At 72.3% G+C, this 52,388-nt stretch carries 42 protein-coding genes (1 of these 42 running past the window's edge); 12 read left to right on the top strand and 30 right to left on the bottom strand.

Features of this window, described 5'->3' with window-relative positions:
• Positions 1–122: 122 nt before the first annotated feature.
• From AC0680_RS10475 to AC0680_RS10440, 8 genes are all read right to left on the bottom strand, one after another.
• Complete coding sequence (locus tag AC0680_RS10475; RefSeq protein ID WP_478626578.1) at positions 123–2,705, bottom strand: ABC transporter permease; 2,583 nt, start codon at positions 2,703–2,705, stop codon at positions 123–125.
• 100 nt (positions 2,706–2,805) lie between these two features.
• Positions 2,806–3,597 (bottom strand): ABC transporter ATP-binding protein, encoded by a 792-nt coding sequence (locus AC0680_RS10470; RefSeq protein WP_384432014.1) that lies wholly within the window; start codon positions 3,595–3,597, stop codon positions 2,806–2,808.
• Between the two features lie 198 nt (positions 3,598–3,795).
• Complete coding sequence (locus AC0680_RS10465) at positions 3,796–4,497, bottom strand: XRE family transcriptional regulator (protein WP_478626577.1); 702 nt, start codon at positions 4,495–4,497, stop codon at positions 3,796–3,798.
• Positions 4,498–4,662: 165 nt separating this feature from the next.
• Positions 4,663–5,493 (bottom strand): carbohydrate ABC transporter permease, encoded by an 831-nt coding sequence (locus AC0680_RS10460; RefSeq protein WP_478626575.1) that lies wholly within the window; start codon positions 5,491–5,493, stop codon positions 4,663–4,665.
• Between the two features lie 4 nt (positions 5,494–5,497).
• Positions 5,498–6,415: a carbohydrate ABC transporter permease gene (locus AC0680_RS10455; RefSeq protein ID WP_478626573.1), complete on the bottom strand. Its 918-nt coding sequence runs from the start codon at positions 6,413–6,415 to the stop codon at positions 5,498–5,500.
• A complete protein-coding gene (locus AC0680_RS10450; protein ID WP_478626571.1) occupies positions 6,412–7,776 on the bottom strand; it encodes an extracellular solute-binding protein in 1,365 nt (454 codons plus the stop codon). Before AC0680_RS10450 ends, AC0680_RS10455 begins: the two co-directional genes overlap by 4 nt.
• 93 nt (positions 7,777–7,869) lie before the next feature.
• On the bottom strand, positions 7,870–8,559 hold the full coding sequence (locus AC0680_RS10445; protein WP_478626569.1) for a response regulator: 690 nt from the start codon (positions 8,557–8,559) through the stop codon (positions 7,870–7,872).
• 37 nt (positions 8,560–8,596) lie between these two features.
• The gene (locus tag AC0680_RS10440) at positions 8,597–10,270 is read right to left on the bottom strand and encodes a sensor histidine kinase (protein WP_478626568.1); all 1,674 of its coding nucleotides are present in this window, start codon (positions 10,268–10,270) and stop codon (positions 8,597–8,599) included.
• Positions 10,271–10,440: 170 nt separating this feature from the next.
• Here AC0680_RS10440 and AC0680_RS10435 point away from each other — a divergent pair, with 170 nt between their 5' ends.
• On the top strand, positions 10,441–11,844 hold the full coding sequence (locus AC0680_RS10435; protein WP_478626567.1) for a cation:dicarboxylate symporter family transporter: 1,404 nt from the start codon (positions 10,441–10,443) through the stop codon (positions 11,842–11,844).
• Between the two features lie 241 nt (positions 11,845–12,085).
• Here AC0680_RS10435 and AC0680_RS10430 read toward each other — a convergent pair whose 3' ends face one another.
• The 12 genes from AC0680_RS10430 to glgX form a co-directional block, all read right to left on the bottom strand.
• Entirely contained in the window at positions 12,086–12,262 is a 177-nt protein-coding gene (locus AC0680_RS10430; RefSeq protein ID WP_478626725.1) for a DUF4177 domain-containing protein, read from the bottom strand.
• Between the two features lie 511 nt (positions 12,263–12,773).
• Positions 12,774–15,233, bottom strand: coding sequence for a 1,4-alpha-glucan branching enzyme (gene glgB / locus AC0680_RS10425; RefSeq protein WP_478626565.1), 2,460 nt, complete (start codon positions 15,231–15,233; stop codon positions 12,774–12,776).
• 38 nt (positions 15,234–15,271) lie between these two features.
• Positions 15,272–16,753, bottom strand: a complete 1,482-nt coding sequence (locus AC0680_RS10420) for a maltokinase N-terminal cap-like domain-containing protein (protein WP_478626564.1) — start codon at positions 16,751–16,753, stop codon at positions 15,272–15,274.
• A gap of 326 nt (positions 16,754–17,079) precedes the next feature.
• Positions 17,080–18,795, bottom strand: coding sequence for a maltose alpha-D-glucosyltransferase (gene treS, locus AC0680_RS10415; protein WP_478626562.1), 1,716 nt, complete (start codon positions 18,793–18,795; stop codon positions 17,080–17,082).
• The gene (locus AC0680_RS10410) at positions 18,792–20,795 is read right to left on the bottom strand and encodes an alpha-1,4-glucan--maltose-1-phosphate maltosyltransferase (protein WP_478626561.1); all 2,004 of its coding nucleotides are present in this window, start codon (positions 20,793–20,795) and stop codon (positions 18,792–18,794) included. The genes treS and AC0680_RS10410 overlap by 4 nt, the downstream gene beginning before the upstream one ends.
• A gap of 677 nt (positions 20,796–21,472) precedes the next feature.
• On the bottom strand, positions 21,473–23,104 hold the full coding sequence (locus AC0680_RS10405) for a M4 family metallopeptidase (RefSeq protein WP_478626559.1): 1,632 nt from the start codon (positions 23,102–23,104) through the stop codon (positions 21,473–21,475).
• A 287-nt stretch (positions 23,105–23,391) separates the two neighbouring features.
• Positions 23,392–25,668 carry a M4 family metallopeptidase gene (locus AC0680_RS10400; RefSeq protein WP_478626557.1) on the bottom strand — a complete coding sequence of 759 codons (2,277 nt, stop codon included), beginning with the start codon at positions 25,666–25,668 and terminating at the stop codon, positions 23,392–23,394.
• A gap of 325 nt (positions 25,669–25,993) precedes the next feature.
• The gene (locus tag AC0680_RS10395; protein WP_478626556.1) at positions 25,994–27,826 is read right to left on the bottom strand and encodes an ABC transporter ATP-binding protein; all 1,833 of its coding nucleotides are present in this window, start codon (positions 27,824–27,826) and stop codon (positions 25,994–25,996) included.
• The gene (locus AC0680_RS10390) at positions 27,823–29,613 is read right to left on the bottom strand and encodes an ABC transporter ATP-binding protein (RefSeq protein WP_478626554.1); all 1,791 of its coding nucleotides are present in this window, start codon (positions 29,611–29,613) and stop codon (positions 27,823–27,825) included. Before AC0680_RS10390 ends, AC0680_RS10395 begins: the two co-directional genes overlap by 4 nt.
• A gap of 135 nt (positions 29,614–29,748) precedes the next feature.
• Positions 29,749–29,880 (bottom strand): DUF397 domain-containing protein, encoded by a 132-nt coding sequence (locus AC0680_RS10385; RefSeq protein WP_478626552.1) that lies wholly within the window; start codon positions 29,878–29,880, stop codon positions 29,749–29,751.
• A complete protein-coding gene (locus AC0680_RS10380; protein WP_478626551.1) occupies positions 29,828–30,784 on the bottom strand; it encodes a helix-turn-helix domain-containing protein in 957 nt (318 codons plus the stop codon). Before AC0680_RS10380 ends, AC0680_RS10385 begins: the two co-directional genes overlap by 53 nt.
• A 119-nt stretch (positions 30,785–30,903) precedes the next feature.
• Positions 30,904–33,159: a glycogen debranching protein GlgX gene (glgX, locus tag AC0680_RS10375; protein ID WP_478626550.1), complete on the bottom strand. Its 2,256-nt coding sequence runs from the start codon at positions 33,157–33,159 to the stop codon at positions 30,904–30,906.
• Between the two features lie 249 nt (positions 33,160–33,408).
• Between glgX and AC0680_RS10370 the strand changes: the two genes are divergently transcribed.
• The 7 genes from AC0680_RS10370 to AC0680_RS10340 all read left to right on the top strand — a co-directional run bounded on the left by AC0680_RS10370 (position 33,409) and on the right by AC0680_RS10340 (position 40,011).
• On the top strand, positions 33,409–34,725 hold the full coding sequence (locus AC0680_RS10370) for a L,D-transpeptidase (protein ID WP_478626548.1): 1,317 nt from the start codon (positions 33,409–33,411) through the stop codon (positions 34,723–34,725).
• A gap of 192 nt (positions 34,726–34,917) precedes the next feature.
• Positions 34,918–36,159: a L,D-transpeptidase gene (locus tag AC0680_RS10365; protein ID WP_478626547.1), complete on the top strand. Its 1,242-nt coding sequence runs from the start codon at positions 34,918–34,920 to the stop codon at positions 36,157–36,159.
• 95 nt (positions 36,160–36,254) lie between these two features.
• The gene (locus AC0680_RS10360; protein ID WP_478626545.1) at positions 36,255–37,022 is read left to right on the top strand and encodes an enoyl-CoA hydratase/isomerase family protein; all 768 of its coding nucleotides are present in this window, start codon (positions 36,255–36,257) and stop codon (positions 37,020–37,022) included.
• Positions 37,023–37,286: 264 nt separating this feature from the next.
• Positions 37,287–37,826 (top strand): ATP-binding protein, encoded by a 540-nt coding sequence (locus tag AC0680_RS10355; protein ID WP_478626543.1) that lies wholly within the window; start codon positions 37,287–37,289, stop codon positions 37,824–37,826.
• Positions 37,827–37,935: 109 nt separating this feature from the next.
• Positions 37,936–38,343 (top strand): hypothetical protein, encoded by a 408-nt coding sequence (locus tag AC0680_RS10350; protein ID WP_478626542.1) that lies wholly within the window; start codon positions 37,936–37,938, stop codon positions 38,341–38,343.
• 55 nt (positions 38,344–38,398) lie between these two features.
• On the top strand, positions 38,399–39,172 hold the full coding sequence (locus AC0680_RS10345; protein WP_478626540.1) for a DsbA family protein: 774 nt from the start codon (positions 38,399–38,401) through the stop codon (positions 39,170–39,172).
• Positions 39,169–40,011 carry a cytochrome c biogenesis CcdA family protein gene (locus AC0680_RS10340; RefSeq protein WP_478626539.1) on the top strand — a complete coding sequence of 281 codons (843 nt, stop codon included), beginning with the start codon at positions 39,169–39,171 and terminating at the stop codon, positions 40,009–40,011. Before AC0680_RS10345 ends, AC0680_RS10340 begins: the two co-directional genes overlap by 4 nt.
• Positions 40,012–40,101: 90 nt before the next feature.
• Here the strand turns inward: AC0680_RS10340 and dgt are convergent, their stop codons facing one another.
• The 4 genes from dgt to AC0680_RS10320 all read right to left on the bottom strand — a co-directional run bounded on the left by dgt (position 40,102) and on the right by AC0680_RS10320 (position 43,533).
• Complete coding sequence (dgt, locus tag AC0680_RS10335) at positions 40,102–41,427, bottom strand: dGTP triphosphohydrolase (protein ID WP_478626537.1); 1,326 nt, start codon at positions 41,425–41,427, stop codon at positions 40,102–40,104.
• A gap of 58 nt (positions 41,428–41,485) precedes the next feature.
• Positions 41,486–41,839 (bottom strand): hypothetical protein, encoded by a 354-nt coding sequence (locus AC0680_RS10330; RefSeq protein ID WP_478626535.1) that lies wholly within the window; start codon positions 41,837–41,839, stop codon positions 41,486–41,488.
• 199 nt (positions 41,840–42,038) lie between these two features.
• Complete coding sequence (gene nadE, locus AC0680_RS10325) at positions 42,039–42,869, bottom strand: ammonia-dependent NAD(+) synthetase (protein WP_478626533.1); 831 nt, start codon at positions 42,867–42,869, stop codon at positions 42,039–42,041.
• A 109-nt stretch (positions 42,870–42,978) separates the two neighbouring features.
• Positions 42,979–43,533 (bottom strand): GH25 family lysozyme, encoded by a 555-nt coding sequence (locus AC0680_RS10320; protein ID WP_478626531.1) that lies wholly within the window; start codon positions 43,531–43,533, stop codon positions 42,979–42,981.
• Positions 43,534–43,834: 301 nt separating this feature from the next.
• Between AC0680_RS10320 and AC0680_RS10315 the strand changes: the two genes are divergently transcribed.
• Both AC0680_RS10315 and AC0680_RS10310 read left to right on the top strand, forming a co-directional pair.
• Positions 43,835–44,602, top strand: coding sequence for a response regulator transcription factor (locus tag AC0680_RS10315; protein WP_478626529.1), 768 nt, complete (start codon positions 43,835–43,837; stop codon positions 44,600–44,602).
• Complete coding sequence (locus AC0680_RS10310) at positions 44,603–46,099, top strand: sensor histidine kinase (protein WP_478626527.1); 1,497 nt, start codon at positions 44,603–44,605, stop codon at positions 46,097–46,099.
• Positions 46,100–46,177: 78 nt separating this feature from the next.
• Here AC0680_RS10310 and AC0680_RS10305 read toward each other — a convergent pair whose 3' ends face one another.
• On the bottom strand, positions 46,178–47,155 hold the full coding sequence (locus AC0680_RS10305; RefSeq protein WP_478626526.1) for a M56 family metallopeptidase: 978 nt from the start codon (positions 47,153–47,155) through the stop codon (positions 46,178–46,180).
• Positions 47,152–47,604 carry a BlaI/MecI/CopY family transcriptional regulator gene (locus AC0680_RS10300; protein ID WP_478626524.1) on the bottom strand — a complete coding sequence of 151 codons (453 nt, stop codon included), beginning with the start codon at positions 47,602–47,604 and terminating at the stop codon, positions 47,152–47,154. Before AC0680_RS10300 ends, AC0680_RS10305 begins: the two co-directional genes overlap by 4 nt.
• Positions 47,605–47,909: 305 nt before the next feature.
• On the opposite strand from AC0680_RS10300, the gene AC0680_RS10295 reads away from it, so the two are divergent.
• Together AC0680_RS10295 and AC0680_RS10290 are read left to right on the top strand one after the other, a co-directional pair.
• Entirely contained in the window at positions 47,910–48,626 is a 717-nt protein-coding gene (locus AC0680_RS10295; RefSeq protein ID WP_478626523.1) for a phosphatase PAP2 family protein, read from the top strand.
• A 138-nt stretch (positions 48,627–48,764) separates the two neighbouring features.
• Complete coding sequence (locus AC0680_RS10290; protein WP_468974700.1) at positions 48,765–49,076, top strand: hypothetical protein; 312 nt, start codon at positions 48,765–48,767, stop codon at positions 49,074–49,076.
• 34 nt (positions 49,077–49,110) lie between these two features.
• Here AC0680_RS10290 and AC0680_RS10285 read toward each other — a convergent pair whose 3' ends face one another.
• From AC0680_RS10285 to AC0680_RS10270, 4 genes are all read right to left on the bottom strand, one after another.
• Positions 49,111–49,947, bottom strand: coding sequence for an aldo/keto reductase (locus AC0680_RS10285; RefSeq protein ID WP_478626521.1), 837 nt, complete (start codon positions 49,945–49,947; stop codon positions 49,111–49,113).
• A gap of 103 nt (positions 49,948–50,050) precedes the next feature.
• Entirely contained in the window at positions 50,051–51,040 is a 990-nt protein-coding gene (gene rfbB, locus AC0680_RS10280) for a dTDP-glucose 4,6-dehydratase (RefSeq protein ID WP_478626520.1), read from the bottom strand.
• A gap of 53 nt (positions 51,041–51,093) precedes the next feature.
• On the bottom strand, positions 51,094–51,366 hold the full coding sequence (locus tag AC0680_RS10275) for a DUF4328 domain-containing protein (protein WP_478626519.1): 273 nt from the start codon (positions 51,364–51,366) through the stop codon (positions 51,094–51,096).
• A 38-nt stretch (positions 51,367–51,404) separates the two neighbouring features.
• Positions 51,405–52,388: the 3' portion of a trypsin-like serine peptidase gene (locus tag AC0680_RS10270; RefSeq protein ID WP_478626517.1), read on the bottom strand. Its footprint extends 861 nt past the window's final position; the window shows 984 of its 1,845 coding nt (coding positions 862–1,845); its start codon lies beyond the right edge, outside the window; its stop codon occupies positions 51,405–51,407.

The following is a 52,388-nucleotide window of genomic DNA, read 5'->3' as shown; positions in this document are numbered from 1 at the left end:
TTTCGATGTAGCGCTCAACACAACACGGCCAAGCCACCAGGAAGGGGGGAAAAAACAAAACCAAGGCGGGCCCCCCCCCCCCGCGGGCGGGGGCGCCCCCCCCCGCCGTCGCGCGTGGGGCCTCACTGCGCCCCGATCGCCTCCAGCATGTTCAGCCGGGCCGCCCGGCGGGCCGGCCACAGTGCCGCCAGCACCCCCACGACCAGCGCGATCAGCAGGAACAGCCCCAGCCTGCCCCACGGCAGCACCATCTCGTACGTCGGGAACGACGAGCCGACCAGGCTGCCGCCGGCCCAGGCCAGGAAGATCCCCACGCCCATGCCGAGCACCGCGCCGAACAGCGAGATGACCACCGACTCCAGCCGCACCATCTGCTTGATGCCGCTGCGCGCCAGGCCGATCGCCCGCAGCATCCCGATCTCCCGGGTCCGCTCGAACACCGACATCGCCAGGGTGTTGACCACGCCGACCACCGCGATGATGACGGCCATGCCCAGCAGCCCGTAGACCATGTTCACGACGGTGTCGATCTGGCCGGCGTTCTCCTTGCGCAGGTCCTCGCGGCTCTGGACCTTCAGCAGCGGGCTGTCGCCGAGCGCGTGCCGGATGTCCTTCACCAGCGCGGGGGAGGTGCCGCCGGCGGCCTTGACCAGCAGTTCGTCGTTCTTGGACCGGGGCAGGTGCGGGTCGACCAGCGACACGTCGCCGAAGGCCTCGCCCAGCGCCTCGTTCTCCTTGTAGACGGCGGCGACCTTCAGCTTCGTCTTCTTCTCGTCGAAGCTGACGCTCACCGTGTCACCGAAGCGCCAGCCGTGCTCCTTGGCGCCCTTCTCGGAGACGGCGATGGCGCCGGTGGCCCGGACGGCGTCCAGCGAGCCCTGGGTGAAGGTCAGCCGGGCGACCTTGTCGATCTGGGTGAGGTCGGTGCCGCGCAGGTAGCCGAAGCCGCCGTCGCCGGGGGCGCCGTCGCCGGTGCTGAAGCCCGTGCCGCGCAGCGGAGCCATCGCCGCCACGCCCGGCACCTTGGCGACCTTCTTCGACAGGGCGGGGTCCAGGCCGACATAGGTCGAGGTCGTCACCTTGTAGTCGGCGGCCAGCCCGTTGGCGGCCATCTTGTCCATGCCCAGCTGGGCGGAGTGCCCCACGACCGTCATCCCGGTGATCAGAGTGAGCCCGATCATCAGCGCGGACCCGGTCGCCGCCGTACGGCGCGGATTGCGCAGCGCGTTCTCCTTGGCCAGCTTGCCGCCGACCCCGAACAGCCGGATGGTGACCAGGCCGGCCAGCGAGACCAGCGGACGGGACAGCAGCGGCGCCAGGATGATCACGCCGACCAGCGTCAGCATCGAGCCCAGCATGGCGATCGGCAGATCGTCACCGGACTTCAGGGTGGAGACATAGAGCATCACCGCGACGCCCAGCCCGGTGATCACCGCGCCGATGGTGTTGCGCAGGACCAGGCTGCGCATCGCGGGCGGCGCCTCGACGCTGCTCAGCGCCTCCACCGGCGCGATCTTCGCCGCCTTGCGGGACGGCAGCCAGGCGGCCAGTACGGTCACCACGACGCCCACCGCCAGCGCGGCGCCCACCGTGGACGGGCTGATGACGACCGGCCCGTCCGGGAAGCCCGCGCCGTTGGCGTCCAGCACCGCCCGCAGCCCCACCGCGATCCCGAGGCCGAGCGCGAAGCCGACGACCGAGGAGATCAGGCCGAGCAGCGCCGCCTCGGCGAGCACCGAGCGCACGACCTGCCGGCGCGAGGCGCCGACCGCGCGCAGCAGCGCGATCTCGCGGCTGCGCTGGGAGATCAGCATGGTGAAGGTGTTGGCGATGATGAACACCCCGACGAACAGGGCGATACCGGCGAAGGTCAGCAGCGTCTGGCTCAGCGCACTGTTCTGCTGGGCGATCATCCGGGACTGCTCGGCGGCGAGCTCGGCGCCGCTGGTCGCCTCGGCGCGGCCCTTGGGCAGCACCTCGCGGACCTTCGCGGTCAGCGCCCGCTCGTCGGTGCCGGGCGCGGCGGCTACGATCAGCTCGTCGAACTGGCCGGGGTGCAGATACAGCCGCTGCGCGGTGGCGGTGTCGAACAGCGCCAGGCTGCCGCCCGCGGTCACCTGCGGATCGTCGCTGGCCACGATGCCGACCAGCTTCTTCTTCAGCACCGGACCGTCGGTGGCGAACCGCACGGTGTCCCCGAGCCGGACGCCGGCCGCCTTCGCGGTGCTCTCGGCCAGCGCCATCTCGCCGCCGCCGGCCGGAGCGCGGCCCTGGAGGAGCGGATAGCGGCTGTCCTTGCCGTCCTTGCCCGGCTGGTAGTTGACGGCGCGGTTCTGCCAGCCGTTGCCGACGGGCTGGTCGTCGGGGCCGGCGAGGGTGGCCTCGCCGGTGACGTTCGCGCGGACGGAGGCGACGCCCGGCAGTGCGCGGATGCGGTCCGCGAGCCGGTCGTCGAGGGCGGTGGCGCGCTTGCCGTCCTTCTCCGCGTCGACGGCATCGGGCGCGTCGGGGTCGCCGTCGGTGGCCTGGACGGAGACGGCCACGTCCTTGAGGTTCTTGGCGGAGGCGTTCTTGACGGCCTCGCCGACGCTGTCGCTGAAGATGAGGGTGCCGGCGACGAAGGCGACGCCGAGCAGCACCGCCAGCGCGGTCATCATCAATCGGGCTTTGTGCGCAAGGACGTTGCGCAGGGCAGTACGGAGCATGGTGGTGGTGTCAGTCCTGGGTCCGGTTCTCGGGATGAAGGGCCGCGCCCGGGGCACGGCGGGGGGCGCGCGGCGCCCGCGTGGGCTCGTTCGGCCCCGGCTAGCTCGTCCGGCCCTTGGCGTCGAACAGCCGCATCCGGTCCAGGACGGCGTCCGCGGTCGGCTCGTGGAGCTCCTCGACGATCCGGCCGTCCGCGAGGAAGACCACCCGGTCCGCATAGCCGGCCGCGACCGGGTCATGGGTGACCATCACCACCGTCTGCTCCATCGCCCGCACCGACTCGCGCAGGAAGCCCAGCACCTCGGCGCCGGAGCGGGAGTCGAGGTTGCCGGTCGGCTCGTCCGCGAAGATGATCTCCGGCTGGGCGGCGAGTGCCCGGGCGACCGCGACCCGCTGCTGCTGGCCGCCGGAGAGCTGCGCCGGCCGGTGGGCGAGGCGCCCGGACAGGCCGACGGTCTCGATGACGGCGCTGAGCCACTCCCGGTCGGGCTTGCGGCCCGCGATGTCCATCGGCAGCGTGATGTTCTCCAGCGCGGAGAGCGTCGGCAGCAGGTTGAACGCCTGGAATATGAAGCCGATCTTGTCCCGGCGCAGCCGCGTCAGCTGCTTGTCGTTGAGGGACGCCAGCTCCACGTCGCCGATCCGGGCCGAGCCGGCGGAGATCGTGTCCAGGCCCGCCATGCAGTGCATCAGCGTCGACTTGCCGGAGCCGGACGGGCCCATGATGGCGGTGAACCGGGCCTTGCCGAACTCGACCGAGACGGAGTCCAGCGCCACGACACGGGTCTCCCCCTGGCCGTAGACCTTGCTCAGCTCGGTCGCGCGGGCGGCGACGCCGGCGGCGGCGCGGGTGGACGTGGGGAAGCCGGGAACGGCTGCCGCGTGGGACACGGGTACTCCTGGGAAGGGGACGGAAGATTCGACCGTCCCATTCTTTCTGCGCAGGTCAGCGCCTACCTCAGCCCGGAGGACCGAAAGCCGCACCGGCCGGAAGTGCCATCACCGCCCCCGGTGTCATCCTCTGGGGGGACGCCACTCCGCCCTGGGGCCGACGGGATCCCTCGGGGATGCCCCGGATCCCCGGGGCCGCTACGGGCCGACCCGCTTCCAGAACTCGGCCAGGATGTCCTCGACAAAGGCGCGCCCCGCCTGCCCGGACTCCCCGGTGCCGTCCCCGCCGCCCCAGTTGAGCGTAGCCGTCATCGACGCCTGATAGTCGGCGTGCAGCTCCTGCAGGACGTCCTGGACGTCCTCTTTGGGGAGGGAGGTGAGCTTGCCGACCGGCCGGACGTAGGCCTGCCAGCGGGTGGTGACGGCGCTGGTCAGCAGCTCGGTCAGCTTCTCGGCGCGGCCTGTGAAGCGGAGCAGCGCGGGCAGCGGCAGCTTCAGCGTCCGGGCGAGCGCCGCGGCCTGCCGGTCGTTGCCGCGCCAGGGCCCGCCGGCCTCCAGCCGCTCGTACGCGGCCTGGTCCATGCCGATGGCCAGCGCCAGGCCGTCCGGGGACAGGCCGTGCGCGAGGCGGTATTCGCGCAGGGTGCCCGGCGCGCCCAGCAGGTCGCCGGGCGCGCACCACAGGGCGCCGGCCAGCGCGGTCAGCTCGGACTCGGTGGGGGCGGCCTCCCCCAATTCCCAGGACGCCACCGTCGCCGGCGATATCTGTATTCCGAAGGCGGCCCAAATTCCGTAGGCGACATGGGCGGGCGTCATGCCGAGGTTCTCGCGGAAGCGGCGGGCGGCCTCGGCGTTGAAGGGGGGCCGGCGCGGCTCTGCGGCGTGCGTGTTCACCGGCACACGGTAGGTGACGGAGTGGCTGGATACCTATGGTGCGGATAACCAAGGTTGAATGTCGTAGGAAGCTACTAACTGGACCGTTTTACCCGGCCGGCAGGGAGCCGTTTTCCGGTATCGGGCCGCTCACCAGCGCCATCGAGGCCACCGAAGTTTCACCGGCCTTCACTAGCCCTTCACTGCCCCGCCGAGCGCGAAGCCGCCGCCCAGTCGCCGCGAAATAAGGATGTACAGCAGGACGACCGGTGTCGAGTAAAGGATCGAAAATGCCGCGAGTTCACCGAAGGCAATGGCGCCGTAATTGCCGAAGAAATTGAAGATGCTCACCGAGGCGGGCAGCTGCTCCGGCGAGAGCAGCAGCATGAAGGGTACGAAGAAATTGCCCCACATCATGATGAAGGTGTAGATCGCGACGACGCCGAGACCGGGCCCCATGAGCGGCAGGATCACCCGCAGCAGCGTCTGCGCCCAGGAGGCGCCGTCCGTCCACGCCGCCTCCTCCAGGACCATCGGGACCCCGTCCATGAAGTTCTTCATCAGCCAGATGGCGAACGGGAGTTGGGCGGCGGCCAGGAACAGCGCGGTGCCGTGGCGGGTGTCGATCAGGTCGACCTGCACGAACAGCCCGTAGACCGGGACCATCACCGCGGTGATCGGCAGACAGGTCGCGAACAGGATCGTCAGCAGGTACGGGCGGGTGAAGCGCGAGCGGTAGCGGGACAGCGGATAGGCCGCCAGCGCCGCGCAGACCACCGTGAGCAGCGTGGCGCCGCCGCAGATCAGCAGGCTGTTGAGCATCGGGGTGAAGGTGATCTCGTCGGTCAGCACCGCCGAGAAGTTCGCCGTCGTCGGGGACTTGGGAATCCGCACCCGCAGCGTCGCCTCCGCGTCCAGCGACGACAGCACCAGCCAGACCAGCGGCACGGCGAACGCCGCCGCCACGGTGAGCGCTCCGGCGTCGGCTGCGATCCGGTGGCGGACCCGGCGGGGCAGCGGCACGGCTTCAGACCTCCTCGCGCAGCAGGCGCAGATAGACCACCGAGAACAACGCGCCCACCAGCAGCAACAGCAGCGCCACCGCGGTGCCGTAGCCGATCAGCGACTTCAAGAACGCCTGGTCGTACATGAACACCGGCAGCGTCTGGCTGCGGCCTCCGGGGCCACCCCGCGTCATCGCCCAGATGAGGCCGAAGACGGAGAGCGTCTGCAGGGTGTTGAGCATCAGATTGGTGCCGATGGAGCGGCGGATCATCGGCAGCGTGATGTGCCACAGCCGCCGCAGCCCGCCCGCACCGTCGACCTCGGCGGACTCGGTGACCTCCCGCGGGATCCCGGAGAGCGCCGCGGAGTAGATCAGCATCGAGAACGCCGTACCGCGCCAGACGTTGGCGAACGACACGGCCAGGACGGGCAGTGTGAACAGCCAGTTCTGGGTGGGCAGATGGAGCCACTCCAACAGGGCGTTGAGGGTGCCGCGCCGCTCGAAGAAGGTGTAGAGCAAGAAGCCCGCGACGATCTCCGGGAGCACCCATGCGGTGATCACCATCGCGCCGGTCAGCGACCGTACGGGCCGCGAGGCGCGGCGCAGCAGGCCGGCCAGCGCCAGCCCCAGGGTGTTCTGTCCGAGGATCGAGGAGAGCACGGTGAAGACCAGGGTGAGCACGACCGCGTTGCGGAACGCCGGATCGCCCACGGCGTGGCGGAAGTTGGCCAGCCCGACGAAGGACGCCGACTCCTGGCCGGTCAGCTGGGTGTCGGTGAAGGCGATCCCGACGCAGTAGCCGATCGGGCCGGCGAGGAAGAGCAGCAGCAGGACGGTGGCGGGGACGATCGGGGACCAGCGCAGCAGCCGGCTGCGCACCGGGACGGCGCGCGGCGTACGGGCGGCCGCCGTGGCCCGCGCGGCGGCGCCGGCCGTCATGGCTTGGCGACCGTCCGGCCGTCCACGAGGGACCCGAGCGCCTGGTCGTAGTCCTTGGCGGCCTTCTGTGGCGAGGAGTCGTCGGCGGTGACCGCCTCCATCGCCTCACCGATCGCCGCGGCGACCTTCGGGTAGGCGGGCAGCGCCGGCCGGTATTGGCTGATCTCGACCAGGCCGGTGAAGAAGCCGATGCCGGGTACGGACTTCAGATACCGCGGATCGGCCGCGACGTCCTTGCGGACCGCGATCTGCGCGCCGCGTACGCACCACTCCAGCGCGTTGGCCCTGGTCTGGAAGGTTTTGATCAACTTCCAGGCCAGCTCGGGCTGCTGGGCCCTCTGCGGCACCGACCAGGTCCAGCCGCCGGCCAGGCTGACCTTGCCCGGCGGGGCGCCGTGCTGGGTGGGGAACGGCGCCTGGCCGAGCGTCGTCGACCACTCGGGCCAGGGGTTGCCGCCGCCCGTCTTCTGCCACTGCTGGCCCAGCCAGGAGCCGTCGAGGTCGATCGCGAGCTTCTCCTCGGGCAGCAGCTCGGCGGCCACGTTCGTCTGGATGTTGGGGCTGAGGGCGTCGGAGACCTCGGGCCCGAGCCCCTCCTTGTAGACCGTGTCGATGAAGGTCAGGCTGTCCTTGAAGCCCTTGGTGCCGGTGACCCACTTCTTGCTCGCCGGGTCGTAGAGCTGGTGCTCGCCGGTGCCGTACAGCAGCATCTCGAAGCCCTGCATCACGGCGGCCTCGCCCGCGCCCTTGCCGGTGAAGACGTTCAGCGGGACGACCCCGGGGACCTCGCGCTTGACGGTCCGGGCGGCGTCCAGCACCTCGGCCCAGTTCCTCGGCCGCCAGTCGGCGGGCAGTCCGGCCTTCTTGAAGATCTTCTTGTTGAACCACAGTCCGCGGGTGTCCGTACCGTCCGGGACGCCGTAGGTCTTGCCGTCCTGGCCCCTGGCCGCGGCCTTCGCGGCCGGCTGGAACTGCCGCCAGTCGTCCCAGCCGTCGAGGTAGCCGTCCAGCGGCCGCAACAGCCCCGCCTTGATGTCGGAGTTGACCAGGAAGGTGTCCTCGTAGACCAGGTCCGGCGCGGTCCTCGGGGAGCGCATCATCTGCTGGATCTTGGTGTAGTAGTCGTTCTCCGACGCCTGGATCGGGATGAGCCGGACCTTCTTGCCGGGGTTGGCCTTCTCGAACTGCCGGGCCACCAGGCGGATGTAGTCGTCCCGGACGGTGACCTTGGCGTTGGTGTCCTTGATGAAGGCGACCTTGACGGTGTCGCCGTCGCTCCCGGACCCGCCGCCGCAGGCGGTGAGCGTACCGGCGGCCACGACGGCGGCGGCGAGCAGAATCAGCGGGGCGGTGGGGCGCACGGCACGACCTCCAGCGACGAACCACGGTCAACGGCGACGGTCAACTGGCCACGGTGTACTGCCAGCTGAAAGTAAGTCACCGATCACAGCGGGTCAATGCCCCGACCAGCGGTAGCGCAATTCGGGGCGGCCGACCTGGCCGTACTGCGGGGCGCGGGCGGCCCGGCCGCTCTCCACGAGGTGTTCGAGGTAGCGGCGCGCGGTGATCCGGGAGATGCCCACGTCGGCGGCCGCCTCGGTCGCCGTCAGCCCGCTGCCGGAGGCCCGCAGCACATCGGTCACCGCCCGCAGGGTGGCCGCGGTCAGGCCCTTGGGCAGCGCGGCCGGGCGCGGGGCGCGCAGCGCGGCGATCGCCCGGTCCACCTCGTCCTGGCCGCTGGCCTCGCCGGTCGTGGCGCGGAACTCCGCGTAGCGGGTGAGCCGGTCGCGCAGGGTGGCGAAGGTGAACGGCTTGAGCACGTACTGCACCACGCCCAGCGAGACGCCCTCGCGCACCATGGCCAGATCGCGGGCCGAGGTGACCGCGATGATGTCGGCGGTGTGCCCGGCCGCCCGCAGCGTACGCACCAGCTGCAGGCCGTGGCCGTCGGGCAGGTACAGGTCAAGCAGTAGCAGGTCGACGGCGTGCTGGTCGAGGTGGCGGCGGGCGTCGCCCATGGAGTGCACGGTGCCCGAGACGGTGAAGCCGGGCACCCGCCCCACGTACAGGGCGTGCGCGGCGGCGGCCACCGGGTCGTCCTCGACGACCAGGACCCGGATGTCACAGGGGCTCACCGGGCACATCCTCTCGCGGCCGGGCGGCCCCCGCCCGTCGGCCCGCTCATGCCGTCGCCTCCGTCCGCAGCGGCAGCCGTACGGTGAACCGCGCGCCGCCTTCCGGGGCGCGGTCCAGCGCGATGGTGCCGCCGTTGCGCCGTACCGCCTGCTGGACCAGGGCCAGGCCCAGGCCGTGGCCGTGCCCGGGGCCCCGGTCGGGCGCGGGGGCCGGCTGCTTGGTGGTCCAGCCGCGTCGGAAGATCTCCTCGGCGTCGTCCGCGGCCACCCCCGGACCGTTGTCCGCCACCGTCAGCAGCAGCTCGCCGTCGGCCGCCCGCGCGGTGACCCGCACCCGCGGCGACGCGGCGGCGCCGTGTTCCTGCGTGGGGGCGGCGGCATCGATGGCGTTGTCGAGGAGGTTGCCCAGCACCGTCACCAGATCGCGGGCCGGCAGGCCGGGCGGCAGCAGCCCGTCGTCGATCCGGCTGTCGGGCGTCAGCGCCAGCTCGACGCCGCGCTCGTTGGCCTGCGCCGCCTTGCCGAGCAGCAGCGCGGCGAGCACCGGCTCGGCGACCGCTCCGACGACCTGGTCGGTCAGCGCCTGCGCCAGCTCCAGTTCCGCGGTGGCGAACTGCACGGCCTCCTCGGCCCGCCCCAGCTCGATCAGCGAGACCACCGCGTGCAGCCGGTTGGCGGCCTCGTGGGCCTGTGAGCGCAGCGCCTCGGCGAAGCCGCGTACCGAGTCCAACTCGCCCGACAGCGCCTGGAGTTCGGTGTGATCGCGCAGGGTCACCACGCTGCCGCGCTGCTCGCCGCCGGAGACCGGGGAGGAGTTGACCACCAGCACCCGCTCTCCGGTCAGATGCAGCTCGTCGACCCGCGGGCCGGGCGAGTGCAGCGCCTGGGCCAGCGGCTGCGGCAGCCCCAGCTCGGTGACCGGCCGTCCCACCGCGTCTCCCGGCAGCCCCAGCAGCTCCCGTCCGCCGTCGTTGATCAGGGCGACCCTGCGCTGCCCGTCGAGCATCAGCAGCCCCTCGCGCACGGCGTGCAGCGCGGCCTGGTGGTAGTCGTGCATCCGGCTCAGCTCCTGGGCGTTCATCCCGTGCGTGTGCCGCCGCAGCCGGGCGTTGATCACATACGTGCCGGCACCGCCGAGTGCCAGTGCCGCGGCCGCCACCGCGACCAGCGCCAGGACCTGGTCGCGCAGCTGCTCGCTGATCGTCTCGATGGTGATCCCCGAGCTGACCAGCGCGGTGATCCTCCCGCCGCGCAGCGGGTCGTGGACCGGCGCGACGACCCGCACGGACGGGCCGAGCACGCCCATGTGCGTCTCGGGGAAGATCTCGCCGCGCAGTGCCGGACCGATGTGCCCCAGGTACTTCCCGCCGATCGCGGACGGCTCCGGGTGCGTCCAGCGGGTGCCGTCCGGTGCCATCACCACCACGAAGTCGACCCCGGCATCGCGCCGCAGCTGTTCGGCGTACGGCTGGAGCGCCGCGGTGGGGTCCTCGGCGCGGGCCGCCGCGACGACGGCGGGGGAGTCGGCGACGGCGGTGGCCGCCGCGGTCGCCTGCCGCCGCGCGGTCTCCTCCGCCTGCCGACCGGCGCTGACGTACGCGAAGACGGCGCAGCCCACGACGACCGCCGCCACCAGCACGACCTGCATCGCGAAGAGCTGCCCGGCGAGGCTGCGGGGGCCGCGCAGCCGGCGGGGCGGCCGGGGTCGGGGGAGTCGCATACAGAACAGTCTGCCGGGTCACTTTCGCGTGAACGAAATGCACGTAAGGGTGACGGGCGCCACACGGGCGTGCATAGTCGCCGGGACTTGTTGTGCGCCGGAGCCTCCCCCAGTGCCTGAACGGCCTGGGGGCCCAGACCGGGCGCAGAGCCGTAGACGAGGAGACAGCCGTGGCTGCACAGACCCCGCCGTCCGGGGGCACCACCGAGGACAGAGTGCCGGCCAAGCGGGACCGGACCCACTTCCTCTACATCGCCGTCATCGGGGCGGTGCTGCTCGGCATCATCGTGGGCTTCGCCGCCCCCGGTGTGGCCGTCCAGCTCAAGCCGCTCGGCACCGGCTTCGTGAACCTGATCAAGATGATGATCTCGCCGGTCATCTTCTGCACGATCGTGCTGGGCGTCGGCTCGGTGCGCAAGGCCGCCAAGGTCGGCGCGGTGGGCGGACTGGCCCTCGGCTACTTCATGGTGATGTCCACGGTGGCGCTCGCCATCGGCCTGGTCGTCGGCAACATCCTGCAGCCCGGCTCCGGGCTGCATCTGACCGAGACCGTACGGCACGCGGGCCAGGCCCAGACCGAGGGCGGCGGCGAGTCGCTCCCCGAGTTCCTGCTCGGCATGATCCCCAAGACGCTGGTCTCCGCCTTCACCCAGGGCGAGGTGCTGCAGACGCTGCTGGTGGCGCTGCTGGTCGGCTTCGCCCTGCAGGCGCTGGGCTCGGCGGGGGAGCCGGTGCTGCGCGGCATCGGGCACGTGCAGAAGCTGGTCTTCCGGGTGCTGGCCATGATCATGTGGGTGGCGCCGGTGGGTGCCTTCGGCGCCATCGCGGCGGTGGTCGGCGAGACCGGCCTGGACGCGCTGAAGTCCCTGGCCATCATCATGGTCGGCTTCTACGTCACCTGTCTGCTGTTCGTGCTCGTGGTGCTCGGCGCGCTGCTCCGGCTGGTCGCCGGGATCAACATCTTCATCCTCCTGAAGTACCTCGCCCGCGAGTTCCTGCTGATCCTGTCCACCTCCTCCTCGGAGTCCGCGCTGCCCCGCCTCATCGCCAAGATGGAGCACCTGGGCGTCAGCAAGCCGGTGGTCGGCATCACCGTCCCGACCGGCTACAGCTTCAACCTCGACGGCACCGCCATCTACCTGACGATGTCCTCGCTGTTCGTGGCCGAGGCGATGGGCAAGCCGCTCTCGCTCGGCCAGCAGATCTCGCTGCTGGTCTTCATGATCATCGCGTCGAAGGGTGCGGCCGGGGTCACCGGCGCGGGCCTGGCCACGCTCGCCGGCGGCCTGCAGTCGCACCGCCCCGAACTGGTCGACGGCGTCGGTCTGATCGTCGGCATCGACCGCTTCATGAGCGAGGCGCGCGCCCTGACCAACTTCGCGGGCAACGCGGTGGCCACCGTCCTGGTCGGCACCTGGACCAAGGAGATCGACAAGGCCAGGGCGGCCGAGGTGCTGGCCGGCCGGATCCCGTTCGACGAGAAGACGCTGGTCGACGACGCCCACGCCGAGCCGCCCGCCCCAGACGTCGTCGAACCGCGCGACGGCGGCGCGAAGGAGTCCGCCAAGGTCTAGGCTTCCGCTGCGCTTGGCCGGCTTCCCACGTTGTCGGCTGGCCCGCCGTGGGGGTTTCGCTCGGTTCGCCTGCGGCCCCTCCGCTGCGCCTTGCTGCCGCCGGCTCGTCTGGCTTTCGCGCCGTGGCTCCCCACACCACGCGGGAGGGGAGAGGGGGGCGGGCGCCGCACAGGGCGCCCGCCCCTTCGCGTCCGTGGCCGTGGACGCGGGGTGCCGGATCGTGGCGGCCGGCAGGGTGCCGTCACATGCCCTTCGCCCGCTTCAGATAGGCCACCTGCTGCCCCGAATTGCTCGGGGCGGGCACGACCTGGACCAGCTCCCAGCCGTCCTCGCCCCAGTTGTCGAGGGTCTGCTTGGTGGCTTCGGCGGGCAGCGGCACGGTCGCGTACTCCCACTTGGCCGTGGTCTGCGGATCCACCTGAGCGCTTCGGGCCCCGGTGCGGGGGGACACGGCCACGGCCTGGCCGGAGGCGGCGGGCGTGCTGCCGGCGGCCGTCGACTGCTTGCCGACGGGCAGCAACAGCAACAGCACCGCGCTCAGCACCAGCAGCGCTGCCGCGCTGGCCGACCACCAGCGCAGGCGCGGGCCGAAGCGGTCGGATATCGGGCGGGCGAATCGTGGCATGGACGTCCTCCTCGTGGTTGAGGGCCAGGGGGCACCGCGGGAGGGCGGGATCAGGGGGCGCGTCCGGCGGTGTGTGGGGCGGGCCCGGACGGCGGCGAGCGTGGTTCCGTCGCCGAGTCGGGCCTCCGGGGGAGCAGCCGCCATCCGTGGCGCTGCGAACCCGCATGGCGACGGTAGGCGGGCGCGGGCGAGTGCGGCCAACCAGTAGCGCCGAACGGGTGAACGGGCCGGACGGCCCGGCAGGACACCGAAGGGGCGGGCGCCGCACAGGGCGCCCGCCCCTTCGCGATCCGCGGTCCGGCGCTCAGGCCGGGGTGAACCAGACCGTCGCCAGCGGGGGGAGGACGGTCGTGACGGAGGAGCCGCGGCCGTTCCAGGGGGTGGGTTCGGTCTTGAGCAGGTCGGGGTTGGCGACGCCGCTGCCGCCGTAGCGCGGGTCGTCGGTGTTGAGGACCTCGCGCCAGGCGGGGATGTCGTCGGGGACCCCGAGCCGGTAGGCGTGGCGCACGACGGGGGAGAAGTTGCTGACCGAGATCAGGGGGGAGCCGTCGGAGGCGAAGCGCAGGAAGGAGAAGACGTTGTCCTCGCTCGCGTCGCCGTCGATCCAGCGGAAGCCGGCCGGATCGGTGTCCCGCTCCCACAGGGCGGGGGCGGCCGCGTACCGGCGGTTCAGGTCGCGGACGAGATCGCGTACGCCGCGGTGGTCCGGCTCCGCCTCGTAGGACGAGTCCAGCAGCCACCAGTCCGGGCCGTGGCTCTCCGCCCACTCCGCGCCCTGCGCGAACTCCTGCCCCATGAAGAGGAGTTGCTTGCCCGGGTGGGCCCACATGAAGCCGAGGTAGGCCCGGTGGTTGGCCCGCTGCTGCCACCAGTCGCCGGGCATCTTCGACACCAGCGCCCGCTTGCCGTGCACGACCTCGTCATGGGAGATCGGCAGCACGTAGTTCTCGGAGTAGGCGTAGATCATGGAGAAGGTCATCTCGCCGTGGTGGTACTTGCGGTGCACCGGCTCCTTGGAGACATAGCCGAGGGAGTCGTGCATCCAGCCCATGTTCCACTTCAGGCCGAAGCCGAGACCGCCGAAGCCGCCGGGCCCGACGTGGTGGGTGGCGCGGGTGACGCCGTCCCAGGCCGTGGACTCCTCGGCGATGGTGACGACTCCGGGGCAGCGGCGGTAGACCGTCGCGTTCATCTCCTGGAGGAAGGCCACCGCGTCGAGGTCCTCCCGGCCGCCGTGGACGTTGGGCGTCCAGCCGCCGTCCTCGCGCGAGTAGTCGAGATAGAGCATCGAGGCCACGGCGTCCACCCGCAGTCCGTCGATATGGAACTCCTCGCACCAGTACACCGCGTTGGCGACCAGGAAGTTGCGGACCTCGGTGCGGCCGTAGTCGAACTCCAGGGTGCCCCAGTCCGGGTGCGCGGCCCGGGCCGGGTCCTGGTGCTCGTAGAGCGGGCGGCCGTCGAACTCCGCCAGCGCCCAGTCGTCGCGCGGGAAGTGCGCCGGCACCCAGTCCATCAGGACGCCGATCCCGGCCCGGTGCAGCGTGTCGATCAGGAACCGGAAGTCGTCGGGGGTGCCCATCCGGGCGGTCGGCGCGTAGAACCCGGTCACCTGATAGCCCCAGGAACCGCCGAAGGGGTGCTCGGACACCGGCATGAACTCGACGTGGGTGAACCCCAAGTCCTTGACGTACACCGGAAGTTGGTCGGCGAGCTGGCGGTAGGTGAGGCCGGGCCGCCAGGAGGGCAGATGCACCTCGTAGACGGAGAACGGCGCCTGGTGCACCGGCCGCCTGCCGCGCCGGGCCATCCACTCGGCGTCCTGCCAGCGAAAGTGCGACTCGTCCACCACCGAGGCGGTCGCGGGCGGGCACTCGGTCCGCCGGGCCATCGGGTCGGCGCGCACGGTCTTCGAGCCGTCCGGCCGGGTGATCTCGAACTTGTACAGCTCGCCGGCGCCGATGCCGGGCAGGAAGAGCTCCCAGACGCCGGAGGAGCCCAGCGACCGCATCGGGCCGGCGGTGCCGTCCCAGTAGTTGAAGTCGCCGACGACCCGGACGCCCCGGGCGTTGGGCGCCCAGAGGGTGAAGCGGGTGCCGGTCACGCCCTGGTGCTCCATGGTCCGCGCGCCGAGCGCCTGCCACAGCTGCTCGTGCCGGCCCTCGCTGAACAGGTGCAGGTCCAACTCGCCGAGCGCGGGCAGAAAGCGGTAGGGGTCGCGGACGGTCAGGGTGTGTTCGCCGTAGTCGACCAGCAGCTCGTACTCCGGGACGGTGCGCAGCGGCAGCACTCCGGCGAACAGGCCGTCGCCCTCGGAGGGCAGCTCGGCGCGCAGCCCCTTCGCCACGACGGTGACGCTCCGGGCGTGCGGTCGCAGGGCGCGGATGAGCAGCCCGCCGCGTACGGGGTGCGCGCCGAGCAGCGCGTGCGGGTCGTGATGCGCGCCGCCCAGCAGCCGGGCGCGGTCCTCCTCGGACAGGGGGGCGGCGGGCCGCACCCCGTGCGTGCCGGCCGGCGGCTTGGCGTTCCCGGCGCGGGAGCGGGCCGCGGGCCCGGCGGCCGCCCCGGTCGCCGCGGCCTGCTCGGCGCGCGCGGGGGTGGCAGGGGTACGGCCGGACGGCGGCGGTCCGGTGGCGGGAGAGGGGCGGGCGGTCACGAGTGGGGCCTCCTCGGGGGCGGGAAGTCGGTGATTGTGAGGGGCATGACGGAGCCGTTCCGGTCCGGCCGGGGCGGTGGCGGGCGACGGCGATTCAAAAAGGGGCATGGCGGAGCCGCGCCGGCCGGGGGCGACGGGCGGGCGGATCACGGCGAGTCGTAAGGGTGGGCCCCCACGGCCGGCTCCCCGCCCGCCGCCAGCCGCCGGACGGCGGCCATCGGGACGGCCAGCCAGTCGGGCCGGTGGCGGGCCTCGTAGAGCACCTCGTAGACGGCCTTGTCGGTCTCGTAGGCGCGCATCAGTTCGGGCGCGGAGCGCGGATCGAGCCCGCCGGCCTCGGCGTAGCCCCGGCAGAAGGCGGCACGGGTGCGGCGCGCCCACTCCAGTGCCCAGGGGTCCCCGCCGGCCGGCCCGCCGCGCGCCGCGTAGTCGAAGGAGCGCAGCATCGCCGCCACATCGCGCACCGCCGGCTGCGGCCGCCGCCGCTCGGCCAGCGGGCGGGCCGGTTCGCCCTCGAAGTCGATCAGCGACCAGCGGCCCTCGTCGGCGGAGCGCAGGGTCTGCCCCAGGTGCAGATCGCCGTGGATGCGCTGGGCGGCCCAACCGCGGCCGTCCTGGCCCATCGCGGCCAGCGCGTCGAAGGCGGTGCGCAGCCGGGTGCGGTAGGGCTGCAGTACGGGCACCGCGCGGGCGGTGGCCTCCAGCCGCTCGATCATCTGGGCGGCGATCACCTCCAGCTGCGGGCGGTGCAGCTCGGTGGTCGGCAGCGTCTGGGCGAGCGCGGTGTGCACCTCCGCGGTGGCGTGCCCGAGCGCCCGCGCCGAGCCGGTGAAGTCGGCGCGTACGGCCAGCGCACCCCGGGCCAGCTGCCAGCCGTCCGCCGACCCCGGCAGGAACGGCTGGAGCACGCCCAGCGTCGTCGCCTCGCCGCTCTCCTCCGCGGTCGCCGACTCGAACCACGCGGCGGGCGCCGGCACCCGCGCGCACTTGGCGTCCGCCAGCGCCCGCGGCAGCTCCAGATCCGGGTTGACGCCCGGTTCGACCCGCCGGAAGACCTTCAGGATGAACGAATCGCCAAAGACGATGGAGGAGTTGGACTGCTCGACGGCGATCGGCCGGGCCGGCAGACCGGAGGGGATGTCCACCCGGGGCTCGCGGCAGAACCGCAGTCCGCCGAGCCGCCCGGGTACCCGCAGCCGCTCCAGCAGCAGCCCGCACAGCCGGTTGTCCAGCAGCGCGTCGTAGACCGTACGGCCGCGCAGCGGGCCGCCCCCCGGCCGGCCGATCACCGCCGGTGCCAGCTGCGGTGCCGGCGCCGGATGCACCCCCAGCAGGAGCTGGTAGCAGTCGCCGCCGGCCGGTGTGCGGCTCGGCGGGGCGCTCTGCTGGGCACGCACGAGCAGCTGCAGCAGCCCCGGAGTGGTGCCCGCGCCGGTGCACGGCAGCAGCTCGGTGGCCGAGAGCAGCGTGAACCCGGTCAGCGGCCGTCCCTTGCCGGCGAACCAGCGCTGGCGCGGTACCCACTCGGCGAGCAGCGGGACCAGCGAGGACAGCAGATCGGGGGCGGTCACGAGCGGGCGGTGGTCAGGGGTGTTACGGGTGGCACGGGTCGGGGCGGTGTCCGACATGGCGTCGCGTCCTTTCCCCGGGCACACGACAGGTAGGGCAAAGTGTCCCGGAATGCGGCCTTCACTATGCGGTGGCGCGGTGGCGGTACCCCCGTACGGAGGCGGTGCGGGTCCCCCCGAAGGGAGCGGCTTCGGGAGTGTCTTCGGCGTGCGCGCTTCCGCCGTGCGGCGGTCACCCTCCCGAGCCGGGGGGACCGGCGATGGTTCGCCCGGCCGTGCGGTAGTAGGGAGACTGCCCGAGCGAAAGGTCGAAAAACGCCCGTACGCGCCATGCGGCCGCGTACGGGCGGGATGCTCGGCGCCCGTGCCCGGTCAGGGCCCGGGGGCTAGGCGTTCTTGCGCAGTCGGAACCAGTAGAAGCCGTGGCCCGCCAGCGTCAGCAGGTACGGCAGCTCACCGATGGCCGGGAAGCGGACGCCGCCGATGAGCTCCACCGGATGCCGGCCGCTGAACGAGCGCAGGTCCAGCTCCGTCGGCTGGGCGAACCGCGAGAAGTTGTGCACGCACAGCACCAGGTCGTCGTCCGCGCCGCCGGTGCCCGGCGACTCCCGCAGGAAGGCCAGCACCGCCGGATTGGTGGAGGACAGCTCGGTGTAGCTGCCGAGCCCGAACGCCGGGTTCTGCTTGCGGATCTCGATCATCCGGCGGGTCCAGTGCAGCAGCGAGGAGGGGGAACTCATCGCCGCCTCGACATTGGTGACCTGGTAGCCGTAGACCGGGTCCATGATGGTCGGCAGGAAGAGCCGGCCCGGGTCGCAGGAGGAGAATCCGGCGTTGCGGTCGGGCGTCCACTGCATCGGGGTGCGTACCGCGTCGCGGTCGCCGAGCCAGATGTTGTCGCCCATGCCGATCTCGTCGCCGTAGTAGAGGATCGGCGAGCCGGGCAGCGACAGCAGCAGGGCGGTGAAGAGCTCGATCTGGTTGCGGTCGTTGTCGAGCAGCGGGGCCAGCCGCCGGCGGATGCCGATGTTGGCGCGCATCCGCGGGTCCTTGGCGTACTCCGCGTACATGTAGTCGCGCTCTTCGTCCGTGACCATTTCGAGGGTCAGCTCGTCGTGGTTGCGCAGGAAGACGCCCCACTGGCAGCCGGACGGGATCGCCGGGGTCTTGGCGAGGATCTCCGACACCGGGTAGCGCGACTCGCGGCGCACCGCCATGAAGATGCGCGGCATGACCGGGAAGTGGAAGGCCATATGGCACTCGTCGCCGCCGACGGCGTAGTCGCCGAAGTAGTCGACGACGTCCTCCGGCCACTGGTTGGCCTCGGCCAGCAGCACGGTGTCCGGGTAGTGCGCGTCGATCTCGGCCCGGACCCGCTTGAGGAAGGCGTGCGAGGCGGGCAGGTTCTCGCAGTTGGTGCCCTCCTCCGCGTAGAGGTACGGCACCGCGTCCAGCCGGAAGCCGTCGATGCCCAGGTCCAGCCAGAACCGCAGGGCGGAGATCATCTCCTCCTGGACCGCCGGGTTCTCGTAGTTGAGGTCGGGCTGGTGGGAGAAGAACCGGTGCCAGTAGTACTGCTTGCGGACCGGGTCGAAGGTCCAGTTGGAGGCCTCGGTGTCGACGAAGATGATCCGCGCGTCGGCGTACTGCTTGTCGTCGTCCGCCCAGACGTAGTAGTCGCCGTACGGGCCTTCGGGGTCGGTGCGCGACTCCTGGAACCACGGGTGCTGATCGCTGGTGTGGTTCATCACCATGTCGATGATGACCCGCATGCCGCGGTGGTGCGCGGCGTCCACGAACTCGACGAAGTCCGCCAGATCGCCGAACTCCGGGAGCACCGCGGTGTAGTCGGCGACGTCGTAACCGCCGTCCCGCAGCGGGGATTTGAAGAACGGCGGAAGCCAGAGACAGTCCACCCCCAGCCACTGCAGATAGTCGAGCTTGGCGGTGAGGCCCTTAAGGTCGCCGATGCCGTCGCCGTTGCTGTCCTGGAACGAGCGCACCAGGACTTCGTAGAAGACGGCCCGTTTGAACCAGTCGGGATCGCGGTCCTTCGCCGGGGTGTCCTCGAACGTGTCGGGGACTGGCTCATTGACGATCAATTGGGTGACCCTCCGATCGGTGAGGACGGTCGCAGCGACAGCACATGGGCGGGCGCCAGTGAGCGGCCCGGCTCCAGGCGCACATAGTTGTCCCTGCCCCAGTGGTAGGTATCGCCGGTGAGCTCGTCGCGCACCGGGAAGGACTCGTGCCGGCCGAGGCCGAGTTCCGGCATGTCCAACGACACCGTCGCCTCGTGGGTGTGGTGCGGGTCGAGGTTGACCACCGTGAGCACCGTGTCGGACCCCTCGCCGTGCCCGGCGCGCTTGGAGAACGCCAGCACGGCCTCGTTGTCGACCTGGTGGAAGCGCAGATCGCGCAGCTGCTGCAGGGCAGGGTGCCGGCGGCGGATGCGGTTGAGCGCGGTGATCAGCGGGGCGATGGTACGCCCCTGCTTCGCCGCCGCATCCCAGTCGCGCGGCCTGAGTTGGTACTTCTCCGAGTCGAGGTACTCCTCGCTGCCGGGGCGTACCGGCGTCGACTCGCAGAGCTCGTATCCGGCGTAGACGCCCCAGGTGGGGGACAGGGTGGCGGCCAGCACGGCACGGATCTCGAAGGCGGGGCGGCCGCCTTCCTGGAGGTAGGCGTGGAGGATGTCCGGGGTGTTCACGAAGAAGTTGGGCCGCAGATAGGCGGCGGACTCGCCGGACAGCTCGGTGAGGTAGTCGGTCAGCTCCTGCTTGGTGTTGCGCCAGGTGAAGTACGTGTAGGACTGCTGGAAGCCGACCTGGGCGAGGGTGTGCAGCATGGCCGGGCGGGTGAACGCCTCGGCGAGGAAGAGCACGTCCGGGTCGGTGCGGTTGATCTCGCCGATCACCTTCTCCCAGAACGCCACGGGTTTGGTGTGCGGATTGTCCACCCGGAAGATCCGTACGCCCTTGGCCATCCAGAAGCGCAGCAGCCGTTGGGTCTCGCGGACGATCCCGCGGAAGTCGGTGTCGAAGGCGACGGGGTAGATGTCCTGGTACTTCTTCGGCGGGTTCTCGGCGTAGGCGATCGAGCCGTCCGGGCGGTGGTGGAACCACTGCGGGTGCAGGGTGACCCAGGGGTGGTCGGGGGAGCACTGCAGCGCGAAGTCCAGGGCCACCTCCATCCGCAGGTCGCGGGCCGTCCGCACGAAGTGCTCGAAGTCCTCGAAGGTGCCCAGGTCCGGGTGGAGGGCGTCATGGCCGCCGGCCGCCGAGCCGATGGCCCAGGGGGAGCCGACGTCGTCCGGGCCGGCCGAAAGGGCGTTGTTGGGGCCCTTGCGGAAGGCGGTGCCGATGGGGTGGACGGGCGGGAGGTAGACCACGTCGAAGCCCATCGCGGCGACGGCCGGCAGCCGTTCGGCGGCGGTGCGCAGGGTGCCGCTGACGGTCGTGCCGGCGGGGGTGACGACGGCGCCCTCGGAGCGCGGGAAGAGCTCGTACCACGAGCCGTAAAGGGCCCGCCGGCGCTCGACGACCAGTGGCATCGGGCGCGAGACGGTGAGCAGTTCGCGCAGCGGATGGCGGGCCAGCGCCTCGACGACCTCGGGGGCGAGCGCCGTGGCGAGGCGGGCGGCGGCGGGCAGGTCGGGGTCGCGCAGCGCGTCCACGGCGGCCAGCACCGCCTCCCGGCCGTCGCTCTTGGGGACGTCGACGGCCGCCCGCTCGTGCAGTTCGGCGCCCTCGACGAGCACCAGCTCGGTGTCGATGCCCGCCGGGATCTTGATCGAGGCGTGCTTGCGCCAGGTGGCCAGCGGGTCGGACCAGGCCTCGACGGTGAAGGTCCAGCGGCCCTCGATGTCCGGGGTGACCTCGGTGCTCCACCGGTCGGTGCCGGGCGCCCGCTCCCGCATCGGGTTCCAGGGGCCGCAGCGGCCGGCGGGGTTGCGCAGCACCACATTGGCCGCGACCGCGTCATGGCCTTCTCGGAAGACCGTGGCCGAGACCTCGAAGGTCTCGCCCACCACGGCCTTCGCCGGGCGGCGGCCGCAATCGATCTGCGGGCGGATGTCCAGAACAGGGATGCGACCGATCATGGGCTCACCTGGGCTTGTGATGCTTTGCGGGGTTTTGTCCTTTGTATCCGTTTCACGGCGAGGGAACCGGGTGCGGGCAGGTGCGCTCCAGCCCGCTTTCACTCGGCTGGCGGATGGCACGGCCGGTCGGGGTCCACTCGGTGAGCCTTCCCTCGTGCGGCGGCTCGGAAATCCGGTGGAATGTGAACTACCGGTTCGTAACCACGGGTCTGCCGTGACCCGGCGGACACGCGCCCGCCCGTTCGCGGGCGGCTGCGCGGGGGCGCTGACACGGTCGGCGTTCGCCTCCTCAACTCGGTGCGATCACAGCGGAGTTGCGGTGTGCGGATGTCCGGTGTCGCGCAAGCCTCCCCCTAGGAGGGAGTACGTACAAGAGCGCATGAGGGGGTGGAATCGGCCATATCGGCGGACTCGGTGGTAGCCACGTGCCGGGATGTGCGGATGGGGCAGTCAACTCTCCGTGAAGGATGGGGAGTTGCGTAAGAGTTTGGGGCGGTCGGCTGGCGGCCGCTCGCTGGGGGGCGGTCGGGCCCCGGCGAGCGGCTCCCGGGGGCTGCCCGGACCCCGCCACCCGCGCCGGCACGCGCGAAGGCGGTGCCCGGAGAGACTCCGGGCACCGCCTTGTTCTTCCGGGGTCACCTCACCCCGGGACGATCAGCGCCTGTGGGCGTACCGCGTCACTTGACGGCGACACCGGTCCAGGCGGCCTCGACGCCCTTGACCTCGGCGCTGTCCTTGCCGTAGAGGTCGGTGGCGGCCTTCACGGTCGCCTCACGGGCGGCCTTGTAGTCCGTGTTCGAGGTCATGTACTCGGTCAGGGCCTTGAACCAGATCTTCTCGGCCTTGTCCCGGCCGATGCCCTCGACCTTGGAGCCGTCCGCCGTCGGGCTGTCGTACTTGACGCCGTTGATCTCCTTCGCGCCGCTGCCCTCGGACAGCAGGTAGAAGAAGTGGTTGGCGACACCCGAGGAGTAGTGCGGGTCGAGACCACCGGTGTTGGAGTCCCAGTTGTCCTGCGACTGGCCGTCCTTGCTGGGCTTGTCCATGTAGCGCAGCGGCGAGCCGTCACCGTTGATGTCGATCTTCTCGCCGATGAGGTAGTCGCCCGGGTCCTTGTCGTTCTTGGCGTAGAACTCGACCGAGGTGCCGAAGATGTCCGAGGTGCCCTCGTTGAGGCCGCCGGACTCACCGCTGTAGGTGAGGTTGGCGGTCGCGGAGGTGACACCGTGCGACATCTCGTGGGCCGCGACGTCGATGGCGGTGAGCGGCTTCTTGTTGCCCTCGCCGTCGCCGTACGTCATGCAGAAGCAGCTGTCGTCCCAGAAGGCGTTGACGTAGCTGTCGCCGTAGTGGACGCGCGAGGAGGCACCCTTGCCGTCGCCCTTGATGCCGGCGCGGCCGTGCACGGTCTTGTAGTAGTCCCAGGTCTCGGCCGCGCCGTAGTGCGCGTCGACGGCCGCGGTCTGCGGGTCGTCGGGCTTGCCGGTGCCCCAGTTGTCGTCCTCGTCCGTGAAGGCCTTGCCGTCGCCGGACTCGCTGTTCTCCAGGTTGGTGGTCTTGTGGCCACCGCGCTCGCCGTCGGTCAGCGTGAAGCCGTTGCCCTCCTTGGAGGTGCCCAGCTCGACGCTGCCGCTGTACTCGCTCTCGCCCTTGCCGGTACGGATCTCGTCGTACTGGAACAGCTTCTTGCCGCTGTTGGCGTCGGTGATGACGTGCATCCGGCTGGGCGTGCCGTCCTTCTGGACGCCCTTGACGACGGTGTCGTAGGCGAGGACGGGGGTGCCGGAGGCGGCCCAGACGACCTTCTTCGGGGCCTGTGCGTCGGCCTTCTTCGCGGCGAGCGACTTCGCGGCGGTGCCCTGCGCCGACTTCGCGGCGGACTGCGGGGCGATCTTCGCCGTGGTGGAGGCGACCTTGATGGTCTTGTCCGTCGACTTGGTGGTCGACTTGACCGCGCCGCCCTTGGCGGTGTGCACGATCAGGTCGCCGCCCAGGACCGGCAGCCCGGCGTAGGTGCGGTCGTAGCGGGTGTGCGTGGTGCCGTCGGCGTCCTTGATGACGTCCTTGACGACCAGCTTCTCCTGCGAGCCGAGGCCGAGCGCCTTGGCGGTCTGCGCCTTGGTGGCGCTCGCGTCGCGCAGCAGCTCCGCGCGGTGCGAGGCGCTGAGCTGGAGGGGAGAGGCGTCCTTCTTGGCGACCGGGGCCGGCGAGGCGCCGGCGGTACCGACCGTGATGCCCGCGGCCAGCAGGGCGGCGGCCGCGAGGGCGCCACCGGTCACACGGGTCTTACGGGATATGTGGGGGGTCACGCGTGCTCCTTCAACTTTGCCAAGTGGTGGGGGTGCAAAGCGATGCGGGTGTGACATGCGTCGGGAAGACTGCCATTCGAACGCGTGCATGTCAGGAGTTTGTTCATAGGTTGGCCGAAAATCGTTCGTAGAGAGGTGATCGCTGTTCGCATAACGGAGTCGGGCGCCGCCCCCGGAGATCCGGGGACGACGCCCAAGGTGCCTGTATGGAAGGCGAGTTGTGGAGCGGCGCGAGGCGCCGTCCCGCCTATGTCATACGCAGATGACGCCTGAGTGCCGTGGCGAGGTCAGAACGTCAGCTTCCAGCCGTTGATGTAACCGGTGTCCTGCGAGTAGACGTCCTGGACCCGCAGCTTCCAGGTGCCGCTCGCCGCCTTCGAGGAGGCGTTGACGGTGTACGTCGTCTTCACATCGGCCGCGGAGTCGAATGCGCTGGAGTTCTTCAGCCGGTAGGCCGTGCCGTCCGGGGCGATCAGGTCGATGACCAGGTCACCGCGGTAGGTGTGGACGATGTCCACGCCGACCTTCAGCGTGGACGGCGCGTTGCCGCTGCGGCTGACGGTGATCGGCGAGGTGACCGCCGCGCCCGCGTCCGGGATCGACACGTCGTCGGCGTTCTCGAAGACGTTGCCGCCGCCGACCGGGTTGACCGTCCAGGTGAAGGACGTCGTTCCGGTCTTCTTCGCAGCGTCGGTGACCGTCACCGTCACGGTGCCGGTGCCGGCCGTGGTCGGCGTACCGGAGATCAGGCCGGTGTTCGCGTCGATCGACAGCCCGGCGGGCAGCCCGGTCGCCGCGTACGACAGCGCGCCGGCGGTCCCGCTGGTGGCCTTGATCTGCAGGCTCGCCGCCTGGCCCACGGTGCTGGTCTGGTTGCCCGGGTTGGTGACGCTCACCGCGCCGTCCGGGACGCGGGTGCCGACGTTGACCGCCGCCCAGGTGTTGGCCACGGTGTTGTACGACGCGCTGCCCTGGCCGAACAGGTCCGCCGCCGCCTTCAGGGTGGCGGTGCGGGCGCCCGCGTAGTTGGTGTTGGCGCTCATGTACTGGCTGAGCGCCTTGAACCACACCTTCTCGGCGTTGGCCCGGCCGATGCCCGGGACCGGCAGGTTGTCGAAGGTCGGGCTGTCGTAGTGGACGCCGCCGATGTCCTTCGGGCCGCTGCCCTCGGACAGCAGGTAGAAGAAGTGGTTGGCGACACCGGAGGAGTAGTGCACGTCCTTGTTGCCGACGTTGCTCGACCAGTAGTCGGCCGAGGCGCCGTCCTTGCTGGGCTTGTCCATGTAGCGCAGCGGGGAGCCGTCGCCGTTGATGTCGATCTTCTCGCCGATGAGGTAGTCACCGGGGTCGGAGGCGTTGTTGGCGTAGAACTCCACCGCCGTGCCGAAGATGTCGGAGGTCGCCTCGTTGAGGCCGCCGGACTCACCGCTGTAGGTGAGGTTGGCGGTGGCGGAGGTGACACCGTGGGACATCTCGTGGCCGGCCACGTCGATCGACGTCAGCGGGTGGCTGTTGCCGCTGCCGTCGCCGTAGGTCATGCAGAAGCAGCCGTCGTCCCAGAAGGCGTTGACGTAGCTGTTGCCGTAGTGGACACGGGAGTAGGCGCCCACGCCGTCGCCCTTGATGCCGCTGCGGCCGTGCACGTTCTTGTAGTAGTCCCAGGTCACCTGCGCGCCGTAGGCCGCGTCGACACCGGCCGTCTGGGCGTTCTGCGGCGTACCGTCGCCCCAGGTGTCGTCGGCGTCGGTGAACAGCGAACCGGTCCCCGACGAACCGTGGTTGAGGTTGTAGGTCTTGTGGTTGCCGCGGGTGGGGTCGGTCATCGAGAAGTTCGGCGCCGAGCCGGACGTCCCGATGGTGACCTTGCCGCTGTACTCGCTGTTGCCGACGCCCTGTTCGATCCCCTGGTACTGGAAGATCTTGGCGCCGGTCGTGGCGTCCGTGATGACGTGCAGCTCGTTGGGCGTGCCGTCGTCCTGCAGCCCGCCGACCACGGTCTCGTAGGCCAGGACCGGCTTGCCGTCGGCGACCCAGACCACCTTGCGCGGTGCCTTGGCGGCCTCGGTCTTCTTCGAGCCCAGGGCCCGCGCCGAGGTGACGGCCTTCGCCTCGGCGGCCGCTGGCTTGATCTTGGCGGTGGTGCCCGCCACCTTGAGCTGCGAGCGGACGGCCTTGGTGACGCCCTGGAGCGTGCCGCCCTTGCTCGTGTGCACCACGAGGTCGCCGCCGAGGACCGGCAGCTTGTCGTAGGTGCGCTCGTAGCGGGTGTGCACGGTGCCGTCGGCGTCCTTCGAGACGTCCTTGACGACCAGGCGCTCCTTCGCGCCGAGCTTCAGCTGCCGCGCCGTCTGGGCGGTAGTGGCGCCGGCTTCCCGTATCAGCTCCGCACGCTGGGACGGGGACAGCTTGACCGGCAGTGCGCCGGGGTCGGGTACGGCGTGCGCGGTGCCCGGCCGCGGGGCGGCCGCCGTGCCGGTACCGGCCTGTACACCGACGGCCAGCATCGCCGTGACGGCGACCAGCGCGCCGGTCGCGACGGCGCGTCTATGGGGGGTGCGTCTCACACTGACTCCTTCTGCGGTGGCCGCTACGTGACGGTGCGGCCGAGGGGGACCGGGCGGCGAACGGCCGTCCGGGCAGAGCGAGGCAGAACTCATGGAGCGTGTGGGGGGAGACGTACGCACAAAGGTGCTTGACGTACTGGTGGAACGGGGGGTGGAGCCGGCCGTCGCGTGGCGTGGTGCTGTGGGGGCCGTGCGGCGGTTGCGGGGAAGAGTCCCACCACAGCCCGCCGGTTGTCAGGCTCCGATCAACTAATTGGCCGGAAAACGTCCGTTGCGCGGAATCGACGTCCGTTTTCCGGACGATCTGCGCCCGTTCCCCCCGGCTTCACCCGGCCGCGGTCCGCCCGTGCCAGGAGCGCCACAGGGCCGCGTAGGCGCCGTCGGCCGCCACCAGGTCGTCGTGGGTGCCCAGTTCCGTCAGCCGGCCGCTCTCCATCACGGCCACCCGGTCCGCGTCGTGGGCGGTGTGCAGCCGGTGGGCGATGGCGATGACCGTACGGCCCTTGAGGACGGCGGCCAGCGCGCGCTCGGCGTGCCGGGCGGTGCGCGGGTCGAGCAGCGCGGTCGCCTCGTCCAGGATCACGGTGTGCGGATCGGCGAGCACCACACGGGCCAGGGCGAGTTGCTGCGCCTGCGAACCGTCGGGACGGTGCCCGCCGGGGCCCAGCTCGGTGTCCAGGCCGGCCGGCAGCTCCGTGCACCAGTCGGCCCCCACGGCCGCCAGCGCCGCGCGCAGTGCGGTGTCGTCGGCGCCGGGCGCGGCGATCCGCAGGTTGTCGCGGACCGTGCCCAGGAACACATGGTGCTCCTGCGTGACGAGGACCACCTGGCGGCGCAGCACCTCGGGGTCCAGCTCGGCGATCGGTACCCGCCCGACGGTCACCGAGCCGCCGCTCGGCGCCTCGACGCCGGCCAGCAGCCGTCCCAGGGTGGACTTGCCGGCTCCGGAGGGGCCGACCAGGGCTATCCGTTCGCCGGGGCGGATGGTGAGGGTGACGTCGTGCAGGACGTCCCGACCGGAGGAGGCGGGGGAGTCCTCGCCGGTCCGGGTGCCGTAGGCGTAGCGGACGGCCGTGACGTCGATGCGGTCGTCGGCGGGGAGCACGGCGGCCGCGGAGGCCGACTTCAAGGTCAGCGGGGCCCCGCCCAGCCCCTCGACGCGGGCGAAGGCCGCACCGCTGCTCTGGAGCTGCTCCACCCACAGCAGGACCGTCGCCAGCGGCTCGGCCAGCTGCCGCAGGTACAGCGCCGCGGCGACGACCACCCCCAGGCTGATCCCGCCCCGCCCGTGCAGCACTCCGCCGACCAGCAGCACCCCGACCACCGGGAGGACGTAGGAGACCTCCACGGCGGGCAGCAGCACACTGCGCAGGAACAGCGTCCTGGTACGCGTACGACGGCACCGCTCGATCGCCTGCTCGCTCGCCGCCCGCCGGCGCTCCTGCAGCCCCAGCGCCTCGACGGTCCTGGCACCCGCCGCGGTGGCCGCCAGCAGCTCGGCCAGCGCCGAGGTCGCCGCCCCCTCGGCCAGATACGCGCGGTGGGCCCGGCGCAGATACCACCGGACCGCCAGCAGGCCGCTCAGCAGGCCCAGCCCGCACGCCCCGAGCAGGGGATCGAGCACCACCACCGCACCGAGCAGGAACAGCGCCTGCACCGACGCGATGAACACCTCCGGCGCCGCGTCCCGCAGCGTCCGGGCGACCGAGGTGACGTCGGTCGTGCCACGGGCCGTCAGATCACCGCTGCCGGCCCGCTCCACGATCGCGGCCGGCAGCGCAAGCGCCCGGTCGACGAACTGCTCGCGCACCCGCGCCACGGTCCGCTCACCGAAGCGGTGCCCGACGTACCGGGCGTAGCGCGCCAGCAGCAGCTGCGCCAGCGCACACACCAGGATGACCAGCGCCAGCCGGTCGACCGCGCGCACCCCGCCGCCGTCGCGCACCGTGTCCACGATCCGGCCCAGCAGCCACGGGCCGGCCAGACCGGCGCCGGCGGCCAGCGCGTTCAGCGCGAGCATCAGGGCGAACGCCCGCCCGTCCAGCCGGATCAGGCGCAGCGCGGCCCGTCGGGTGGTGGCGCGGCCGGCGACCGGCAGGGCCGCACCGCCGGGCAGGTCGTCGCCGCCTCGCGCGGGCCGGGTGGTGACCGCCGTCATCGTGCGCTCTCCTCTGCCAGGGACGCGGGCGGGGGCCCGGGGGCGCCGCCTTGTTCGTCGCTCGGCGTGCCGTCCTCGCCGCGCGCCACCAGGCGGCGGTAGGCGGGCTGTTCGTCGAGCAGCCGGCGGTGGCTGCCGACGGCGAAGACCTTGCCGCCGACGAGGAAGCTCACCGTGTCCGCCCGGTCGAGCAGCAGCGGTGAGGTGCTGGTGACGACGGTGGTACGGCCCGCGCGGGCGGCGTGCAGCCGGCCCGCGACGGCCGCCTCGGTGTGCGCGTCGACCGCCGAGGTCGGCTCGACGGCCAGCAGCACCTCGGGGTCGGCCAGCAGCGCCCGCACCAGGCGCAGGCGCTGGCGCTGCCCGCCGGAGAGGTTGCGGCCCTGCGCCTCGACCCGCGAGCCGAGCCCGTCCGGCAGACCGCGGACGATGTCCTCGGCCAGCGCCGCATGGACGGCGCGGTCGATCGCCGCGTCGGCCGGATCCCGGCGCCCGCCGACCACCTCGCGCAGCGTCCCGGCGAAGAGGTCCGCTTCGTTGTCCGCGACCAGGATGCGGTCGCGGACCTGCCGCAGCCCGACCTCGTCGAGGCGTACCGCACCCCAGGTCGCCGCGGAATCCGCGAACCGGCCCAGCCGGTCGAGCACCGCCGCCGACTCGGCCGGGCGGGCGGCGACCAGCGCGGTCAGCAGCCCGGGCACCACCTCCACGCCGGACTCCGGATCCCGCAGCACGGCCGGCTCCTCGGGCGCCCGCACCGCCTCGTCCCCGGTCCCCGCACCGCCCGCCGGGTCCGGTTCCCGCCGCAGGAAGCGCACGACCCGCCGGGCGGCGACCAGGCCCCGCGTCAGGTCGTAGCCGCCCTCGATGAAGAACGACACCGGCACCACCAGCGCCGCGGCATACCCGTAGACCGCCACCAACTCGCCGACGGTGATGTCCCCTTGGGCCGCCATCCGCGCCGCGAGCCAGGTCACCGCGGCCAGGAACAGCGTCGGCAGGCCCACCCCGAGCGCCTGGATCCAGCTGGTGGCCGCGCCGACCCGATAGCCCTCGTGCCGCAGCGCCCGCGAATCGCGCCGGTAGCGGTCGGCGAACACCTCCTTGCCGCCCAGGCCGCCCAGCACCCGCAGCCCGCCGACCAGGTCCGTCAGCCGCGCCGCCAGCCCGCTCTGCCGCTCGCGATAGCGCGACTCCGCCCCCTGCAGCCGGCCCAGCAGCGGCCCGACCAGCACGGCGAGCAGCGGGACGCCCAGCAGCACCACCGCGGCGAGCAGCGGGGACACGCCCAGCATCAGGACGGCGACGACCCCGTACGCCAGCACCGCGCCGACGCCGGGTCCGGTCATCGTCAGCGTCTGGCTGATCACCGCGACATCGCCGATCCCGATCGTGACGACCTCACCGGCCGTCACCTTCCGCGGCAGCGCCGCGCCCAGGCGCAGGGTGTGCGCCACGACGGCCCGCACCGTGCGGAACGTGGCGTCCATCCGGATCCTGGTCATCGTGCGGTGCCGCAGCATCCCCAGCCAGGCGTTGAGCACCCCGACCCCCAGCAGCACCGCCGTCCACCCGACGAGCGCCGGCAGCCGTCCCGGTGCCAGCCCCTCGTCGATCGCCCGCGACAGCACATACGGCGGCAGCATCAGCCCCACCATCCACAGGCTCCCGTACGACGCGCCCGCCGCGACCCGCCACCGCTGACTGGTCACCAGCCACCACAGATACCGTCCGGCACTGCGGTGGCGGTGCGCTCCCGCCGCCGCCCCGGCCGAGCTGCGCTTCATCGCCGTCCCCCCCCGGTCACGCCCCGTCGAACCGCGCCCGGTCGGCGACGAGTTGATCCGACCGGCCGTCCTCGACGATACGGCAACGGCCCTCGCCGGATGGCGAGGGCCGTTGCCCGGGGCTCTGCTACGGGTTCAGACGGGGAGATCCCCGTTCTTGACCGCGGCGATGAAGGAGGACCAGCCGGCAGCCGGGAAGACCAGCACGGGGCCCTCAGGGTTCTTGCTGTCGCGGACGGGGACGGCGGCGGGGGTACCGGGGGCCACTTCGACGCAGTCGCCGCCGTTGTTGTCGCTGTAGCTGCTCTTGATCCAGGTCGCCGCGCCGAGCTCGTGCCTGTCCATGCTGCTCGTACCCTTCCATCACGTCGCTGATCAGAGCGGCGGTCTCGCGGGCTGACGGGATGTCCGCCCTGAGCACATCATAGGTCTGGCTGCACCGTCGGTAGAGGGCCGGATCGTTGTTGAAGTGGCCACGGTCGTGCGTCTCCGTGTACACCCACCGCTCGTCGGGCAGTTCGATCAGCGACACGGAGCCTCGGGGGCGGACGAGCCCGAAAAGGCCCGCCGGGGCCACCTGGATACGGACGTTGGGACGCTGCCCGATGCGCAGCAGATGCGCGCACTGCTCCCGCATGACCTCGGGGCTTCCCATCGCGTTGCGCAGGCAGCTCTCGTCCAGGACGGCGACGTACAACGGGCCGTCGTCCGCCAGGAAGCGCGGCTGACGGCTCAGCCTGGCCCGCACGCGCTCCTCCACCTCCTCGCCGCTCGCGATCTGTGAGAACAGCGCGTGCGCGTAGTCCGGCGTCTGCAACAGGCCAGGAATGACCCGCTCTTGATACGCACGCAGCGCCGTCGCCTCCGCGTCCATCGCGGCCCTGCGCTCGAACCAGTCCGGATGCTGTACCTCCGGGTACCAGTTGATGCGTCCCCACAGCCGCATCAACATCCCACCCGTACCCAGAAGTTCATCGCACTTCTTCGCGAAGGTGTCCTGCGGAACCCGCGTACCGGCCTCGACGCGCGCCACATGCGACCGATCGCACGGGATCTCGTTCGCGAGTCTCGCCTGCGTCCACCCCGCCACCTCCCGGAAGTGCTTGAGCACCTCACCGAACACCGCGGCATGGGTGGATCCCGTTCCGCCCTCGGCATTGCGTCGGCTCACCGCGTTCCCTTCGCCCCGTCGCCGTCGACACCCCGTACGTCTGTCGGAACGGACTCTGGACGAGGCATGTGCCCCGTGCAAGGCCTCCACGGCGGGTTCAGCCGTCCGGGGGGTCCGCCTCAGCCCGGCACCGCCCGGAACAGCAGCACCGACCGCCCGGCGAGCGTGATCGTGCCGCCCGCCGTGTACGGCGGATGCGCCGGCCCCGGCTGCTCCGTGCGGGCGGTGTCGACGAGGAGTTCGTACGCCCGCGCCCACGGCGGGCCGGGCAGGGTGAGCGGGCGGGGCTGGGCGGCGGCGTGCAGGACGGCGAGGAAGCTGTCGTCGACGATGCGCACGCCCCGGGCGTCGCGCTGGGAGATGTCGTTGCCGGAGAGGTACATGCCCAGAGTGGCTCCCGGGGTGTACCAGTCCTGCTCGGTCATCTCCGTCCCGTCCGCGGTGAACCAGGCCAGGTCGCGCAGACCGCCCTGCCGGTGCGGACGGCCGGAGAAGAACGCCCGGCGGCGCAGGACGGGATGCGCGCGGCGCAGCGCGATCAGCCGGGCGGCGAGCTCGGCCAGCGGCCGCCAGGCGGGGTCGTCCAGGAGCGACCAGTCCACCCAGCTGGTGGGGTTGTCCTGGCAGTAGGCGTTGTTGTTGCCGTGCTGGGTGCGGCCCATCTCGTCGCCGGCCACCAGCATCGGCACACCGGTGGACAGCAGCAGGGTGGTCAGCAGGTTGCGCAGCTGGCGGTGGCGCAGCGCGGTGACCTCCGCGTCGTCGGTCTCGCCCTCGGCGCCGCAGTTCCACGACCGGTTGTCGTGGGTGCCGTCGCGGTTGTTCTCGCCGTTGTCGGCGTTGCGCTTGTGCTCGTAGGTGACCAGGTCGCGCAGGGTGAAGCCGTCGTGCGCGGTGATGAAGTTGACCGAGGCGTACGGGCGGCGGCCGCCCCATGCGTAGAGGTCGCTGGATCCGGAGAGCCGGTAGCCCAGGTCGCGTACGTCGTGCTGGGCGCCGCGCCAGAAGTCGCGGACGGTGTCGCGGTAGCGGTCGTTCCACTCCGTCCACAGGGGCGGGAAGGCGCCGACCTGATAGCCGCCGGAGCCCACGTCCCACGGTTCGGCGATGAGTTTGACCCGGCGCAGTACGGGGTCCTGGGCGATCACGGCGAGGAACGGGGAGAGCATGTCCACGTCGTGCATGGAGCGGGCCAGCGCCGCGGCCAGATCGAAGCGGAAGCCGTCCACGCCCATCTCGGTGACCCAGTAGCGCAGCGAATCGGTGATCAGCCGCAGCACCTGGGGCTGGACGACGTGCAGGGTGTTGCCGCAGCCGGTGTAGTCGGCGTAGCGCCGGGCGTCGCCCGCCAGACGGTAGTAGCCGCGGTTGTCGATGCCCCGCAGGGAGAGCGTCGGCCCCAGCTCGCCGGCCTCCGCGGTGTGGTTGTAGACGACGTCCAGGATCACCTCGATACCGGCGTCGTGCAGCGCCCGCACCATCCGCTTGAACTCGCCGACCTGCTGCCCGCGGGTGCCGGTGGCGGCGTAGCCGGCGTGCGGCGCGAAGTAGCCGATGGAGTTGTAGCCCCAGTAATTGCGCAGCCCCCGGCGCACCAGATGGTCCTCGTGGGCGAACTGATGGACCGGCAGCAGCTCGACGGCGGTGACACCGAGCCGGACCAGGTACTCCAGCGCGGCCGGGTGTGCCAGGCCCGCGTAGGTGCCCCGCAGATGCTCGGGGATACCGGGGTGGCGCATCGTGAAGCCGCGCACATGCAGCTCGTAGAGGATGGAATCCGGCCAGGGCGTCTTGGGGCGCCGGTCGTCGCGCCACTCGTCCTCGCCGCCCTCGTCCCCGGTGTCCCCGCCGACCACGACGCCCTTGGGGACGTAAGGGGCGGAGTCCCGGTCGTCGCGTACGGTGTCCGCGATCTGCTGCTGCGGCCAGTCGCGGACGTGGCCGTAGAGCCGGGAGGGCAGTGCGGCGCCGGCGCCGGCCGGCTCCGTACACGTCCCGAAGTCGCCGTCCACGGCCCTGGCATACGGGTCCAGCAGCAGCTTCGCGGGGTTCCAGCGGGCGCCGCTCCAGGGGTCCCAGCGGCCGTACACCCGGTAGCCGTAGCGGTGGCCGGGGCGGATGCCGGGCAGGAAGCCGTGCCAGATCTCATGGGTCAGCTCGGTGAGCGGATGGCGCGTCTCGCGCTCCTCCTCGTCGAACAGACACAGCTCCACGGCCTCGGCGCCGCCCGCCCACAGGGCGAAGTTGGTGCCCGCGACGCCGTCGGGCCCGGTGCGGTAGCGGGCCCCCAGTGGCGTCGGGCTGCCGGGGCGGACGTCCGCCGGTGGGGCGAGTGGTTCGTCCGCCACCGCCTCCTGCTCGGGTGCGCTCGACACGTGCCGGCCTCCTGCGGCTCATGGCTCGGTCGGGCGGTCCCCACCGGAGGGCGCCCCAGCGGCAGCTGGGGCGCCCCGGCCGTGCGTGTGTCTCCGCCCTCCCCGTTGTTCTTCCCGCAACCGGGCGTTGCCTCACGCTTCCCGGCACGGCGGCTCATTGTTCTGTCCATGCCTTGCTGAGAGATGTCCCTGACATTCCGTTACGCGGCATACCTCCCGACCCGGGGGTCATCCGTCACAATCCGGTATATGACCGTCCATCACCAGGGCCGAGCAGGAGACCGAGCGACGAGCCGCGGCGGTGTCCGTGTGCGGGCCCGGACGCCGGTCCGGGTGCGGGACCGGTCGGGCCGCCGGGGCGGTTCCCGTGCCACGCGACGGCTGCGTGCCGCGCTCGCCGCCGTCGCCGGGCTCGCCGGAGCGGTGGCGCTGGCGGGCTGCGCGGACTCGGTGCTGTTCGACAGCGGCCCCCCGCGCACCGTGGAGGAGATGATCCGCATCGTCCCGCACGACGGCGCCCACGGCGTCCGGACCGACGGGCGGTTCGAGATCCGGGTGCCGCAGGGCCGGCTGGAGCGGGTGGAGGTCAGCCGCGACGGGGACGCCGGCCGGCAGTCCGTCGCCGGCCGGATCTCCTCGGACGGCACGGTCTGGCGCCCGGCCCGCGGGCCGCTCCAGCCCGGTGCGCAGTACACCGTCGACGCGGTGGCGCTGGACGAGGCGGGGCACCGCGCGGCCCGCCACACCACCTTCACCACGGCCGTGCCCGCCCGGCGCGTCATCGGCCGCTTCTCGCCCCCGAGCGACACCACGGTCGGCACCGGCCTGATCTTCTCGATGGTCTTCAACCGGCCGGTCACCGACCGGGCGGCCGTCGAACGGGCCGTCCAGGTGAGCGCCCGGCCCGCCGTACCGGTCTCCGGCCACTGGTTCGGGCACCGGCGGCTGGACTTCCGGCCCCGCGAGCGCTGGCGGCCGGGCACCGAAGTCACCGTGCAGCTGCGGCTGCGCGGGGTGAAGGCCGGACCGGACACCTACGGCACACAGCACCGGACGGTCCACTACCGGGTGGGCCGGGACCAGGTCAGCACCATCGACGCGGCGCGGCACACCATGACGGTGCGGCGCGACGGCCGGGTGGTGGCGGTGCTGCCGGTCACCGCGGGCGACGCCCAGAACCCCACGTACAACGGGCGGATGGTGATTCTGGAGCGCCATTCGGTGACCCGGATGGACGGCGACACCGTCGGCTTCGGCAGCGAGTACGACATCGCCGACGTGCCGCACGCCATGCGCCTCACCAGGTCCGGGACCTTTCTGCACGGCAACTACTGGGCGCGCCCCGAGGTCTTCGGCGGCAGAAACACCAGCCACGGCTGCGTGGGCCTCAGGGACATCAAGGGCGGTGGCCGCACCACCCCCGCGGGCTGGTTCTTCGGCCAGTCGATCGTCGGCGACCTGGTGGTGGTCCACAACTCCCCGGAGCGCATGGTCGCACCGGACAACGGCCTGGGTGGCTGGAACATGCCGTGGGAGCAGTGGCGGGCGGGTTCGGCGCTGGGCTGACCGGGGGGTCGGGCCCCTGGGCGCGCGCACGCCTCCGCGAGTACCCCCGAGCACCCTCGCACTTGGGACTGAACGGTGACATCCGCGGGGAGTTCACTGTCACCGCGGTGTGGTTACCTAACGGCAAGCGCGCGGCTGCGGGCAGACGCGTGCGGGCGACCGCGGGCCGTGCGAGGGGGAAAGGGGCCGATCGTGAACGTCCAGCCGAATCCGGGGGTGCCGGCTCACCGGCGCCGGTGGCCAGGCGGGGGCCGTGGCCCGCTCACACTTCTGCTCGGTGCGACGCTGCTGCTGGTGAGCGCGTGCGGCGGGGACGACACCGACGACCGCGGACCGGCCGGCAAGACGGGCGGGGACAAGGCCGCCTCCCGGGCCGCGGTGACGATCTCGCCCAAGGACGGCGCGGACGACGTCGCCACCAGCGGCGCGCTGAAGGTGACCGCCGAGAACGGCCGGCTGACGTCCGTCCGGGTCAAGGACGGCAAGGGCAACGAGGTCGACGGGAAGATATCCGGCGACGGCACCCAGTGGCGGCCCAGCGGCCATCTGGGCGCCTCGACGGAGTACACCGTCGACGCGGTCGCGGTGGACCGCCAGGGCCGGGAGGCCGCCGAGCACGCCGGCTTCACCACCCTCGTCCCCAAGAACACCTTCATCGGCCGGTACAGCCCCGAGAACGGCCAGCGGGTCGGCGTCGGGATGCCGGTCTCGATCCACTTCACCCGCGGCATCACCTCTCCCAAGGCCGTCGAGGACGCCATCAAGGTCACGGCCCGGCCGTCGGTCCCGATCGAGGGCCACTGGTTCGGCAACGACCGGCTCGACTTCCGCCCCGAGAAGTACTGGGCACCGGGCACCAAGGTCACCCTCAAGCTCGACCTCGACGGCGTCGAGGGCCGCCCCGGCGTCTACGGCACCCAGGCCAAGGAGGTCTCCTTCACGATCGGCCGCAGCCAGGTGAGCACGGTCGACGCCGAGTCGAAGCAGATGACCGTGGTCCGCGACGGCAAGAGGATCAAGACCATCCCGATCACCTCGGGCGCGCCGGGCACCGAGACCTACAACGGCAAGATGGTCATCAGCGAGAAGCACGTGGTGACGCGGATGAACGGCGACACCGTCGGCTTCGGCGGCGAGTACGACATCAAGGACGTACCGCACGCCATGCGGCTGAGCACGTCCGGCACCTTCATCCACGGCAACTACTGGTCGGGCCGGCCGACGTTCGGCACCCGCAACGCCAGCCACGGCTGTGTGGGCCTGTTCGACCAGCGCGGCGGCGGCGACGGGTCCACCCCGGCGGCCTGGTTCTTCCGCAACTCCCTCGTCGGCGATGTCGTCGTGGTCAGGAACTCGCATGACGAAACGATCCAGCCCGACAACGGCTTCAGCGACTGGAACATGTCCTGGGAGCAGTGGAAGGCCGGCCCGTAGGGGCGGGCGCGCCGCATGACCCGTTGGGGGCCCGGTCCCGCACTGTGACCAAGTGCACCGGGCCCCACGGCGTTAACGGGGACTAACCTTCCACCATGACTGTGAATCTCGAGGTCGCCGACGGCGTCGGCACCATCCGCCTGGACCGCCCGCCGATGAACGCACTGGACATCGCCACCCAGGACCGGCTGCGCGAGCTGGCCGATGAGGCCACCCGCCGCGACGATGTGCGCGCCGTCGTCATCTGGGGCGGCGAGAAGGTGTTCGCGGCCGGCGCGGACATCAAGGAGATGCAGGCCATGGACCACACGGCCATGGTCCTGCGCTCCAAGGCCCTGCAGGACTCGTTCACCGCCGTGGCCCGGATCCCCAAGCCGGTGGTCGCCGCGGTCACCGGCTACGCGCTCGGCGGCGGCTGCGAGTTGGCGCTCTGCGCCGACTTCCGGATCGCCGCCGACAACGCCAAGCTCGGTCAGCCGGAGATCCTGCTCGGCCTCATCCCGGGCGCCGGCGGCACCCAGCGGCTGGCCCGCCTGGTGGGCCCGTCCAAGGCCAAGGACCTGATCTTCACCGGCCGCCACGTGAAGGCGGCGGAGGCGCTCACCATCGGCCTGGTCGACCGGGTCGTGCCGTCCGCCGAGGTCTACGCGCAGGCGCACGCCTGGGCCGCGCGGCTGGCCGCCGGTCCCGCGCTGGCCCTGCGCGCCGCGAAGGAGTCCGTCGACGCGGGCCTGGAAACGGACATCGACACCGGGCTGACGGTGGAACGCAACTGGTTCGCGGGGCTGTTCGCGACCGCGGACCGGGAGATCGGGATGCGCAGCTTCGTCGAGGAGGGGCCCGGTAAGGCCAAGTTCCTCTGAAACCTCTGGTGTTGGCGGGACGAATGAGGTTTGGCCGGGACCAGATGCCTCGTGTGGGCGAATTGCGGAAAACTTAATTGCGCCTTAAGGCAGCCTTGTTGACATGCCTTGCCAAGCCTGTACAGGCCCGGTGTCATCGCAGGTCAGGGCGTAAGTCCCGGAACCTTAAATGTCGTTGGCATATGTCCCGCAAGGGGGCTGGAACCGGAGATTCCGGGCAATGGATTCCGCCGGTTCCGCCCCCGTGACCGCCAAGTAGCAGCCATGATGGGGGGCATGGCGGGCCTCGAAGGAATGGAGCAGCCGCGGCCGCGGAGCGATTCGGCCGCCGCACGGTGGGACATCCCCGGTGCGGACCGGAGACCGGTTCCGGCCCCCTCCGGCCCGGCGTCCGCGGCACTCGACCTCGTCGGCGACCCGAACATCGGTGAGGTCCGGCTGCCCTCCCGCCCCCAGTCCGCCGGCATCGCCCGCCGGCTGACCGCCGCCGTACTCCTGCGGCAGTGGTCCCTGACACCCCAGCTCGCCGAGCACGCCGTCCTGCTCGTCTCCGAGCTCGTCGGGAACGCCGTGCGCCACACCGGCGCCCGCACCTTCGGACTGCGGATGCTGCGCCGCCGCGGCTGGATCCGCATCGAGGTGCGCGACCCGTCCCGCGGCCTGCCCTGTCTCATGCCCGTCCAGGAAATGGACACCAGCGGCCGGGGCCTCTTCCTCGTCGACAAGCTCTCCGACCGCTGGGGCGTGGACCTGCTGCCCCGAGGCAAGACCACCTGGTTCGAGATGCGGGTCACCGACCGCTGAGCAGCGGCTCTCGCGCGCCCTCGGCCGCACGCCGGTCGGGGCTCCGGGCATCCGGCGACGGTCCGTAGGATGGGTTGCTCATACGCGCGGACGGTACGGAGGGAGGGACATGGACGCCATGCGCCGGTCGGCTGCGATGACGTTGCTGCTCCTCCTCACGGTGGCCTTCGGGTCGCTGCTGTGCCGGGCCGGCGGGGACCAGCCCCGGGCGGGCGGCCGCGCCGCCGGCGCCGAGCGGGTGTGGCACGCCGTCGCCCAGGAGAGCCGGGCCTTCGACGGACCGGGTGACGTCCCGGTGGCCGACGCGCCCAAGAGGTGCTCGGACCGGCACGCGCCCGGCCCCGAGGAGTCCGCCCCGCCGCCCGCGTCGCACCGCGGTGAGCCACTGGCCCCCGCGACCGTCGGCCCGGGGCCGCTCGCCGCCGACCTGCCCGCGCAGTTCGCGCTCGCCCGGCCGCCGACGGACGGCGCGTCCGCCGTCGACCACACCGCGCTCCTCCCCGTACTGCGGATCTAGGCCGCTCCCCGACGCACAAGGCCGCAATCCCTCTTCGTACGTCTGGAGCTTCCGCATGCCCACTTCCGCCTCACCCACCCGCAAACTCGCCGCCGTAGGCGCGGTCGTCGCCCTCGTCGTGGCCGTGATCGCCATCGGCATCGCCGTAGGCAAGGCCGTCGAGGGCGGCCGCGACACCGGCCGCACCGGCGCATCGGGGGCCGCCACCACCGGCTCCCAGGGGGACGCCGCACAGCAGAAGATGTTCGACGACCTCGCCGAGAAGACCAGCCGGCGGACGGCCGGCGATCCGCTGGCCGTCGGCAAGAAGGACGCCCCGGTGGTCCTGGTCGAGTACGCCGACTACGCGTGCTCGTTCTGCGGCCGCTTCACCCGCGAGACCCAGCCGGAGCTGGTCAAGAAGTACGTCGACGCGGGCACCCTGCGGATCGAGTTCCGCAACTTCCCCGTCTTCGGCGCCGACTCCGAGCGGGCCGCCCGCGCGTCGTGGGCCGCCGGGCAGCAGGGCAGGTTCTGGCAGCTGCACGACACGCTGTACGCCAAGACCCGCAAGGGCGGTGACCTGGCCGAGGACAAGCTCGTCGAGCTGGCCCGCGCGAGCGGTGTGCCGGACCTCGACAAGTTCCGTACGGACCTGGGCAGCGCGGGCGCCGAGCGCGCGCTGAAGAAGGACCAGGACGAGGGCTACCGGCTCGGCGTGCAGTCCACGCCGTCCTTCCTGGTCAACGGGCGGCCGATCAGCGGGGCCCAGCCCACCGAGGTCTTCGCGCAGGCCGTCGAGGACGCCGCGGCGAAGGCGGGTGCGAAGGGCTCGGGGGCCGGCGAGTGACCACCGACATCGGCTACCTCGCGGCGTTCCTGGGCGGGGCGCTCGCCCTGCTCAGCCCGTGCAGCGCGCTGCTGCTGCCGGCGTTCTTCGCCTACTCCCTCGCCACTCCGGGCCGGCTGCTGGCCCGCACCGGGGTGTTCTACCTCGGGCTGGCCACCACGCTCGTGCCGCTGGGGGCGGCCAGTACGGCGGCCAGCCGGCTGTTCAACGGCCACCGTGAACTGCTGATCGCCGTCGGCGGCTGGGTCGTCATCGCCATGGGCCTCGCCCAGATCCTGGGCCTGGGCTTCGCCTCCCGGCGCGCCCAGGCGGCGGCGGCCAGGATCACCCCCCGCTCCGCCGTCTCCACCTTCCTCCTCGGCTGCGTCTACGGCCTGGCCGGGTTCTGCGCCGGCCCGATCCTGGGCGCGGTGCTGACGGTGACCGCGGTCAGCGGGAACGCCGTGTACGGGGCCTCGATGCTCGCCGTGTACGCGCTGGGCATGGCACTGCCGCTGTTCGTCCTGGCGCTGCTGTGGGACCGCTTCGAGCTCGGCACCCGGGGCTGGCTGCGCGGCCGGGAACTCCGCCTCGGCAGGCTGCGGCTGCACACCACCTCGCTGCTGTCCGGGGTCTTCTTCATCGGCATCGGCGTGCTGTTCCTGCGCTTCAACGGGACCAGCGCGCTGCCCGGGATCCTCGACGCGGACACCGAGTTCCGGGTCGAGGAATGGGCGAGGCGGATCGGCAACGGCGTACCGGACTACGTGCTGATCGCGGTGGCGGCGCTGCTCGTCGCCGGGGTGCTGGGGCGGATCGCGCTGCGGCAGGAGCGAAAGCCGCGCGACGGGGCCGAGTAGCCGCGCCGGCGCGAAGCGGCCGCGGGCCGGGGCGGACGGCGGCGGTCCGGGGGACGGCTGTCCGTCCGCGTCCCCCGGCCCGCCCCCGCCTCACCGCCACACGTTGTCGCTCACCGAGCCCAGGCCCGTGCCGGACAGCCGCCGGTGCAGGGCCAGCGCCTGGTCCTCGGTGAGCGAGGCGACATGGTCGGCCGCGGCACGCAGCCGGTCGCCGTGCAGTTCCAGCTCCTCGGCGCGGTCCGGCGGCAGCAGTTCGGGGGCGTCATGGCTCCAGCGCAGCAGCTCGCCGACGATCCGTCGTTTGCCGTGCTGCTGGGTGGCCAGCGCGGGCCGGTCGATGACGTAGGCCCACACCAGCTCCTTGAGCAGATCGCAGGCGGCCCGCCGCTCCGGCGGGATCACCAGCCGCGCCCCGTAGCGGATGGCCGCCGCGCCGCCCACCTCCAGCTCGATCCCCCGGGTGAAGTACGAGATCAGATCGGCGGTGCGCCGGTTGACCGCGACCGCGTCCTCCTGGCTGCCGCTGTACGGGGCGGGGACCGCGAGCCGCTTGCCGATGTCCGCCATCAGCACCAGCGCCGCCTCGCGGTCGAAGGCCTCACCCGACCGCGCCCGCTTGGCCTGCACATAGTCCAGGAAGCGACGGGTCTCCCGCTCGGTCTCGCCGCCCGCACCGCCGTCCGGCGGGAAGAGCGCGGCCAGCGGGATCAGGCCCGTGCGGTAGAAGTCCTCGACGTCGTGGCAGGCGTAGGTGACGTCGTCCGCCCAGTCCATGACCTGCTCCTCGACCGGTACGGCCAGATCCGCGCGGCCGGCCCGCACCCAGGAGAACGCCTCCCGGTCGGCGACGTACACGCCCCACTTCACATGCCGCGCCGGATCCTGGTCGACCGGTGCCCGCTCCCACGGGTACTTCGTGGCGGCGTCCAGGCAGGCCCGGGTCAGATGCAGTCCGCGATGGCCCGGGTACTTGTGGGCGGCGAGGAAGGTCAGCACCCGCAGGGTCTGGGCATTGCCCTCGAAGCTGTCCAGCACGCCGTCGGCGAAGTGCAGCTCGTCCATCGTGGTGCGCAGCGCCATTTCGCCGGCGTGCCCGAAGGGCGGGTGGCCGATGTCATGGGCCATGCACGCCGCCTCGACGAGCGCCGGGTTGGGGCCGCCGTACCGGCGCTCCAGCCGCTCCGCCATCCGGCGGCCGAGCTGGGCGACCTTCATCGAATGCGTCAGCCGGGTGTGGTACGCGCCCAGCTCGGCGCTCGCCACGACCTGGCTCTTGCCGGCCAGGGCCCGCCACTGCGTCGAGTACAGGATCCGGTCCACGTCGTGCTCGAACCCGGACCGCTGCCCGTCGTCGGGCACCCGTCGGCGCAGGGAGTGCTGCTCGAGGTCCTCATCGCTGTATGTGGCAGGTCGCATGCGCGGATGGTAGCCCCGCCCGGCCGCGGGGCGTCCGAGCGGCGGCGGGGGGAGGCCCCTAGGCACTGAGCCGTCGCCGCCAGTGCGGGTGCGGGCGGGGGTGCGGCCGGATGTGCGGGTGGTGGGCGTCGGCCCGGCGCCGGCGGTCGTTGCAGAGCAGGCACTTGCCGTATCCCGGCGGGAGGGGGTCCTCCGGGTCGCCGTACAGCGGGTCGACCGCGCCGCCCGGATGGAGGGCGCAGCCGGTCGGGCCGGTCTCGGCGCCCAGCGAGCTGGCGGCGGTCAGCGCCTGCCGGAGGACGTCGACGAGCTGGTCCGCGCCCTGCCGGGTCGGCGCGGACTGCAGAGTGGAGGCAAGGTCGGAGGCGGTGGTCAGCGCGGTCTGGAGTTCGCGCAGGTTTGCGTAACCCATGTCCTGGAGCGTAGGCGGACCCACTGACAGTTGATCTTTCGATCTCACTTCGCGGCTTCCCATGGCCGCATGCATGCCCGCCCCCGCCCATGATTTAGCACCGGGACGGTGACCGTCCCCTTGCCGGCTCATGACATGTCGGGCGGGGCGCCCGGCCACCGGTGGACCACCGGGCGGCCAGGTGCCCCGCGCCCGCGTCTCAGGGCGCGATCGGCAGGGCCCGCTTGTGCTCCGTGAGGCGGTAGCGGCGGACGATGGCCTCGAAGGCGGTGGCCTCCACCGGCTCGCCCTCCAGGAAGTCGTCGATCTGGTCGTAGCTCACACCGAGCGCGTCCTCGTCGGGCTTGCCCGGGTCGAGCGTCTCCAGGTCGGCGGTGGGCACCTTCGTCACCAGCTCCCGGGGGGCGCCCAGCACGGCCGCCACGGCGCGCACCCGGCGCTTGGTGAGCCCCGTCAGCGGTACGACGTCGGCCGCGCCGTCACCGAACTTGGTGAAGAACCCGGACACCGCCTCGGCCGCGTGGTCGGTGCCCACGACCAGGCCGTCGTGGGCACCCGCGACCGCGTACTGCGCGATCATGCGCTGGCGGGCCTTGATGTTGCCCTGGACGAAGTCCTGGTGGTGGGCGTCGCGGAAGGTCAGTCCGCCGTCCAGCGCGGCCTGCAGCGCCGCGTCGCTCGCCGGGCGGATGTCGACGGTCAGCTCCCGGTCGGCACGGATGAACTCCAGCGCCCGCTGGGCGTCCTTCTCGTCCGCCTGGACGCCGTACGGCAGCCGCATCGCGTAGAACGTCGCCTCGTGCCCGGCGGCGCGGGCCCGCTCCACGGCCAGCTGGCAGAGCCGGCCGGTGGTCGTGGAGTCCACGCCGCCGCTGATCCCCAGAACCAGCGAGCGCAGGCCCGTGGAGGTCAGCCGCTCTGTGAGGAAGGCCACCCGGCGCTCGATCTCCTGCTCGGCGTCGAAGGACGCGGTCACCTGGAGATCCCGGGCGATCTCCTGTTGCAGGGCCTTGGACGCCGGGTCGGTCACGACTTGCTCCTCTGCTTCTCCCGCCGCGCCGCGTGGTGTGCGGCACGGCCTGTTGCCTGGTGCGTACGCACGGTTCCTGGATTACGTGAATCCGCGTGCCGGTAGGAAATTATGCCGGGTGCGCCCACTTCTTCAGGGCGGCCTTGCTGGAGAAGTCCGCGACGTCCTTGTCCAGCGGCCGGTCGGTGTACTGGTGGATACGCCACTTCGCCTTGATCCGGGGGTGCCCGGCGGAGACGTAGTCGGCGATCCACAGGCCGTCGGCCGCGTAGGACGTGGTGTCGTGGTTCAGCCAGAAATCGCGGTTGCAGTAGAGCATCACGCGGTGCGTGGGGCGGAGCTTCTTCACCTCGACCAGGAACTGGTCCTTCTGTGCATTGCTCGCATAGGTGCCCTCGCCGGTGCGCTCCCAGTCGCAGGCCAGGATGTCGCCCTGGACCGACGCGCACTTCTCCACGAAATACCGGGCCTGGGCGGCGATATTCCCCGGCCACAGAAAGTGGTAGAAACCGACCACGCAGCCTGCTTTACGGGCCTTCGCGGCCTGGGTGTTCTGGTGCGGATTGATGTAGGAACGGCCTTCGGTGGCCTTGACGAAAACGAAGTCCAGTCCCTCCGCGGAATACGAGGTGTTGTAGGAGCTGACATCGACACCGTGCAGCATGAACGGCCTCCTGCCGATCGGACCTGCGGATTCGAAGCGCCAACTGGTCGAACTGGTCTCTGCGTTACGTTCTGTGTGCCCCGTGCGATGCGGTTTTGTTCCCGTTCGTGCCGTCCAGTTCGTTCCAGCAGTTCAGCATGTTCGCCAGTCAGGACGCCAGATCGTGGACGGGAAGTTCCTTACGGCGCAGGCGAATTGAGCAAGCGGAGTAAATCCGCCGGCGGCTTCGGCCGGCCGCGGACCGGTGGTGCCGCCGCGACCGGCCCGCACCGCCCCGCCGGGCCCTTGGCAGACTTGCCGGGTGACCCGTTCCGTACTGCTCGCCGAGGACCACCGGCCCATCCGCACCGCACTGGCGCGCGCCCTGACCCTGGAGGGGTATCAGGTCACCGCCGTCTCCGACGGCGTCCAGGCGCTCGCCGCCGCCCACCGCGAGCGGCCGGACGTGATCCTGCTGGACGTGATGATGCCGGGCATCGACGGGCTGCAGGTGTGCCAGGCGCTGCGGGCCGAGCGGGACCGCACACCGATCCTGATGCTCACCGCCCGGGCCGGGACGGCGGACCGGATCGCCGGTCTGGACGCCGGGGCCGACGACTACGTGGTCAAGCCGTTCGAGGTCGAGGAGGTCTTCGCCCGGCTGCGGGCGCTGCTGCGGCGGACGGCGGAGCGGGCGGAGGACGGCACCGACGCGCCCGACGACGCCGAGGCCGCCGCCGGTGCCGAGGCTGCGGCAGGCGCGGCGGAGGACGCCCGGCCGGCCGGCGGCGGCGTCGTCGAGGCGGCCGATCTGCGGATCGACGGACCCTCGCGCCGCGCCTGGCGCGGCGGGCGCGAGCTGGAGCTGACCCGGACCGAGTTCGCGCTGCTGGAGCTGCTCGCCCGCAACGCCGGGACCGTGCTGGACCACTCCACGATCTACGACCGGATCTGGGGCTACGACTTCGGGCCGGGCTCCAAGAACCTCGCGGTGTACGTGGGCTATCTGCGGCGCAAGGTCGACGTCCCGGGAAGCCGGCCGCTGATCCACACCGTGCGCGGTGTCGGCTACGTCCTGCGGGCGGACTGAGTGCCCGGATCATGGCGGCGGGGCCGCCCGGCCGGCTGGCCGCGCACCCGTGAGCCCGCCAGTCTGCGCACCGCCTTCGCGGTGTCGTTCGCCACCGGGGCCGCGGCGGTCAGCGTGCTCGTCGGATCCTTGAGCTACGACGCGGCGGCCCGGCTGGTCCGGGTGGACGAGAAGTCGGTGTTCTCCGAGGTCGTACGGGATCTGCGCACCCAGGTCCGGGAGCAGCCGTACGGGCCCGGCGACTACGCCGGCTCCCGCCCCGACCGCGGCGGGCCGCGCGACGACCTCACCCGGCCCACCCGTACGGAGGTGCAGATCCTGGGCGCCGGCGGCCGGATCGTGGAGCCGGGGAGCCCGGTCCTGCCGGTCGGCGCCGCGGAGCGCCGGATCGCCATGGACGAGCGGGCCGGCTCGCACACCGGCCGCGAGGCGGACCTCGGCGACGGGGAGTACCACGTCGCGACCGTCGCGCTCGGCGGCGGCCGCGGGGCGGTCCAGGTCGCCCGGAAGTCCAGCGGGACCGAGGAGCTGCTCTCCGCGCTCCAGCACCGCACCGCCCTGCTGGCGGCCGCGGTCATCGCGCTGTCCGGTGCGGCCGGCTGGTGGCTGGCGCGCCGGATCACCGGCCGGCTGGTGAGGTTGACCTCGGTCGCCGAGAGCGTGGCGGAGCACGGACGGCTGGACGTCCCGGTGCCGGTGGCGGGGCGGGACGAGGTGGCCCGGCTGGGGCGGGCCTTCGACGACATGCTCGGGCGGCTGGCCGGCGCCGTGCAGGACCAGCAGCGGCTCGTGCAGGATGCCGGACATGAGCTGCGCACCCCGCTGACCTCGCTGTGCACCAACATCTCGCTGCTCAAGCGGTTCGAGGAGCTGCCGCCGGACGCCCGCGAGGAGCTGCTGACCGACCTGGCCGGCGAGGCCAGGGAGCTGAGCGGTCTGGTCAACGAGCTGGTCGACCTGGCGGCCGGACAGCGCGCCGACGATCCGCTGTCCGAGGTGGGCCTGGCGGAGGTCGCGCAGAAGGCGGCGGCCTCGGCCCGCCGCCGCACCGGCCGTGAGATCACCGTACGGAGCCTGCGTCCGGCGGTGGTGGAGGGGCGGTCCGCCGCGCTGCACCGGGCGCTGAGCAATCTGCTGGAGAACGCCGCGAAGTTCGACGCGGGCGGGACGGAGCCGATCGAGGTCGTCGTCACCGGCGCCCGCATCGAGGTCCTCGACCGCGGCCCCGGCATCGCGGAGGCCGACCTCACCCGGGTCTTCGACCGCTTCTACCGGGCTCCGGCCGCACGCGGCCTGCCCGGCTCCGGCCTGGGCCTGGCCATCGTCCGCGAGATCGCCACCGCCCACGGCGGCCATGCCTTCGTCACCCACCGCCCGGGCGGCGGCGCCGTCCTGGGCTTCACGGTGGGCAGGGGGAAGGGGGCGGGCACGGGGGTCGGCGCGGGCGCGCGCCCCTGGACCGGTCCGCAGCCGGTGGTGCGGAGCCTCCGGAGGTGACCGGGCGGCGGAGACGACCGGGTGCCGGAGTGACCGGGTATCGGAGTGACCGGGCAGCCGGGTGCGCCCCGGCGCCGCTCAGTGCGCCGCCGACTGCCCATGAGCCGGCCGGGCCTGCGCCACCTCCACCGTCTCGTGCAGGTCGGCGGCGGCGTCCAGGGCGGCGGCCGCGGACAGGGAGACGCAGACGAGCAGGGCCGCGGCGATCAGACGGCGGCCGCGCGGGCCGGTCCGTATCGGAGGGTGGCCGGGCGGCCGGCCGGGGGCCAGCAGGGCGGCGACCCGGCGCGGCACCGGGCCGGCCGTGGCGGCGAGGAGACCGCGGGGGCGGTGCGGCGCCGGGGCGTACGGGCGGGCGGCGAGGGCGGCGCGGCCGATGGCGCGGGCGGTGACCCGGCGGTCGCCCACCTGGGACGCGGCCGACTCGTCCGCCCAGCGCTCCAGCGCATAGCCGAGCGGTGCGCGCAGCGAGCGGAGCAGCGGATGGCAGGCCGCGGCGAGCGCGGCCGTGAGCAGGAAGAGATGGTGCCGCCCCGCGAGATGGGCGCGCTCATGGGCCAGCAGCGCCTCCCGCTCGGCTGGTTCCAGCGCCCGCAGCATGCCGTCGGTGACCACCACCCGGCCCGGCCGGCCCGGCAGGGCGTACGCGTCGGGCGCGGGGTCCGGGAGCACGCACAGGTCGCCGCGGACGGGGTGGGCGTCGGTGGCCCGCCGGGCCGAGCGCAGCTCGCTGTGGTGCCGGCGGGCGCGGACCGCGACGGCGATCGCGCAGAGGGCGAGCAGCGCGCCGGCGAGGCAGGCCGCGGGGAACGACACGGCGGGATCGCCGCCGAGCAGGGGCAGGGAGAGATGGCCCAGGGCGGCGACCGGGGGCAGCCGCAGCGCTCCGGCGGCCAGCAGCAGGCCCAGTGCCACGGTCGTGCAGCCGGCCAGGGCGAGGGAGCAGCCGGCCAGCAGCCAGGCCGCGGTGCGCGGCGGCAGCGACTCGGCCAGCCGGCGGGCGGCCGGCACCGCGACCAGCGGCACCAGCAGCGGAATCCACACGGCGACGATCACGCCGCGCCCCCGGAGCCCGGCCCGGCCCCGGCACCCGGCCCCGCCGGACCGCTGTCCGCGGCCCCCGCCGGACCGATGTCCCTGGCCCCCTCCAGCAAGGAGCGCAGCAACTGCTCGTCCTCATCGGTCAATTGGGAGACGAAGCGGGCGAGCGCGGTGCCGCGGTCGTCCTGCTTGTCCAGCTCGCTGCGCATCCGCCGGGCGGTCAGCCCCGCGGAGTCCTGTATGGGCGAGTACGCGAAGCCGCGGCCGGCCCGGGAGCGGGAGACCGCGCCCTTGTCGTGCAGCCGGGTCAGGATCGTCGTCACGGTCGTGCGGGCCAGCCGGCCGCCCAGCGCGCTCTGCACCTCGGCGGGGCTCAGCGGCCCCTCGGCCGCCCAGAGCGCCGCGAGCACGCTCGCCTCCAGCTCGCCCGAGGGGCGCCGCTGGGCGGGTGATGTCTCCGACATGGAACGCCCTTCACCGGTTCGTCGTCTACAGTGCCGTAGACCGTCTACGGGGCTGTAGTCGGTCGGGCCGGCCGCTCGACAGGCCCGCAACCCATTATGGGAGGGGCCACCGACATGGCCGCAGCCGCCACATCCGCGCAGGTGAGGGGCGAGCTCACGGGCATCGCCCGGTCCGTCGGCGGCCTCGGCGCCGGCGCGCCGCCCGCGGCCTCCGGCGCCGGGAAACCGCCCGCCGGCCCCGCCGTCCGCACCACTCGGCCGCACCCCCAGGCGGCCCCGCGGTGACGGCGTCGGGGCGGGGTCCGGTGGCGGAGCCGGAACCGCGTCCGGTACCGGGCCCGCGCCCCCGTACCGGCCCGCTGCTCGCCTTCGCCGCGGTCTGCGCGGCGCTCTTCGCCGCCGCGGCCGTCACCGTCTCCGTGCAGCACGGCGCCCCCTTCGCCCCCGAACGGACCGCCGTCCGCTGGTCCGTGGCGCACCACGGGGAGCCGGCGCTGTCGCTGGCCCGTGCGCTGACGGACACCGGGAGCGGCCCGATCCCGTATCTGGCCGCCGTGCTCGGGGGGCTGCTGGCCGGCCGGGGCGGGCTCGGCCGGATCCGTGCGGTCGCGTACGCCGTCGTCGTCCTCGCCGTGGGCCAGGCGATCCGTTTCGGCCTGATGCGGCTGCTCATCCGGCCCCGCCCACCGGTCACCGACTGGGCCCAGGCCGCTTCCGGTTACGCCTTCCCCTCGGGCCACGCCACCACCGCGGCGCTGGTGGCCGGGATCCTGGCCTGGGGCATCGCGCGCCGCGCCCGCCCCGCGGTCGCCCGCACCTGGTGCGCGGTGCTCGCCGTCTGGGCCGCCGGAGTCGGCCTCACCCGCGTCTACCTGGGCGTCCACTGGCCCGTCGACGTCCTAGCGGGCTGGTTCCTGGCCGCCGCCCTGCTCGCCCTCGCCCTGCTGCTGGAGCCGTACGCCGTCCCCCGCCCGGCCGGCCGAAGGGACCCGCCGCCGCCCGGCATTCCCATGAATAGCTGACGATCGGTCCAGGTCTTCCCCAAGGCGGCATGGACGCCACCCGCACCGAGCACCACTGTCCTGGGAGCCGGGACCGACGCGATCGCGCCACCGGCACCGCCACGGCCCGTACCGCCGCACCACCAGGGGGACATGCGCATGAACCAGCCGTTCGACGCCGCCATCCCGCACCCGCCGGCCGGCGAGAGCGCCGCGCCGCCCGCACGCCGCCACCGCCGCTGCCCGGCCGCCGCCGCCAAGGATCCCGCCCCGTGCGAGGGGCCGCACGACGCCGCCACCATCGTCGACCGGCACGGAAAGGAGGTGGCCGGCTGCGTCCAGCACTGCGCCCGCCTCCTGGCCGGCCTCGAAGGCGCCCGTGTCCACCCGTTCGTCCCCGCGCACCACGCCCTGGACATCTACTCCAGGGCCCGCGAACTCCCGCCCTTCGCCTGGGAGATCGGCAGGTAGGCCGCCCTCGGCCGGATGGCCGGCGCGGCGTTGCTCACCGCGGCCGGAGCCGGTCGAGCCGCTGCCACTGATCCTTGGTCATCCGCAGGTCGGCCGCGGCGATGTTCTCCTCCAGGTGGTCGATCGAGCCGGTGCCGGGGATCGGCAGCACGACCGGTGAACGCTCGAGCAGCCAGGCGAGCGAGACCTGTGCCGCGGTGGCGCCGAGTTCGGCCGCCACCGCGGCGATCTCGTCGGCCGCCGAGGTCGTCGAGGGGTGGACCGGCCGCCAGGGCAGGAAGGCGATGCCCGCCGCGTCACAGGCGTCGAGGACGGCCTCGTGCTCGCGGTCGAGCATGCTGTACCGGTTCTGCACGCTCACCACGTCGATGATCTTCCGGGCCTCCTCGAGCTCGGAGACGGTGACCTCGGACAACCCCAGGTGGCCGATCTTCCCCTGGACCTGGAGCTCCCGCAGCGCCCCGAGCTGGTCGGCGAGCGGCACCTCCGGATCGATGCGGTGGAGCTGGAGGAGTTCGAGGCGCTCGACCCGCAGCCGGCGCAGGCCCTCGTCGACCTGCTCCCGCAGGAACTCCGGCCGGCCGTGGGCCGCCGCCTCGCGGTCGGCGGTCGGTGGCGCGATCCCGACCTTCGTCGCGACGAGCAGGTCGTCCGGGTAGGGGTGCAGCGCCTCGGCGAGCAGCTCCTCGTTGGCACCCCACCCGTACAGATGCGCGGTGTCGATCAGCGTGACACCCAGCTCCACGGCGCGCCGCGCCACGGCGATGGAGGCCTCCCGGGCCGGCCCGGGAGCGGTGGGCAGGCGCATCGCCCCGAACCCCAGCCGCCGAACGGTGCGCTCGCCGCCGATGCTGAACGTGCTTGATGCCATGGGTCGGTTCTGCCCCTCGCTTGCGGTCGTTCGTGATCACAGCGTCAACCGCCCACGGTAGCAACCCTGTTGAACGGCGATCACGGCTCGTGTGCCGGTCCGCTTACGCCACGGCGTCCTTGCGGGGTCCGCTGAGCGGTTCCCACCAGTCGCGCCGGTCGACGTACCACTGGACGGTGGCGGCGAGGCCGTCCTCGAACGAGACGCCGGGCGCGTAGCCGAGGCCGCGCAGCCTGGCGTCCGACAGGGAGTAGCGGCGGTCGTGGCCCAGCCGGTCGGCGACCCGCTCGACGCGGCCCCAGTCGGCGCCGACCGCCTTCAGCAGGCGCCCGGTCAGCGCGTTGTTGGTCAGCTCGGCGGTGCCCGCGATGTGGTAGACCTCCCCGGGCCGGCCGTGCTCGACGACGGTGTGGACGCCCCGGCAGTGGTCGTCCACATGGATCCAGTCGCGGACGTTGCGCCCGTCCCCGTAGAGCGGCACCGACCCCCCGTCGAGCAGGCTGGTCACGAAGAACGGGATGATCTTCTCCGGATACTGGTACGGCCCGTAGTTGTTGCCGCAGCGCGTGATCGACACCGGCAGGCCGTGGGTGCGGGCGTAGGCGAGGGCGATCAGGTCGCCGCCCGCCTTGGCGGCCGCATAGGGCGAGTTGGGCGCCAGTGGTGCCGACTCGTCCCAGGAGCCCTCGTCGATGCTCCCGTAGACCTCGTCGGTGGATATCTGCACGACCCGTTCCACGCCCGCGTCGAGGCACGCCCGCATCAGCGTCTGGACACCCTGCACATTGGTCCGCACGAACTCGTCCGCACGGGCGATGGAGCGGTCGACGTGCGATTCCGCCGCGAAGTTGATCACCACCCGGTGGCCGGGGACCAGCGACGCGAGCAGTCCGGCGTCGCAGATGTCACCGTGCACGAACGTGTGCCGGCCCGCGACCGGCGCCAGGTTGGCCGGGTTGCCCGCGTAGGTGAGCTTGTCCAGGACGGTGACCTCGGCGTTCTCCCACCCCGGATACGCCCCGCCCAGGAGCGAGCGCACATAGTTCGATCCGATGAAACCGGCTCCGCCCGTGACGAGAACCCGCTGCGCCATGCCTCCCACCGTTCCTTCCTCGCCGATCGGCGCCGGCACCGCCCTTCTCGGGCTCAGCCGTTCCCCTCGCCGCCGACCGCGGGATCGCCCAGCCGCGCTTCTTCGATCGGTAATCGGGGGGCGAGGACCTCGGCGTTGACCCGGGTCCGGTGGAACCAGGCGATGAAGACCACGGCGGTCGCGAGCGTAGCCGCGGCCTGAAAGATCCCGGACGCCTGGTACAGACTGTCCGCTTCGTTGATCTCCCGCGAGGTCGCGGAGCCGACGTCGTCGATGAGTCTGCCGACCAGCTGGTACGAGCGGTTCCCCTGCCGCAGCGCGAACAAGTCGGTGACGGTTGGAGTAGCGAACCTCCGTGGTCTGTCTATTGACTGACGAGGACGCGTTCGGGGCCCATCGATGCTGTGGTGCTGTCGGGGCGCACGGTGAGTTTGCCTCCGGCCCAGAGGGTGACGATGTCGTCCTGGCGGTCGGAGCCGCCGAAGGCGCCGACGGTGGCCAGGGTGGCCTTGCGCCAAGGCGAGGCGTGGGGCCGGAGTCGGTGTTCCTTGCGTCGCTTGCCTATACCGTTGCGGACGAGGTCTTCGTAGGCGGTGACTTCGCCGTCGACCCAGCGGACGAAGAGGTCCTGGTCGCCCGAGGTTGAACGGAAGTTGCCTGCCGCGAGGTCCCGGGCGTAGGGCCAGGTGCGGTTGGGCGGCGTGAGCTGTCGCTCGCCGTGCAGGCCCTTGGCGTCGACATTGGGGTAGAGCGTCACCTCACCGTCGGTCCAGACCACGGCGACGTCGTCGCTGCGCGTGTTGCCCCCGCCGAAACGGCCGGCGGTCATCGCGACGGCATGGGTCCAGGTGTCGTTGGGACCCCGCAGCTGAACCGCGTTCTTCAGCTTGTTGGTTTCGTTGACGTCTTTGTAGAGCGTCACTCGGCCGTTGGCCCAGCGGACGAGGAGGTCGTCGCTGCCGTTGCCGGTGAAGTCGCCGGCAGTGATCTGGCGTGCCTGCTCCCAGTTCTTGTCCTTGACGAGCCGGATGTCCTTGCCGAAGCCGTACCTGCCGTTGCCGGGGTAGAGGGAGACCTCGCCGTCGGACCAGCGCACGATCAGGTCGCTGGTGTTGTTGCGTACGGACGCCGTGTGGAAGCGGCCGGTGGTCATGCCTCTGGCGTGCGACCAGGTGCCGGAAGTGCCCATCGAAGCGCCGGAGCCGGTGTCCGCGGGTGCGTCACTGATGGCCTGGTGGTAGAGGCGGAAGACGTCGTCGTCGAACTGGGAGGTGTAGGAGGTGTGGTCGTATGCTCCACCGGTCTTGTAGCCGCCGATGACGCCGACCAGGTTGCCGCGGACGCCGTC

This window comes from Streptomyces sp. NPDC043738 (genome assembly GCF_056436545.1).
The sequence above is the reverse complement of the archived record's forward strand: the minus strand, read 5'-3'. Positions and strand labels throughout refer to the sequence as shown.

Coding starts and splice junctions, on each gene's coding strand:
- AC0680_RS10475 (WP_478626578.1), bottom strand. CDS start 2,705: ATGCTCCGTACTGCCCTGCGCAACGTCCTTGCGCACAAAGCCCGATTG.
- AC0680_RS10455 (WP_478626573.1), bottom strand. CDS start 6,415: ATGACGGCCGGCGCCGCCGCGCGGGCCACGGCGGCCGCCCGTACGCCG.
- AC0680_RS10445 (WP_478626569.1), bottom strand. CDS start 8,559: ATGTGCCCGGTGAGCCCCTGTGACATCCGGGTCCTGGTCGTCGAGGAC.
- AC0680_RS10440 (WP_478626568.1), bottom strand. CDS start 10,270: ATGCGACTCCCCCGACCCCGGCCGCCCCGCCGGCTGCGCGGCCCCCGC.
- glgB (WP_478626565.1), bottom strand. CDS start 15,233: ATGCCCCTTTTTGAATCGCCGTCGCCCGCCACCGCCCCGGCCGGACCG.
- AC0680_RS10420 (WP_478626564.1), bottom strand. CDS start 16,753: ATGTCGGACACCGCCCCGACCCGTGCCACCCGTAACACCCCTGACCAC.
- AC0680_RS10410 (WP_478626561.1), bottom strand. CDS start 20,795: ATGATCGGTCGCATCCCTGTTCTGGACATCCGCCCGCAGATCGATTGC.
- AC0680_RS10395 (WP_478626556.1), bottom strand. CDS start 27,826: ATGACGGCGGTCACCACCCGGCCCGCGCGAGGCGGCGACGACCTGCCC.
- AC0680_RS10390 (WP_478626554.1), bottom strand. CDS start 29,613: ATGAAGCGCAGCTCGGCCGGGGCGGCGGCGGGAGCGCACCGCCACCGC.
- AC0680_RS10370 (WP_478626548.1), top strand. CDS start 33,409: ATGACCGTCCATCACCAGGGCCGAGCAGGAGACCGAGCGACGAGCCGC.
- AC0680_RS10360 (WP_478626545.1), top strand. CDS start 36,255: ATGACTGTGAATCTCGAGGTCGCCGACGGCGTCGGCACCATCCGCCTG.
- AC0680_RS10355 (WP_478626543.1), top strand. CDS start 37,287: ATGATGGGGGGCATGGCGGGCCTCGAAGGAATGGAGCAGCCGCGGCCG.
- AC0680_RS10350 (WP_478626542.1), top strand. CDS start 37,936: ATGGACGCCATGCGCCGGTCGGCTGCGATGACGTTGCTGCTCCTCCTC.
- AC0680_RS10345 (WP_478626540.1), top strand. CDS start 38,399: ATGCCCACTTCCGCCTCACCCACCCGCAAACTCGCCGCCGTAGGCGCG.
- dgt (WP_478626537.1), bottom strand. CDS start 41,427: ATGCGACCTGCCACATACAGCGATGAGGACCTCGAGCAGCACTCCCTG.
- AC0680_RS10330 (WP_478626535.1), bottom strand. CDS start 41,839: ATGGGTTACGCAAACCTGCGCGAACTCCAGACCGCGCTGACCACCGCC.
- AC0680_RS10320 (WP_478626531.1), bottom strand. CDS start 43,533: ATGCTGCACGGTGTCGATGTCAGCTCCTACAACACCTCGTATTCCGCG.
- AC0680_RS10300 (WP_478626524.1), bottom strand. CDS start 47,604: ATGTCGGAGACATCACCCGCCCAGCGGCGCCCCTCGGGCGAGCTGGAG.
- AC0680_RS10290 (WP_468974700.1), top strand. CDS start 48,765: ATGAACCAGCCGTTCGACGCCGCCATCCCGCACCCGCCGGCCGGCGAG.
- AC0680_RS10285 (WP_478626521.1), bottom strand. CDS start 49,947: ATGGCATCAAGCACGTTCAGCATCGGCGGCGAGCGCACCGTTCGGCGG.
- rfbB (WP_478626520.1), bottom strand. CDS start 51,040: ATGGCGCAGCGGGTTCTCGTCACGGGCGGAGCCGGTTTCATCGGATCG.